The organism is Deltaproteobacteria bacterium (genome assembly GCA_016874735.1).
In the GTDB taxonomy this organism is placed as follows: domain Bacteria; phylum Bdellovibrionota_B; class Oligoflexia; order Oligoflexales; family CAIYRB01; genus CAIYRB01.
The window spans coordinates 1-50,178 of sequence record VGTI01000028.1 but is presented as its reverse complement, the minus strand read 5'-3'; the positions used below and the strand labels follow the sequence as shown (position 1 = coordinate 50,178).

Below are 50,178 nucleotides of genomic sequence, written 5' to 3'. Positions count from 1 at the left end.
GGGAGCATCAGTAAAGTGGTTAGCTTCGAGTATCCCGGCCTGGCTATCGTGGCGACCGTTTTTGTACCGCGGCAACTCGTAATGTTCGGCACCGTTATAAGCTCTGGGCCAGCGCCCATCGCCGTCCTCCCCCGGGAGGAGCATACTCACTGGGCGCGTACCGTCTGGGGTTGGCTCAAGTAAAGTAAAATCTAAATCATCTGGTATGGCATTCAGGGGCCAAAGTCCGTTCAGCTTACCGGAAAAGCCCGTGTTATCAATCCATGCCAGGTAGTGTTTACCGACAAACATAAAATCGCCCTCACGCGGGCCTTCATGCGACGGGAATCCTAGCCCAGCACTTGCTCTGCCAACTAATTCCTCGACCCTCCCGGCTACGGTGCTGCCGCTGCAATCGTAGATCGTGGGACCACTGGTTGAGATGATGACGCTACAATTTGATGCTGCCGTGGCGCTAGCGGCGAGATCTGTTGTGGATTTGGTGTTTGTTGCTGGTCCGCAGGCACAGAGGCAAATCAAACATAAGAGCGTGATCAATCCGGCAGCATAACGCCGCATGACTTGGGGTGTTTTTGGAATCCCTGTGAGTAAAGGCACGGCCATGCTCTCCCGACGGTACAACGACCTTGTTTAGTCCGGCGTCTCTTACACCAAATGCATGGCCTATGTCATCTTTCGAGGGAGCGCATAAAGGCGCAGGAACCCATTGATTCCTAGCGCCGGATGCGGGATCAAGCTGGACTTTGGTATCGCCAAGTCCCTCTTGGAATTTCTAATTAACTGGCAGGCGCCACGTCTTGAACACTGCCGTCTGATCACTTCCCGCGGCCTGGTTGACAAGGTCACGAACATAAGTCCATACGGCCTGGTCGCTACCACCGACACGCTGGGCTACGGAGTTCTCGTATTCAGCATTCAATTTGGAGTTAAATTTTTGCCAGAACTCCCAACCATAAGTCTTCTGAAACTCCATTAAGAAACAAAGCTGTAAAAACGGATCCGACTTAAGCTGACTATACTCACCTGAGGCCAGATAGGCGTTCTTACCGTCACAATAAGTGCGCGCATTAGGCTGACCTTCTACCCGATTAAGCATCTCGAGTGAGTGTAGCGTGAAGACATTGGGCCAGCTTTCATAGCTTAGGCGCATATAGGAATGGACGCCGTTCGCCGCAGTGAAATTATGGCCGATTTCGTGGGCAAAACCCCAAATATCTGTATTTATAACTGATGCCCTCAGTATTCGCTGAGATTCATTACCACCAAACAAATCTGGCAGGGTACGGATGGGATTACCCGCAATCATGTAACCGAATTTAACAACCTCGGGATCGGGAAAGAATCTGATTTTCACGCCATCAAAAGGTGCCATACCTCGCAGCTTCAAATGAGCCTCGTAGATTCGGTCTAGCGTCTCCACCGACGCAACTAGCGTACTCCGGTCTCTCAACACTGCGGCAGTCGTTACAGGTAGTAGAATGTGGCGCCCGATGATTTCTAAATTGCCGCTAGCGATCTTGGTTAAATCCACCGCAGCTGCATCCTGAGGACTGAGCGAGGGGACCGTCCCACCATCACTCGTCACGGTGACATCGAGTACACCTTTGAGGCCTAGACGATTGCCGTACATTTCTCCGCCGTCCCCGTGATTCATCCCGACATACAAGGTCTCATCTTTGGCGGCGGTAAAGATACCGGAGACCCCAATACACTGAATCTCTTTATTGTAATTCAGTCCGCTCCTCGCAACTAGCGATCCGAGTCGACATCCACGCTCGGACCCAAGACCTACTCCAGAGGCGTCGACATTTTGATTATCGTACTGCCACCGCCCCTTAGCGCTGATCTTTGCGGTCTGACCCTTTTTCAAAAATAGCCCTGAGTTCACCCAGTAGCCACCTGCGTATACTTTGAATGTTTGCGAACCGTAGGGACCGGACAGAGGGACGCCGACTACTGTGTCGGCGGCTTTCACATCACTCACTGGAGGACGCCCGAAAATGCAGGAATTTAAAATTGCATCCAGTAGCGCTATGAGGTTCCTGATGGCCTCGGCTATGAGTTGAATAGGATTAAATCCAGCGGGTTTGGTGTTTGGATTCTGGAGCACAGGAGGAGCAAGAAGACACTTTAGGAAGTTCCCCAACCATGAAAGTACAGTGGAAGCAATTCTGAATACATTACTTGCTACCGACTGAGCCCTAGGTGCCCCACCCCCCTCTGCAGCACCGTTAAGGGCTAATCCCAATGACAGCCTAGTACCTTGGCTTGTCGACTTCAGCGCATATTCTGTAGCGATAGCCTGGAGGCTGGTAAAATCACTCTCAATTTGAGTAGCGATTTTATCGAGTACTTCAACATGCTCTGCGATCGCAGACACATCGGAGTCTAAAGGCGGCAGTCGGCGCTCGAGATCCTGTAGTTCTCCCATGGTCTTAGTCATCTTGTCGTAAATGACCTGGGTGCGCTGATCTTGAGCAAATTCCGCAGCATCCACTGGCTTAGCGTCAGCCTGAGATTGAGGTTTATCTTGAGGTTTGCTTTGTGGAATGAAAACAGCTTCGGCGCCTACCGACGATTTGCGCACAGCACCATCGGGATTCTGGCCATTGCAGCCAACGATTGCCATGATCAGAATCACCGAAGTCAATTTGGTCACGGTAGCCCCCCTAAGACGTAAAGTTCTCTACCGCAGGGCTTAATAGCCTATCGGCGCATTTCGTTACAAAGTTTAAGAATTTTTATTAATAGCTTATTTACGCGGTGTTACGAACCCCAATTTCGCTACGGAACTTTCGCGCTGCAGCGAAATTGGTCACCTAGCTTCGGAACGCTACACTGGAGATAAGTTTACTCTACCGTGTACGCGACTTGATTGAACACCTGTCCGCAGCACTGTCCGGGCATAGCAAAATTGTAAACGCGCCCATTCTGGACGGGTGCATCGTACGCGTCAAATAGCCTGACGCGGTAGGGTTCCGATCCAACATTTGTGAGGGTAAATACCTGGCCCAGGGTCAAAAACATGGGCTGCACCACCCAACGTCCACCCACCCACTGCTCTACGCGGTGAATACCCCGCTGCAGATGCTTAATAATCACGGTTGGCCAGTAGGCAGATGCGTTCTGCGCGAAACCGATAGCCACGTCGCCAATGTAACCTGGAGCGTCTACGTAGCGCCACGTCACCTGCGGATTGCGCCACGTGTATACGTTCATGGTCGAATCAAACTGCCCGAGACCAGACTGGGCAAGATCGAGATGAAACCGGTCGAGGCGACACCAAACATTGCCGTCGTTGCAGCTGTCGGCAACGATAAACATCGCTTTAGCTCCGGTGAGCGCTCCATCTTCCCACTGCCCCCCGGTGCAGAAGTCTGTGTTCCAGCGTTCGGAATGATCAGCGTTTTTACAAAATTTGCTGAGTGTCACTTCAATCCAACGACCGCAGTTACGCCCACCGTCGTACTCTCCACTCATCGGCGGTTGCGCGTGCTGCACATTCAGCGCCACGAAGTTACTAGACTCCACCACTGACTGAGGTAGACCGCAGCCACCTGCCGGTGCACCAAGCCCGCCAAAGTATGTCGCCATCCCCGCATGAACATCATCTGCCTCAGTGATATCAGCACTAAAGGCTTATCCACTAAAGAGCAACAAATTCGTAACGAGAAGCGACTTAGAAATTCTGGAAATACGCATGCGATAAACCTTCCATGGTAAATGAGCATCATGCTGATTTCGCTATGCGGCCCATTGTACCACAGAAGTCAGACGCCTCACGGAAGCCAGACTCTTAGTTGTTGCATCCAGTCTGTAAAGTAGGCACGATCGCATTCACTGGAAACCCCTGGGCATCAAGCCTTTTGTAGATCCCGTCCAATGTGTCAGTTGGCAACTCTGGTGTCCTCGCAAGTATCCAAATAGGACGACGCAGTGGCGATGAAACGACTGCGTACGAGTAATCATCAGCTACTTCGATAATCCAGTAGTTTGATCCAGGTAGTTTAATGCCACCGAAGACTACATTTAATTTACCTGGATTTGACGTCGCGTAGGCGATGCCTTTAACGTCACTAAGGGCACCATCCACCGTATCACGGCGGCAACTATTGACGACATCCACGTTGCCGTCATCGCGCAGTGTGTAAGTGGCCGTGGCACAGACGCAATTCGCTTGAAAAAATGGGTTCGTCGAGGCCACCTGGTACCACTTGCCCATGTACTTATTGACATCGATCTCGGACACTACGGTCGGGAGAATCCCAGCCTGAGCGATAGTCCCAAATCCTGCTACAAACAGAAATGCACTACAAACTAGTTTCCTGATCATCTCTTTTTCTCCCCGAAGTTTATGGATGAAACTCGCGCTTTGAAACGCGATTGCCAGAAATCAAGTGACCAACCGACGGCAATGACCTCACTGCCTGCGGCACTCCGTTGGCGGCAAAGTTCGGTGAATATAGGTCGCCACAGCAGACGTTCAAACCCACGGAGGCGCGCCATCATGCGCTCGTTGGTCACTTTGGCGTACCCGCGTTTAAAACCCATGGCCGATAGGTGATCGAAGATCCCAAGTGTGAGAGCTGCTAGCACATGTTTATCGGCGTACTGCGGATCTGTAGCAGCCAAGTCACAGTAGAATAATTCACGTTCTGACTGCGGTATCCATGCATTTGGCAAGGATACGCGTCCGAGTACGTCCCCGACCATTCGCAGTCGCGGCGTCAGCAGATCCTCTGGCGGCACGAATGGTCGGAAATCGTCCTCTGCAGTGATGACACCGAGTAGTGTACCGCCATGACTATGCGCAACTACCCCTAGTTTGCCTTGAGCGCAGTAATCAATGTGGGCACTGATCAGTGGCAATAATTCCTGCGAGCTCAGTCCTAGCTGTCTCGTCAGAGGTTCTCGGTACGCAAATTGTTCCGCGAGTAATCGCGCGACCGCCTCGGTGTCGCCGGGTGCAATGGGACGCACCGTCATACGTAGGCGAAAAAATGCCCGGAGTATTGCGAGAAATATCCTAGTCATAGATTGGCCTCGGGAGAGCGGATGCATAAAGCTGGATCATGCGACGCGCAGTTAGGGCATCCGGAATCATCGCGGCTACCATGTTGCGTAGCCCACTCGCTGCGGATGATTTGGGTTGAAATGCGGTATTCATAAAATTTGCTAGTTTCATCATCTCAAGAACCCGAGACTTCCTCACACGGTCAAACTGTGCCCATGCTTCTGCCACGTCATCGTAGGACGAGCATAGTGCGGCCGCCCAAATAGCGTCCTCGAGGGCGAGTGATGCACCCTGCCCCATGTTGGGCGGCATCCCATGACTGGCGTCACCAATGAGTAACAAGCGCCCGCGGTAACTTGCTTTTAATTCCTCGACCACACTGAAATTACTCAGTCTGAAACTCTCAACCTGTGCAGACGCAAGGGCCGCAACTACATCAGAATGATAATCAGCAAATAGTTCACGCAGTCGCTTGATAACAGAGTCTGGATCATGATCGCGCGATGACTCGTAGCTAGGGTGACGCTCAAGGGCACTCCAGTAAAGGCGCTTGCCATCGAGGGAGGTCAAAACAAACCTGGTCCCTACTCCCCAAAGTTCCAGAGTCTTACCGACATAGTTTGCGGCACATGGGAGGTCGCTATACCCCAACCAAGTCCGGAGTCCCTGATAGCGAACCCGTGCAGATCCGGCGACAAAACCGCGCACGCGTGATCCCATGCCGTCAGCGCCGATGATGAAGTCAGCCGTACTGCGTAGACCATTGGCAAATGTCACAGTGACAGATCTCGGGTCGTCGCTCACATGAGTCAGTTTGTGGCCAAATGCGATTTTGCCCCCAAGGCTATAAAGGCGTTTGAAAAGGATCTGCATGAGATCGCGACGCCGCACCGCGACGATTGGATGGTTCAAGCTAGCGGCCAGATCGCCTCCTAGGAGGGACATTAACGGCCGCTGCTGTGACGTAGTAAACCCCATGATCTCCTGCGGTGTCGCTACCTGCATCACGGCATCTAAAATACCGAGTTGCTCCATCGCACCGAGCCCGTTAGGAGCAATCCACAGGAGGTGATCGGCTTCAACGACCTCATTTCTCGACTCAAAAATGGCGACCTCGAGACCCTTCAGAGCGAGCGCGATGCCACTAGCGATACCGCCTATACCTGCACCGATGACGATGCCTCTTTTGCCTGTCATGCGCATAACCCCCGACCCTTTAAGTCACCCATGCGACTCATCGCCTGATTGATGATGCGGTAAAAATCATTGACGGATCGCGCTGCGAGATAGGAGGTCTGCTCATTGGCGATGGCATAAGGCTTCAGCACGGAATCAATAGTGATGGGAGCTGTCTCTATCTCTATCACTCTTCGGTGCGTAAAATTTCGTAACTCACTCAGTGAGCTGATTAGCCCGGCACCCATGACGGCAAATCCGTCGTCTTGCTTTAAAAGACCGAATTCAAAGATCCAGAAATAAAGCTTATCGACCAAATGAAACGGCGTAGGGCTGGCCGCAAAGGCAACGTCAAAGGCAGCTAGCGCCGCATCGAGATGCTCAAGTGGCTCCGCTTCGGTACCCTCGTGCATCCTGACCTTACTTTTGTTTACATGAAAGAGCGCCCGATCGAGCGGCGTGATAGCCGCCATACTCGCTACGCGACTCCAGACAGTTAAAAGGCGGCGGTATTCTGGATTGAGCAGACTCGGCAAGTGGCCAAAAAGATCGTGGATGAGGTCAGGCTCCCGGGCAAAGTAGAGCTCATCGGCAGGCCTTACGGCACTCGAGATGGGCATCACGCGTGCGGCGATGAGTTGGGCCACCCGCCAGGGCTCGATGTAACCGTCCACATAGCAGGCCGTCCAGCCTTGGGGGGCAAGCAACTCCTGAATCAGTCCGAGGGACGGCACACACCCGCCTAGGTCTCTGAGCACGCTCAGGCCGGACTTATAAAACGGGTGCAAGGACGCCTCAAAATCGGGAAGGCTTGCGAAAAAACCCTCATGAAAGCGCCGCCATGTCTCATGATCGGCACTGCTGAATTGCCGCGTTGGTGTAGTCGCACCCATACTGTATCCGCCCTCAACTCGCTCTAAAATGAACGAACGCTCATTTATTATTGCAGAGGATGCGGCAGGTCAACAAGATTTTTTAATATTATCGTTCTTGAAATACATGCTGAACTTTAATATAAGAAGATATTCATGATTGTTTGTTCACTCATTTTCGCCAGGTAGGTCATGGCCAGACTTAAAGATCCCGATCGCCGCGCGCTCATATTAGGGGCTGCCCTGGAGCAATTCGCGGCACGTGGATTTCATGCCGCCTCCATCAAAGACCTAGCCGGTAGCTGCGAGATCTCACTTGGGTCGCTATACACTTACTTCCGCAGCAAGGAGGAGCTAGTCAATGAGCTCTTCCGCCACTGGAAGCTGCAGTTTGCCAATTTTGTTGCCGAAGGCACAGCGGACGTCACCGGCCGGGCCGCGCACCGGATGGTCTGGACTAATATCGCACGCTACATCACGAAGCATCCTAAGGCCTTCGGTTTCCTGGAGGCCCAGCTGCACGCCACCTACCTCGACGAGGCCTCGATCAAGCTCGAACGTGATCTAAACGACTCCCTGATTAGCTACTACCAAGATCGGATTCAGCTAGGCCACACGAGAGATCAGGCGCAACTGGTCATATCCGCGACGTTTGGTAGCTACGTGCAGGTCTTTAAAGCCTCCGAGGCTGGATTGATCAAATTCGATAAAGCCACCCACGATCAGCTGGAGATTCTCGCGTGGCGCATGGCATCGGGTTCTTGAGAGCATGGGTTTCTAGCTGTATTGTCATCAGCTAACGTAACTCAGAAAAAACTCACCAGGTAAGCTACTTACGGTTTCATGATGGATAGCGACCATTAAGAGTGCTGAGCTTTTGCCGATGATACGCAGGGGCAATGTATGCTCCGGGACTTGGCATGATTTATCTCGTGATCAAATGGATTAGTCTGGTTGCCTGGCTTACAACTGGTGCACAGGCAGCTCCTATTGTGGTTCCGATGACAGAGGAATCCGCCGTATTCTTGCTCACAGATTTGGTGGAAGCCACTCCAGACTCCAGCGACCCTGCTGCACTAACCCGCACATTAGATCACGCGCGCGTTACACCAACCCAGGTGAGCGGCAGACGCTTTTTTCAGGAAGGGCGCCTGTGGTTTCGCTTGGAAATATCTAATCCCAGCACCGAAAGTCGGCGCCTAGTTTTAATGAATTCGTTTCCTGTCTTTTCCCAATGGCTACTCGACCCCAGCGCACCTGCAGGTCCAGTCATGCAGCGTACGGGTCTTGCCGAGACTGCCAACACACGAGGCACGCCAGATGATGTCATCAGGCTTGATGTCTCACCGGGCACTAAGACCTACTACATCGGGGTCTTGTCGCGAGGTATTCCTTACTTTCCTGTGATGACCTTGCAGCATCAAGATGATCACGATCATGAGCAAGCATCTCGCAGTGCAGTTTTGCTATTTGGTTTAGGCGCATTTGTGACCGGTATCAGCACTGTGCTGATACTAGGAATTTGGCTGCGAGCCAAGATGTTTACCAATATCGCACTCAGTGGAATCTGCTATCTACCACTGATCCTCATACTGAGCGGTCAAGCGTTCCTTCTGCCAACGGATTGGCGCATAGCCATCATAAAGATTTGGCCGATTTTTACAGTTCTCTCCATGACATTTATTGTAAAATTTGGCCTTGAATTCGTTAACATTCGACCGCATCAGCATCCTTTGGTTCATACCTACGGCCGCGCATTCATCCTGCTTCCTGTGATGTGTCTGCCACTCTTTTTCGTTAACGATTATGTGACAACCATGATTTATATCGGAGCAGCGGGTTTGGCTCTAGTCAGCGTGCAATTGATTGCTCTGAAGAGATGCATAGTTGACCGGGATCTTTATGCCACTCTTTACTCCATCTGTTTCCTGCCTATCACCATCTCCGACTGCCTTGTTTTAGCAGAGTTTAGCGGCATTATTGCCCATCACAGGGCTTATACAGATCTTCAGTTTTTGGCCATAACCCTGCAAGCGATGATGCTCTTGGTGCCAATTGGAATCAAAGTGGTCGGTATCCGTGAAAACGCTGCACTTTTGCGTCGTCACCTCAAAGGCATTATCGCCGATCATCGGATTAGTGACGTTGCACTGGCGGGAGCTGAATTGCTTAAAAATCCAGTTGAGCAGTACGTCACTGTCCTTTTTGTCGATATCGTCGGCTACTCACTAATATTTGAGCGCATGAAATCGATCGAGGCTTTCTCCGCGCTGAAGACTGTCATCAACTCTATGGTCGCGATTGTCCACAAACATGGCGGGGTCGTAGATAAGAGTCTTGGTGACGGCTTACTGGCTTTTTTTGGCTACGATCTCGCCGACGGTAGCGTTCCAAATCACGAAGCCACGGCACTCGCCTGCGCCCGAGATATTCAAATGGAAGCGGTGCTTAGGTGCTTAGATCCATTAGCGACAGCTTTGCCTTTACGGATCGGCATCAATAGCGACACCGTTAATATCGGAAATATTGGTAACGAAGAGCGATTTGATGTGACTGTATCAGGCGGCGGCGTGGTCTTGGCCAGCCGCTTTGAATCCGCCTGCGAGCCCTTCAAGATCGTGCTTGGTGAGTCCACGTTTAGCGCTCTACCTGAACACTTGAAGTCCGCAAATAGTTTCAATCCCATCAAGGTTCCTATCAAGCATCAGAATGCTCCTAAGTTAGCCTACGAATACGATCCATTCTGCGATGACCCAACTGTCACGGCTAGGGCTCTTAATTCCTACCGAATCCAGAATAACTTGAGAGTTCAGCACAGCCGCAGCATCCTTACTGAGCCGATCGCAATCAAGACCTCTTTTGGACCTATGCAACTTGTTAACTACTCCATAGGAGGCATGTGCCTCATAGCGGATGTCCTCTTAGGACGCGGGATTCATGTCGATCTTTACTTTGATGTCGCAGTCGATCACCCCGCTTACTTGTGGTTGAACCCCCTCGGCGCAGAGGTAGTTTGGTCCGCAGCAACCAGTGACGGCTGGTTCACGCACGGGCTAAAGTTTAAGGGCCATAGCAAAGAACAATGCGAGGTCGTCCTGCGTGTCATTGATGAGCTGATCCGCAAGTCGCAGGAGTCTCAAGAGCAGCAACAGCCATTGCGCGCGTAACACCGCTCAATCCGCTGCATTAAATGGACATTCCTTGCTCACTACTGTCGAAGATATGAACATCTCGCTTCGCAGCCCACATAAAAAGACGATATTTCCCGACACTTATTGAGCATCAAAGGCCGTAAATGCGCGGCATATATCTTGCTTAATCAGGAGATACGAGCCCTACGTAGCAGTCCAAGGTTGGCCTGCCATGCACGCAACAGAGTTGTTTATGAAGTACCAAATTGCTGTAACGACCTACGTTCTAGCGTCAATTCTAGCCTGCAAAGAGCCGCCAGCCCCTATTCCCCCGGAACTTACTGGTCGCGGCCGGGTACAAGAAAACGATGATGAAGAAACTCAAGGCGCCGCGTCATCCACACCTAAACCGGCATTTCCCAACGATACGGGCACTGCTGGTACCGCAGCGCTGCCACCCCCAACGACGCCACCTCCGTCGTCGTCAACATCCACAACACCGTCGCCCTCATCGAGTGGGGGCTCTGGCGGCGGCGGCTTTGGTAGCTTTCTCGGTAACATTATCAATACCATCAGAAACTTGGGCAACAATCAGAATGGTGGCGGCAATCAGACCAGCCCGGCGACTCCAGCACCAAGCCCCCAACCGTCGCCGAGTCCGCAGCCAAGTCCCCAGCCTGCACCGAGTCCCCAGCCCGCTAATCCACCCGTTGGAGCCAGCGGTGTCCAGTTTAACGCACCGGGCAATGCTAAATTCGCGATCACTAACTACGGTAGTGCGCTCCAAGGAAACAAGACTCGACTCCTGTCACTGATTAGCGCCGCCGGAGCATCACAGCAGGAAAAGATGTTGATCTTGGCCATTGCCATGCAAGAGACCACTTATATGCGCTCAGACGAACGGGATAGCGGCAAGGATGGCACACCGTCAGCTAACCTCAGCTACCTAAACATCAATTTAGATATGGCACAAATGCTAGGCTACCAGAGGAATGACGGTGGCGCCTATCTCAACGACCCCAATAATTTGGGCGAGGCTGTGAATCTACTCATCAAAGCATTTAGAACCTGGGGTGTCGATCGCACGCTAAACTTCATGCGTGGCGGACGCACAGCGTTCAACGACGGCACTAGCTACGGTGCTGCCGATTATCGTAATTCCATCGCCACGATTTATAACAGTATCAACCAGGATCAGAGTTTGCTGAACGATGGCCGACGCGTAGAGGTTAATCTCTACCGGGTTTAGTTTCTGTACCACCTCTTTTGACTGTCTTCTGCTCGGTTCTGATCAAAAGACTCAGTAACGATGAGATCACCATCGATGTGGCGACTATGCTTCCTAGCAGGGGAAATCGCGCAAGCCCGCTGGAGCTATCACCGAGAATCAGACCACCAATGAACGAAGCGCACGCGGCCGCAAGCTGCTGAACAGACGCAATCAGCGTCATGAAGCGACCGCGCAACGCTGAGGATACGCTGCCATTGATAAGAGCAAGAGACGGCGTCATCCTAGCTGCACCGACGGCAGCCACCAGGGTATTCATGGCTACCGCGACGGCTAAACTGGTTTTTTGCAAGTTACTGAAGATAAGCATCGCTGGCACCGCCACAACCGACGAACTAATAAAGACCCTTCTTGCACCGAAGCGATCAGCGATTCTACCTATCAGTGGCGATACGACGAACGAGGCTGCGCCACCAAACATATAAACGGTTGGGAGGTCAGCTTCAGCGATACCAACAATCTGCACCAGAAATGGGCTAACAAAGGGCGTAAACGTGAAGATCGACATCATGGTGGTAATCAGCACTAAAGCTACCCATGAATTCGGTAGCTTTAATATGGCCACCATATCGTGAATCATACCGGAAGATGGAACACGTTTCGTGATGTGTGATGTGACTGGTGGCAGCCGCCGCCATGCGAGCGCGAGGTTCATGGCGCTAAATACGGCGAGGGTAATAAATGCCGTTTGCCAGCCAAAACTATTGGCCAGACTGAGGCCGATAGGCACACCGACCACCGATGATACCGCGAATGCGGCCATAACTATGCCTGTGGCCTGACCACGACGGGACTCGGGGATAAGATCACCGATGATCGCCAGAATAATGGGCTGCAAGAGCCCACCAAACATACCCGTGATGGACCTTGCTGCGACCAGTGAAGGGAAGTTAGGCGCTAAACCGCAGACAAAAGTACCCACCACCAGCCCAGCGTAGACGAGAAGGAGCGTCTTTTTGCGATCAAACCTATCCATAAAAAAAGATGCCCCAAAGCAGCTCAGACTTGCACTCAGCGTATAAACTGAGACCACAAGAGCGAACTCCCTCGGAGCGATGCCAAACATCCGCATGAGCTGCGGACCGAGAGGCATCATAATCACGAAATCAATAATGTGCGAAAACTGCACCCCGGCAAGGATGAACACCAGCAGTAATTCGCGACGCATTGATGTTAGACAGCTTGCTTGTCGGTACGATTGGATGCCGACGTCGTCACCAACTTGCCACCGTGGTAACGCTCGACAAATCCTTCAAGCAGACGACGCTGTTCTTCAGAGAATCCAGAGAACTGCACGCCCATGCCTGGCATGAGATCCTTGCGTCCAGCCACTGGCTGTTGCGCCCAGATCACCGTACCCTTGGTATTGAGAGTTTCTTTGCTATCAGGGATGGTAAACGTCAGATCTATGGCTGAGCCAGTCGGCAGTGGCTTGCTCGTCTGAATAAAGACACCACCTGTGCCTAGGTCACGACAGAAATCGAAGAGGTAGCTCCCATCCGCCTTGTAGTCGACGAGAAGCTGAATGGGTACACGCTGATCTAAGCGTCCCTCAACCGCTTCGGTGGACTCATCGATCGCCCCGTTCCGCTTGGCCCTGGGTGCGCCCTTAGCCTGGTTATTTGATTTCTTTTGCGCCATGAGTCACATCCTCCAGTTCACACAGTTGCATATGCCGGGTGGTACATCTGAATGATCAGTGCTTGCCCGTATCGTGGGCTTTCCCTCGTTTCGACGCATCCACGAGTTTCTTTACATTTTCATTATGCTCGGCCAAGGTTTTGGAGAAATGGTGTCGCATAAACCCTGGAGTCAACACGTAGTAATAATAGCCGAAGTTGGTGGGATTTAGGACTGCCTCCAAGGACTTTCGGCTCGGAGCGCCAATAGCGGTTGGTGGTAGCCCGCGATGGATCCTGGTGTTGTATGGGTTGCGACGGTCCGAGAGATTTGCCCAGGTGAGATCCCCCGTGTAGTCGGGGATGCCGTAGATCACGGCCGCATCGATGCCGAGGGGTGCTTTGTCTTTGAGGCGCCGCCAGATCACCTCTGCTACGAGGGGACGCTCCTCATCAAGACGCGTCTCCAGTTCGATGAGGGAGGCGAAGGTGACTGCATCGTTAAGATTTAGTCCACGACTTTTGGCCTGGGCCTCATAGTCGGGTGGCAAATTTTGCCAAAAAGTGCGCACCATCAAGGTGAGCGCTTCGCGCGCCGTCGGTAGCTTATGAAACGAGTACGTGGCGGGGTAGATGTACCCCTCTAAAGACGCGCCCCGCACCTTGAGTTCGTCGAGAAATACCCGGTCCCGACTCAGGTTAGTGATTTCAACGATGTGACCGATGCCGTGAGCCGCCAATCGTTCGATGACTTCACGGAGCTTGAAACCCTCTGGGATGGTGATTTGCGCGACGACCGGCGCATAGATCAAACCCTGGACCATCGCCTTTTCGACGTCCAGTGGGGTCACCTGCCCGCTGAAACGGTAGGTGCCTGCCTGGTAGTGCTTGTATTCGCCGCCCAGTCGCACCATGAGCGTAAAGAGAGTCGAGTTATCGATGACGGCAGACTCAGAAAGCCTCTTGGCCAAAGCCGTGAGCCCCGTGCCACCCTTGAACTCAACAACCACCTCTTGAGGCAGAGTCTGCGGACGGGTCTGCCAGCTGTGAACGTAGGTCACTAGAGCCAAACCACTCACAAACACGATGGCGACGAGCGCTATCACAACCTTCGTCACAAACCGAGCCATCGGTACTACCCTCGCCTAAACATGAATCCTCAGGAAGTATTAGGATCTTCATCATAACGCATCAGCGCCCGAGACGGCGAGAGCGTCAGCGCAGTGGCGCTACTCCCGGTCTCTCAGGGCAATCGCTGCCTACGCCCCAAGAACCACAGCAACGACACGGTGACGGCTCCGGCGATCAGAAGGATGATGTAAATGTCTTTGTCTTGAAAGAGTAAACTTAGAGTTCTTGGCTTTGGCCTAAGGACTTTGGCACTAGTCAGCTCAAAGCCGTCAGCGATGGCCTGAAACAACGCTGCGTCGGCTAGATCCCGGTAGTAATACCCAACCACAACGGCACCGCCCTCGACAAGCTGCACCAGCATACTGGCACCAAGTCCGGTCGCCGGAAAAGTCGCCGTTGCGGTACCGCGTAAACGGTATTGATTAAATTGCCAGTCGTTTAAACCACGCAACTCACCAACTTGCGCTGCCATAGCCGCTAGGTCACCCAGGGTCGCAGCCAATTTGGTTTCGATCTTCCAAACTAGGACAAACGGCACATCGCGTTCGCCATACAGCGCCGAGGTCACTGTGGCGTTAGCCGGCAGTTTCACTCCCGCCTCAGCCAGGATCAGGTTGTGGGCCTGCTGCGTGGTCTTCTCGCGGCCAATCTTAAATGGGAGCGGGAATTTCACCCCCGCCGTCTGATCCTCATGCCAACTTTGATCTGATGCCATAGCGGTGACTGTGGCAGCAGTGGCACCGGAGGACGTTGACGAGTCGTCAGCTAAAACGGCCTGGCACCAAACATTGCCCCCACCAAACATGACGAGAGCGCATGTAAGTACCAGACCGTTTGTGAAACGCTTGTGTTTAGTCATCTTACGATGACTATATCGTCTCGAGCGGTAACTGCGAAGCCACTTTTTGCATCGCAATCTGATCGATCTCGATGGTCTCGAATAGTGCACGGAAGTTGCCACCACCAAAACCCTCGTCACCCTCGCGCTGAATCACTTCAAAGAAGAGGGGGCCAGCCTTGGCATCGCCAAATTGCCGCGATAGCTCATGAGAGAAGATTTGGAGCAAGTAACCCTTGGCGCTACCGTCGATGAGAATATCTCTGCTGGCCAGGGCTTTCATATCCTCGCGGATCGAGCCGTTGAAGCCACTAGCTTTGAGCCGCGCTGGCACCTTCTCGTAGTAGCTATCGCCGGCAGCCAAGAATTTACAGCCCTCGGCATGGAGCTTATCCATAGTCTTGAGAATGTTTGGAACCAGCAATGCCACATGCTGCACACCACTCCCGCGGTTATCACGGCAGTAGATGTCAATCTGGCTGTTACGAAAAAAGGGTGCAATCGGCTCGTTATTGGCGAACTTGATGCCCGATGCCGGATGCCAGTAAACCTCGGAGTAAAGCCCACTGCCGACAGGCAGGTTAGGATTGACGTCGTTGGTGTGGAACTCGATATCCCAGAACTTTTCAAAGCCAAGCACATCGCGGTAAAACGACGTGAGCGGCTGCAAGGTCCTGACGTTGGCTGTGAAGTGATCGATCTCGGTGAATCCGAGTGGTGACTCGTAGCTGCCCGCACGCTCGTGCATCTCAAAGGACGGCCCAAACCCGTTATAACGCGAATCATCGATCAAGCGGTAGTTGACGTCGTCCAATGCTGAGGCCATGGCAATCTGCGCGAGCTCACCCTGGTCGTCACGCACCACCTGCGTATCGTACAGAAACGTCGCCCGACGCGGCTTCAGAAACTCGATCGCCTTGGTAAGACTGCTGACCCGGAAGTTGAGAAAACCGATCCCCTCGGGATGCGCCCTGAGGTAGTTAGCGGCAACGGACCAGTCTTTGAGAGGTTGCGACAAGATCACGTGAATCTTGCGCCCACCAGCGAGGACCAACCGGCGCATGCCGTCATGAGCCTCGGCCTTGGCCGTGCTGACGCCGATTCTCTTGAAGCCAAGGGACTTCGTATAAAAAGCCTCGGCGCGTGCCAAATCCTGAACATAATGCTCGTAGCTGTGGCAACCAGTTAAAGGTAGGCCCATGATCGTCGCTCCTCTTCGTGAATGCTAGGCGATGGGGAAATTACCTCGTCGCCGTCCACTGCGCAACTATCCCTTGAGGCGGCTTTGCCACCGAAATGACCTAGGCGCTCCCACCCACCCTGTGGTAACATCCAAGGCGTCAAAACTGCGAATACATGCGGATACTGGAGGTTGTGCATGCACGTCGTATGGAAACGGCCTGATGGTTTCCATGGCGCCGACCCTGCTGACTATGTGGTGGTCAATGTCGGGACTAGGGCCAAGATCTGGCTACACCGGAGTGACCGCTCGAATTTTCCGTTCCGCATCGCTGGCGACTGGCAAGAGGCCGAGTCCGGCACCCGGCTCAATCAGCTTGTAAATCTACTCGGCCGCGATGAGCAGGCCTGGCTAGATACCCTAGTCCGTATGTACGACGACACCATGGGTGACGATCCAGGACGCTTTATCGACGACCTCGCACGCTGGGTCAGAGATCTCTGCCACCATCTAAAGGGTGACACCTGGGAAATCGACATTATGACGCACACCATGACCGAGGTCGCTGACCGACTCGGCACGCTGCGCGATGCTTTCGTCGCGGCAGCGCCGAGCCACAACAACTGAGACATCACAAACGGCGACGCAGCGCGCCACCTAACTCTTCAAATCCAGGCTTACCCAGGAGGGCAAAGAGGTTCTTCTTGTAAGCCTCTACACCTGGCTGATCGAAGGGATTTACACCGAGTAGCAGCGCACTAACCGCACAGGCCGTCTCAAAGAAGGCAAAAAGCTCACCAAGGCTCGATGCGGAGAGCTCGCGCAAGTGCAATTCCAAGCTCGGTACACCGCCATCGCTGTGGGCCACCTTGGTGCCGATCATTGCTGCCTGATTGATGTCACTGATGGGCCTACCCTCAAGGTAGCCTAGATCGTCATCATTGTGAGCCGCATGGGGCACACGCAACCGCCGCTCAGAAGCATCACCACTACGAAGTGAGGCCGGCAGTGTCTCGCTGAAACTCAGAAAGGTTTGTATCAGGTTACGGCATCCGTCCTGCACATACTGACCGAGCGAATGGAGATCCGTCGTGTAGCTAAGTCCCGCTGGGAACATGCCCTGACCCGCCTTACCCTCAGACTCACCAAAGAGCTGCTTCCACCACTCGACTACCGTCGCCAGACGCGGTTCGCCGTAGGCCAAGATCTCGACGCGTTTACCCGCCGCAAAGGCGGCACGGCGCAGCGTTGCATACTCGATAACGGGGTGGGTGGCCAATCCCTCACCCTCAAGACTACGGAACAGTTGGTCGGCACCATTGAGGAGACTGTCGATATCAAAGCCGGCAAGGGCTAAGGGCACAAGGCCGACAGCGGTCAGCACCGAAAACCGCCCGCCAACATCATCCGGGACGACAAAGGTCTTGTAGCCCGCGTCACCAGCAAGACGACGCAGCGCCCCCTTATGGGCGTCAGTGGTAGCGATGATGCGTCGCGCCGCCTCAGCCTTACCGTAGCGCTGCTCCATGTGGTCACGAATTACCCTAAAGGCGACCGCTGGCTCCGTGGTAGTGCCACTCTTGCTAATCACGTTGACGATGGGTTCACGTGTCGCGAGAAAATCCAGTAATTCGATGAGGCCAGCCTCCGAAAGGTTGTGACCAGCATAAACTACTTGTGGTGTTTTTGAGGCATTGGGACCGCGGTTTAACGACGCGGCATGGCTGTGCGTCAAGGCATCGACCACGGCGCGACAGCCGAGATAAGATCCCCCGATACCCACAACCACCACCGTGTCGTAAAAACGTCCGATGCCGGCCACGTGCTGCTTCACCTCTTCTGCCAAGGCAAAACCATGACGCCGCGGCCAGTCGTACCATCCCGTGAACTCACCCCCGGCACAGTCACCACGCTTAACCGCAGCTAAAGCTGCCGTAGCGTCTGCTTGCCAGGAGGTGGCGCTAGTTTTTAACTCAAGGGAGAAGAAGCTAGTATCGAGACGAATCATAAGCTGAATCCTTGAAACTTAATCCTTGAAACGTAATCCTTGGAATGGTCCCTCAGCGACCGAGACCACGTGTGAATGCAATTTAGCTAAAACGGCAGGACTCGCACGCACTTCGAACCGAGCCAGGTCCTGAATACTAAAGTCCGTCTCAAGTATCAAACATGACTTATAGATCAGCGACAACAGGGACTGATCATCGGCCGGCACTTCAATGGTGGCGCGGACCAGGTTCTCCTCAAAATACTTGATGATGTAGCGCCGCAGCCGCACCATGTCGTCGTCCCGCAGCGCCGAAACGAATTCACTGTTTTTATAGGCCGCCTTGAGAATCTTCGGCAGCACGGGATCAGCCACTTTATCAAGTTTGTTGAACACCATCAGCGTCGGGATATCGCCGGCGCCAATCTCCCGAAGCACGTCGGCAGTCGTCTGCATCTGGGCGCGAAAGTTAGGATGCGAGGCATCGACCACGTGCAGCAGCAGATCAGCCTCGAGCACCTCGTCCAGTGTCGACTTAAATGATTCAACCAGGGCGTGTGGCAAATTACGGATAAAGCCGACGGTGTCACTCAGAAGAATTTTCGGTCGCGTCGACGGATCAAGTGTGCGCACACTTGCATCCAGAGTCGCAAAGAGCACATCCTCAGCCTGCACGTTGGCGCGCGTCACGGCACTCATGATCGAGGTCTTGCCGCTGTTCGTATAGCCAACGAGCGCCACTTTGAGCTCAGAGAGGCGCGCCTTACGCTGATTCTGCCGATCTTTTTGAATGCCCTCGAGCTGGCGTCTCAGGCGGCTCATCCGCTCCCGTGCAAGGCGCCTATCCACCTCGATCTGCTTCTCTCCCATACCGCGCTGAACACCACCGCCACGTTGCCGCTCAAGGTGCGACCAGGCTCCTGTCATCCGCGGCATCATGTATTCAAGCCTAGCGATCTCGACCTGCGTCTTGGCCTGGGTCGTCCGTGCATGGCGCGCGAAGATCTCTAGAATCACCCCGGTCCGATCTTGGACCTCACAGCCAGTCGCCTCCTCCAAGTTGCGCACTTGGGGGCCGGAAAGCGTCCGGTCAAAAATCACCAGCTTGGAGCCTAGTTGCTCGGCCAGCAGCTTGATGTCGTCTACTTTGCCCTCGCCCACAAAAAAACGTGGCGTCACCTTCTGCCGCTTTTGCACCACGCGCCCACCAACCTGAATCTTGAGGGTGGCAAGGAGCTGCGTCAGCTCGGCAAGGTCGTCCGCCAAGGTGTCGTCCTCGCCTGCGAGTAACACGCCGACGATGATGGCCACCCGCCCCTCCGTGGGGCGGGGATGAGTCGTTGATTCCCGCGTCAAATGGGACCTCCCAGCGCTAGACTCGTAAGGCTAGCCGAAGCGAGGGGCCCTGTCACCTCGGATATCGCTCTAGTGCACGGCAGGACGGAGCGGTGCTCCCCGCATGACCGCCCCCTCGAAGCGGCAGAGTTCGGGCCACCGACTGGCCACCGCGGCGGCACCAAAAATTCGCTCAGCCAACCTATGAAACACGCGGAAATGACCGGCCTCAGACCGGTAAAGCGCGCGGTAAAACTGACTGAGATCTGCGTCAGGCAGCTCCGCCTGACTCAGAATGAGGAACCGCTCGCAGCTACGTGCCTCGATCAGCGCCGACACGAGCAACCGGTCAAGGAGACGTTCAGCCGGCTGCTGCCTGACGACCGTCAAAAGTTGATTGACGTAGGGGTCCTTCTCGTCGGGCAGCAGCGTGAGCCCGCGTTTGAGAATGATCCGGTGTACCTGACCGAAATGATCGAGCTCCTCGCGGGCCAATGTCACCATGGTCTCAACCAGCATGGGCTGATCCGCATGACGCGCTAGGAGCGATAGCGCCGAGGCGGCCGCCTTGCGCTCGCACGAGGCATGATCCAGAAGAAATGCATCAAAATTCTCTTTGACCACTTCAATCCACGCAGGGGGCGTTGCCTCGGTGAGAGGCAGCAGATCAATCTCACTCATGCCGCGTTAGCGTCCTCACGATGGTAATGCCAGCGATTAGCACGTTGTAAGATCTTTAGATCGTTGTGCCTAACACCCACCGCCAAGAGCACTGGCTTAACCTTAGCGCTGACCATCTGCCGCAAATAGAATGGTTGTGCAGCAACGTAATGATGAATCACGTGGGTCGCTCCGAAGTTAAAACAAAAGAGCTGCAGAGGCAAATAGAGCCAGTGGTCCACGATCTGATTCTCGTACCGGACGTCTCCAGCAGGGATATCGCCGGCGTAGTGCACTGAGGTCGTCATCAGGGTGATGGCCGTGTGGCGGACGATTCCCGGCAGGAGCCAGACCACGTTGAGCCATGCAGCGGCACTCCAAAACGCCTCAGGCGCGCGGACGTGCACCGAGGCTGGTAGCACCAGGTGCAGGATGCCTAGGAGCGCCAAAATCACGAAAGTAGCTCCCGCCGGCAGGTTGGATTTAAAAGTTTCGGTTCTACTGAACTCAGGATCAGTCGAGGCAACTGGCCCGAAATACAAGTGCGATCCGAATGGGATAAGGATAGCCACAAGGCGTCGCCAGATCACGTGGTCGCCAAGACCAAGCAGCCGCTCCTCCCAGTCGCCAATTTGCCCGCTCTTTGCATGGTGACGCAAATGGACCTTGCGGCGCCAAATCGGATTAGCATGAAGTTTAACTACCCATATCAGGCGAAAGACGAAATTCTGCAGCTTCTTATGCCCGGCAAAGTAAAGATTATGGATCAGGTCATGCTCGATCTCATGCAGGAGTGACAGACCGAAAGCAATACCGAGCACGGCTACCGCGGTCGGTACGATCGCCAGTGCGTAGCCAACGGCAAGGCCTAGGTTGAGTACCAAGCTAGTGATGATGATGGCGGCACCGATGGCGTTCTGGTGTTGGAGGAGCTTGTATCGCTCGCGCAATCGTCGCTCTTCACCCATAATCGCTAGTCGTACGTCGGCCTTGCTCACGCGCGTTCTCGGAGATCCCTCTTTTGATTTTGGATTGCGGGTCTTCTTGACACCCATATGTTAGCCTCCAGCCGTTTGTGACCTTGACGCTGACTCCGTCGCAGGACTTATTTAGGTATCGGCGTAACCATGGCGATTCGTGAGAGAGTTTTGGGTATTTTGTAATAACCCCAACCCCAATACTCAACCCGTTGAAATCACAAAGTGTTTCAGGCAAAATTAAACGGTGACGCGAGTCGCACACAGGCGTGGATGATGCGCAACATCGAGCCGATGGTTCCGAAAGGGGACTCTGCATGTACGTTGTAATGACCGTATTTTTGTCGCTACTTTTATGGACTGCCGGCTGTACAGGCAGCGGCACCTCGAGTGACGAGGTCGTCAAGAACGACGATGATCAGAAGCCGAATCCCGAGCTTTTTCGCTGCGAGGCCGCCCCGGGCTCCTACCACCAACTCATCATCATTGAACAAGAAGAGACCGACGACGATACCGGTGACGAGGATAAGCTGGTCCGCATACTTTTCGGTGCTAGCGACTCAGGCCAATTTGGGCGGTGCCGCCAACAACCTAATCCCAGTGGCAAGGGCACACAGTTTTTCTGCCGCTCTAGCTCGCAGTCGTTACGCATGACGTGGCCCACTGCGGTCGCTAAAACTGCAGCGATCGTCGATGTTGAGGAAGATTGGCTGTTCGGCGTGCGCCGCTACAAAACCAATTGCAAGCCGGCACACTAATCGTGCCAGCCGCGGACGAGATTGATAGGCGCGGCCGCCGCAAAGCTAATGCGGTCGCCATAGACGAGATCAATCACTCCATGTTGACCGTCGGTGGCCAAGATGGCCGCCGGGCAGCGGTTCTCGATCTCTAGCACGGTCTGCGAGGGATCAAAGAGTCCGCCCTCAATCTCGGGCGAGCCAAGGTCGAATTTGTAGAGCTCCCTGACGCGGTATTGGTACAGAGCATCATCGGGCGGACGGCGTTCGCCACCCGCAGCAAGGATCGCTGCCGTGCTACCCGTAGCGGTCGCCACCCAAATACCACTTGAACGATGGACTTCCTCTTTATCACCGTAGCGCAATCGGTAGCGCGTCGTCGCTGCCGGGTTGGCGTTGGCGTATAGAAAATCATTAAGCACAGGCGTGGTCTCGATCTCGTCACCGACATCGATCCGCTTCACTCTAGCCTTAAGACGATGGACTACAGAGCTCTTGAGACGACTCGTCGCAATGGCCTGAACCAGTGGTTCCACCGCGTCGGTACCAGCCGTACAGAGGTATCCCACACTCAAGGTCGACGAGCGCACACCAGCGATGAGCCCACCGTGAGCGAGTTGGTGCGACGCCGCTAATAGTGTGCCATCACCACCTACGGTAATCACCAAATCGTAAGACTTGCTCCAAGGCCGCGGAAAATCGCGGCTCACCTCGTCCCACGCGAGACCTGCAGCAGCAAGCGCCGTGCGCAGTCTGCTCAAGGTCTCGTAGTGCTCACCATGAGCTTGTTTAAGGCGCGTCAGCGAGTCGCGGGCCACCAGGCCATGGTTGACTTTCGACTCGATCAGAGCGCCGTGTAATTCGTAATTGGTCGTCTTAGTGACGATTAGGACGACCACGAGTTTAGCCCCCGCTCCTGTCCCCAGATTTGGTATCGTCGAGCGCCAGGAAATCAGGATTCAACCAAACGGTCGCGTTTTTCTCGAGATCAGCTTCGACCTTTTTGGCAAGTTGAGCAAAGAGCTGACTGCCCTCTTGCAGCGACGCTGTCTCGGCTAGCTGCTTGCGCTTCGCATCGGTCAGCTTGGACAGATCCGGCTCTTTGCGCTGCTTGAGTTTCAGCACGTAGAAATTGCCACGAACATCGAGGACCCGTGGGAACAATTCCCCGGCTTGACGCAGTCCAACAAGAGCGTCCCCAACATCACTACTGGCACCAATCCCAGGGAGATAACGCGCGTCAGCGTGCACTTCGCCTGTGGATGCCCATTGCAAATGATACTGCGCCAGGAGTTGATCGGCGGGCTGGCCGTCTTTCAGAGCGGCAAAGATTTTGTCGGCGGCCTCTTTGGCAATCTGCGGACGCTTCTCCTTAAGGAGGAGATTTTCGGCAATTTGGCGCTCGGCCGCCTCTAGCGTTTGCTTCAGCTCGGACTTCTTGTCTTCGACCCGGATGATGTGAAAACCAAATGGTGATTCGACGATGCCGCTGAGCTGCCCCTTCTCAAGCACAAAGGCCGCGTCGCTAAAGGACTTGTCCATGGCGTCACGCCCAAACCAGCCTAGGTCGCCCCCGCTGGTCTTGCCGCTAGGTTCATCTGTGGCGCGTGTCGCGATCACCACAAAATCGGCACCTGGGGTCTGCACCTCTTTGAGCAAGTCGTCGGCCAGCTTGCGCGCCGCATCTTTCTCGCGTTTCTCGGCATCGGCAGTCGCATTTCGGGCACCCTTGAAGCTGACCAGAATGTGCCGCGCCTTGATCTGCTCCGGTCTGTTGAACTCGGCCGGGTTCTTCTCGAAGTATTCCTTGGCGCGCGCCTTACCGCTCGTCTCTGCAAGGAACTTATCAACTTCTGCCTGTGTCACCGCGACGTCCATCTTTTGCGGATCGAACTTCAGGAAGCTGAGATCTAGCGTCGTCTCGGTGATGCGGTAATCAAGCTCAGCCGCCTTTTGCGACACGAAGGACGAGTCCGCGACAAAGCGCCTCAGCTTCTGCACCGTCACGCTACGCCGGATGTCCTCAAGAAAGGCCGATTCCGTGTAACCGTTGCTGTCGAGGTAGCGCTTGAAGACCTCGTCTGAAAACTTGCCATCCTCGCCCCTGAAGGCGTCTTCTTGGGTGAGCAGCTGGACAATTTCATCATCGGAAGACCGCAGGCCCAGGGCTACCGCCTTGAGGTACAGGGCCCTCTCATCGACAAGCTCCCGCAAGACCGTGTGCGCCAGGCGTAGCTGACCGGGATCGAAGGCATCTTGGTAGATCCGCTGATACTGGCTGTAGGCCCGCTGATAGGCACGCTGAAACTCGACGCGGCTGATCTGCTCCCCACCCACCTTGGCAGCAACACTACCGCCGCCGCCGCGGCCAAACTTAGCCCCCGTAGGATCGCAGACGCCAAAGAAGGTCATCGCCCCCAAGGCAGAGAGTAACACCGCGTAAGTCCAGAAGTTTTTGTTAAGCTTAGCGCCATCTAAGCCGTTAAGAGCTTTATCTTTTATGCGTGACATGGGCGTAGCCTCTCCCCCGACAATTCAGTGAAACCTCAAGACAACCCACCGTAACCTTTTGCTAACGCTGCTTAAGCTGTAGCACAATTACCCGGTGATGATAAAGTGAAAGACCTAGGACCTTGCCACCCAAAAGACGCGTAAGCGAGGCGCATCTTGGCCGAACACTCGAAAAAGATTTTTGCCGTCGTGCTTTTGGTCAGCGCATTGCTGGCTCCCTTTGTGTTCTTTTCGACATCGATGCGCCCGTGGGAGAACCCAAACGCGGCGCTACTTATCGTGCAGAACGCCATGTACCCCATGGAGCGACTCTGGCAAATCACGGCGCGCGGGATGACCCACGCGTGGGAGCGCTACGTGCACCTTAGTGTCGCCGCTGACCAGAACATGCGGCTGCGGTCGCAACTCGCGGCCATGCAGGCGCGCATCATGGACTACGACGAGCAAGTCCAAGAGGTCGGACGCCTCCGCAAATTACTGGGATTCTCCGGCCGCTCGGAAAAACGCTTGATCGCCGCTGAGGTAATCGGTCACGACGAACTCGGACAGTTTGAGTCGATCAGGATCACGCGCGGCAGTCGCGACGGTGTGCGCGTCGGCATGCCCGTGGTGGCAGCGGACGGTATCGTCGGCAAAATTATTCGCACGGGTCTCAACTACTCGGACGTACAACTCCTCGTCGATCACGACTTTCACCTCGACGTCCTCCTGCAGCGCACACGCGTCCGCGGTGTTTTGTCTGGCGCCGCACACGCGTCCTGTACGCTGCAGCTTCATAAAAGGGTCGAAATTCGCATCGGTGACACGCTGATCACTTCAGGCATTGTCGGTGGTTTTCCTAAAGGTCTTCCCGTCGGCCGCGTGATGCGGATTACTTACGAGACCGATAACGTCGCTCAGTCCGTGACCGTCGAGCCGTGGGTAGACCATAATCGCCTCGAGGAAGTGATGATCATCTTCAATCCTGACCCAGAGTTGGAAAAGATCGTCACCGCTGCCGGTCCGCAGTGGCTCGAGCAAGCCCTCAATATGCAGGCACGCTGATGGAGAAGACAGCGGAACGCATCCACGAATTTTGGGCTGAGGTAAAGCCGCTTTTGCACTTTCGGCCGGTTAGCGGCCAACTCTGGTTTGATACGTTGTTACTCCTTGTCGTGGGGACGCTGCATCATACAGTCCTGCCATCGCTGACGAGTGGTGTCTTCGCCATCGACCTCATGACCCCGTGGCTAGTCACGTCGCTGGTACTTGAAACTTTACCGCGGGGCCTTTTCCTTGCCGGCGTTGGAGCCCTAATCTTAGAGACGCATTCGGCCGCTCCCGCTGGTTTTTACTTGTGTAGTTATTGGGTCATTACTGCGGTCATTCATTTGACGCGTGACACCCTGTCGTGGCGACACATCATGCCGTGGGCATTTACCTACGGCATCAGCCAGCTCTGGCTCGTTTGTTTCAGTACCTTCGTACTAGTGGTCAACTCGGGTACCGGTATTTTCAGTTGGGCATATCTGCGCGTCCAAAGTGAAATGCTTCTAACCGGAGTCGCCATTGGCCTCGTCCTGTGCCACCGGCATTTAGCCACCGGCATTAGTAGCGAGGAGGCTTGAGATGCGGCGCATTTTTCAAGCCGAACGGCGCATCGTCGAAAGTCGCTTTCTCTGGGTCAATTTGGCTTTCATCGCCGTCACTGCACTACTTTTGATCCGTCTATGGTATGTGCAGATATACAAGGGCGATGTTTATAAACGCATCGCCGAGACCAACCGCATCCAATATATCGAGTTAGCTGCTCCTCGTGGTCTGATATTCGATCGTCACGGGCAGGTGGTACTCGGCAATCGGCCTTATTTTGACTTGGTTCTCGTCCCGCAGTTTGTGCGCGACACGCAGACCACCTTTAAGATCCTGGGCCGCCTACTGCACATCCCCGTGAGTGCGTTTGAGCGACGGCTGTGGATGAGTCGCGGCCAACCTAAGTACCTTCCGATCAACCTAAAGCGCAATCTATCGCTGCACGAAGTTGCCACCATTGAGTCAAACAAAATATTTTTACCCGGCGTCGACATTTCGGTCGCTCCTCGCCGCGACTACAAGGTTGACACTCCATCCCATATGGTGGGTCATCTCGGTGAGATTGGTAAACGAGAGCTAATCGCCAACAACAAAGATGGCGGCAATTACCGGGCCGGCGACTTAGTGGGCAAGCAGGGTCTCGAGGCCAGATGGGAAAAATACCTGCGTGGCAAGAGGGGCCACCGCTTGATCCAGGTCGATGCCTTTGGGCGGCAAGTAGAAGGCTTAAGTCGCAGCGGCATCAACCTGCCGCTGGTACCAGCGCAGGCAGGTTCGGATCTCGTACTAACGCTAGACATGGAGTTGCAGCGCGTCACACGCGAGGCCTTCCGCGGTAAGAACGGCGCGGTCGTCGCGATCAACCCCCAAAACGGCGAAATATTGTCCATGGTGAGCGAGCCGGGCTACGACCCCAACCTGTATCAAGGCGGCCTTACCGAAGACATGTACAGATCACTTGTAGCCAATCCCTTTAAGCCCTTTCTCGATAAAACCACCGGCGGTGTTTATATGCCGGGCAGTACCTACAAAGCCGTCGTTGCGCTGGCAGGACTTGAGGAAGGCATCATCAACGCCAACACCACCTTCCACTGCCCAGGCCATTACACACTTGGCGGACAGACTTATCACTGTTGGGAGCACGGTGGTCACGGCAACGTCAATTTACGGCGTGCGCTCATGAAATCCTGCGACGTCTACTTCTACAACGTCGGGGTGGAGCTCGGCGTCGATAGGATTGCCAAATACGCCCAGATTCTGGGCCTCGGCCAAAAGACGGGACTGTTACTTAACTTTGAGCAACCTGGTCTGATCCCTACGACCGCGTGGAAAAAGCTCACCTTCCGCCTCCCGTGGAGCACAGGAGAGACGCCCAGTGTGGCGATTGGTCAGGGCGCTGACGGCGTGACGCCCCTACAGCTCGCCAGCCTTTTTGCCACGATTGGCAACGAGGGTTCTCTGTGGCGCCCCTACTTGGTCAAGCGGGTGATCAACACCATCGGCGAGACGGTGATGCTGCAAGAGCCGGAACTTGTGCGACGCATCGATAAGATCAAGGCCGAGAGTTTCAAACAGGTTAAAGAAGGCCTGATCGCTGTGGTCATGGATAAAGAGGGCACGGGTAAGAACGCGGCAGTCCCCGGTGTTACCGTAGCCGGCAAGACGGGCTCGGCGCAGGTCGTAGGGCTCAGTAAGAACCTGGGCAAAACGCAACGCGACGTCAGCATGAATTGGCGCGAACACGCTCTGTTTGCGGCATTTTCCCCAGCCGATAACCCTGAGATTGCCATTGCCGTCGTGAGTGAGCACGACAAGGTCTCCGGCGGTGGACGCTCGGCCGCCCCTATCGCTGGCAAGATCATCGCGGCTTTCTGGGAGTTAAAAAAACAGCGACAAACCGTCGTCAGTAAGTCCGATGGTCCGCCCCCCGCGGCGCAGCCCCAGTAACGGATCGTTCGTTGACTTAGGATCGGTTTTGGCCCTAGATTCGCGCTAGACGCGGCCGCAGTGCGGCTGATTCATGCACTAGGGAGCCGACTACTGATGGCTAAAGGTGCCCCCCCAAATAGCGCCCGCTCACCCACCCTTTCCCCCGATACACTCGGTGGCCTGGCAGGACGCAAAATCCTGGTGGTCGATGATGCGCGGGATCTATGTCGCCTCTATCAGGCCATTTTAGAGGCGAGTGGGGCTGCTGTAACCTTCACTACAGAGGGCTGCTATGCGTTAGAACTTGTCTCACGCGAAGAATTTGATTTGGTTCTCATGGATCTTGAGATGCCGACCTTGTCTGGCACCGCGGCAGCCCGCGAGATGCGTGAGCGCGGCTACCAGGGCTTACTGATCGCCCTCAGTGGCCACAGTGACGACGGCCACATCCGCGAAGCTAAAGCAGCTGGATACTCAGACTATCTGTGCAAAGATGGCGAACCACTGCAACTAGCGCAGCGGTTGGCAACCTACCTACTAAATCAGTGACTCGATAGCGATGGCGCCCGGTCCGGAGGTCTCAAGCTTGTGACCAATTAAGGTCTCAGCAACCTTCAGGTAAACATGCGCCAAGCCCACAAGTTCACTGGTGGGTACATGAGGCACCGGACCGTGACCACTAAAGCCTTGCGCTAAAAGATAGCGTCGCACGACTTCCTTATCGAGCATATCGGGCGCTTGGCCTTGGACCATGTGCGCGTCGTAAGTTTCCTTGAGCCACAAACGACTGGAATCAGGTGTGTGAATCTCATCAATAACCTTGATCTCACCCGATGGCGTCCTACCAAATTCGTATTTGGTGTCGACAAGTAACCATCCGAGGCGCCCAAAAACAGCCTGACCGTGAGCAAACAATTTAAGAGCCATGGAGCTGATTTCATCCCACTCATCTTGGGTGCACACACCCTTGGCGATCAGCTCAGCTGGCGATGAGTTCTCATCATGCTCGAATGCCGCAGCTTTAGTCGTGGGCGTGATGATTGGTGCTGGCAGTCGCCCATAGGGCACAAGTCCCTCGGGCAGTGTGACACCGCAGAATACACGCTCCCCCAGAGCATAGGCGCGCTGCATGCTACCGGCCAAATAGCCGCGCACAACCACCTCAACTTTAAACGGAGTTGCCCGTTCGACGCGCAAGACGCGCTCATGAGGTTGCCCAATAAAATGGGTAGGGACAACATTCTGCGCCTCTTGCAGCCAATAAGCAGAGATTGCTGTCAGGATCGTACCCTTGTAGGGGACGGTGGCGATCAAGCGATCGAAGGCTGTCAAGCGGTCCGAGTGGACGATGAGAAGCTCATCGCCAACAGTCACGACGTCCCGCACTTTGCCGGTGTAGGTGGGATGATCCATGGCTGCAAGCGCCTTCACCTGCTCAGGTGTCAGCCCGCCATAACTGTGAGCAGCGACTGCGGTCCCACTAGAATCAGCTGAGATTACCGTAAGTAACTCTTGTACGGTCGGCATCCTGCCCTCCTTTTGGTCTAGGAGGAAATAATGTAGGCAAGGTCTGGAGTCAACCAGGCGTTACTGCGGAGGTCCTTGCCAACGGTATAAATTGACAGGAAATTATAATTTCGTGTTGCAAGAACTTATAAGATCGGGGATAGAGCACGGCGTCCATCACCACCCCCGCCGCAAGCCGTTGCGGCTGAAACGTTTGAGCAAGTTGAGACAGACATGATTGGGAACAGTCAGGCCATCCGTGACCTTAGGTGCCTAGTCGCCAAACTAGGAACAGTCGATTCCACCGTGCTCATTCTCGGCGAATCCGGCACTGGCAAAGAATTAGTGGCGCGCGCGATTCACGCGGCCCCGTCGCGTGGTGACCGCCCCTTTATGGCCATCAACTGCGGTGCCATACCGGAGCAGCTCTTAGAGTCTGAACTATTCGGCCACCGACGCGGCAGCTTCACCGATGCCAAGAGCGATCGGAAAGGTATCTTCGAGGCGTGCAGCGACGGCACTCTGCTTCTTGATGAGATAGGCGATATGCCGCTCACCTTGCAAACCAAATTGCTGCGCGTCTTACAAGAGCGGCAAATCACGCCAATCGGAGCCACTGCACCCATGCCTATTGCCACACGTGTGATAGCTGCAACGCATCGTGACATCGCCTCTGAAGCAAAAATGCGACGCTTCCGAGAGGATCTTTACTACAGGCTGTCGGTGGTTGTGGTGAGATTACCGCCGTTACGCGAGCGTCGCGATGATATCCCTTTACTGACCGAGCACTTTCTTCAGCAATTTAATCGGCGCTTTGACCGGCGGATGAGATCACCGGATCACGCGACGATGACACAATTAATCCATTATGACTGGCCTGGAAATGTGCGCGAGCTGCAGAACATGATCGAGCGAGCTGTGGTCCTGGCGAGTGATGACGAGCTGAGAATTGACACCATGTTTTCTCGTAGCGACGCGATCCATGTGATGAAATCCGCAGAGCGCGCGGAACCCACAGATCTCTCGCAGTTGCCGCCAGCACTCTTGGCGCTGCCGCTGTCAGAGGCCAAGCAACAATTTGAGCGCAGCTACATCAGACAATTACTGCAACGCAGTCGCGGTAACATCTCAGAAGCTGCACGTATCTCTGGACGCTACCGCGCTGACATCTACCGTCTCATGAACCGGTATAATCTGGCATGTGATTTGCTTAAGACATCACGTTCCGCGGAAAAATGACGGTTTCCGCGTTAAAGTGGGCGGCGTATTCAACCTACGCCGCCCACGGCGCGTTTTAGCGCCGATTGACGCAACTAAGTACAAATTGACGTGGTATGAAAGTTGCACATTGCTTCCTGACCCCGCTCCATAAGCTGACAACTAGGAACACCAAAAGCAGGAGGCTCGCGATGTACTGGTTAGAAGACCACGCCACGACGATTATGGAAATAACTCCGCCACCGAAGGCTGTCTTTCATCATAAAGGGATCCTTCTCATCGATGACGACCCCTGGTTTCGTGCCGTCTTTCGCGTGGTATGTGAGGCGCGCGGCCTGCCGATCACTACCTTTGCCTCACTTGCCGACATGCCGTCGGTAGCTGCTCTAAAAGATTATGATTTGGTGATCGTCGATTATTATCTCGAATCCTTCACAGGCACCGAGATCGCTGAATACGTCGATGCCTTCTTCAGCCAAGTACCGGTCGTCATCGTCAGTGGCAGCCAAATTCCCTCAGCCGTGGATTGCGGGTGGCCTGCGAGTATCCGTGGGTTCATTACCAAAACCAACGGCGCCCACACGATTCTCGACTATGCGCTACAAGTGATCTCACCAGACGGGAACGCGACGAACCGTATCGCTAATGTGAATTAAGAAAGATGCCACGAGGGCTTCCGCTGACTGGACAAACGTGATGCAAAGGAGGATTGCCATGACTAAGGTACGTGAGGAACCCGGGCCAACTACTGATAAACTCATAGTTTTTGATGACGATCCGTACTTTGGCGCCCTGATTTCGGCTACAGCGCGGCAGTTTAATTTTTCAGCCCACTATTTCCAGTCTCTATATGCCATGGGATCATTTGCGCGGATTCGTAATTACGACATCGCCATTATTGACGTTTTTATGGACTCCATCCGCGGCGACGAACTGGCGACTTACATTGACATGTTTTGCGCCGATATACCCGTGATCCTAGTGAGTGGGGAAAGGTTCGATCATCAAGATCGACGCACCGTTTGGCCACCATCAGTGCGCGCCTTCATACCCAAAGCAGCGGGAGCACACCAGATCCTGGGAGCCGCAAAAGCAACATTAAATCGCGATCGGATGCTCCGGCGCCTTGCTGCTGGTGAGCCCTATGTGAATCACCTGGGCATTACTGATCTAGGCCAATTAGCGCCCGCTGGCATAGTGTAGCAATTTGCTCCACTAGTAGCATTTGGTGTGTGGTTTTTGCTTCAGTCTGAAGCGCAGATTCAAGTTGCTGCGCTACCTCACTGATCTCAGGAAAGCCGTAGCCTCCAGCCGTGCCCTTCAGGTCATGACACACGCGCGCTGCTTGTGCATGATCTCCGCGCTCTACGGCAGACCTTATTTTATCGACATATCCCGTCAAATTACGCACAAATTCAGGCAAAATCTCAGCGATCACCTCGTCCGTTGCAAAGATAGATTTCATGGGCTGCAACTTGTCATGGGTAATATTCATGATGAAAACCTCACATAGGACATCGGGTCTGCATGACGTCTGGCATGGCTATGCACTATTGGCATTTTGTTTGCAATGCGCTCCATGCTGACTCGGTCACACTTATCACTTGAGGTTGATTATGCAACAAGTTTGGAAGACGCAGGCGCGCAGCGGTATCTTACCCGTCCTCTCAGTCGTCCCAGTCCTCTTCGCCATGAGTTGTCAGACTGTACCGATCGAAGAACTACCACCACACGCAGACCCCTCGGCCGAGATCAGTAAAGTCGAGGATGGCCTCTCGCGCGCTGCCGAACATCAGGGTGACGTTCTTGCTCCAAGCTACTTCAAATCAACCAAAGAATATCTGCACACGGCGAAAGTCGAACGCGACAAGAATGCGGCGAACAAAAAAATATTACATGAAGTTGCTAAAGCTAAGGCCTACCTAACGCGCACCGAAGCGACGATAAAAATGGCCGAAGATGTGATACCTGGAGTGATCGAGGCGCGACAAGCGGCTCTCGATGCTCATGCTCTTGACTACGACCGCAAAGGGCTGGAGAAAGCTGATGATCGCCTGAAGAAAATCACAGAAGACTTAGAGGAAAACGATAAATCGCCTGCTATAAAGAAACGGGCCGCCTTGCAGCAAGACTATGCCGCTGTCGAGTTAAAAGCGATGCAGCTTGGCACGACTGGTCCGGCCGAACACCTGCGTGATCAGGCTCTACGTGAGGGCGCGAAGACACACGCACCACGTACACTGACCCAGCTGGAACAAAAAATCAAAGAGGCATCAAGTCATGTCGCTATCAATCTACGAAGTAAACTGACGCTACGAAAGTTGAGCGAATCGTTAGCCGCTGACGGCAAAAGACTGCTGAAAATCACCCGTGACTCCAAAGCCCTCAATGCCGCAGACGGCGAAGCCATCGTCCTAGAACGCGAATCGAGCGCAGAAAAACTTGCGGCCGAGAGTGCTCAAGTCAAAGCCAAAGACAAAGAACTAGCTAAAACAACAGAAGAGCTTGAGGCTACCGAGCAACGCGAGGCGGAGCTAGCTGCGACTAAGAGCTTCCAAGACAAAATCAAGGAAGCGCAGCGTGAGTTCTCATCGGCAGAGGTCCAGTTAGTGCAGCAGGGTCGCACGGTAACCATGCGTCTTATCGATCTCAGGTTTCTGCCCGGACAGTCATCTCTAAATTCAAATCGCTTTGGTCTCCTGAACCGTGTCCGCACGGTGATCGACACCTTTGCTCCGGCCGAGGTTGTGATCCAAGGTCATACTGATGCCACGGGCGATAGCGCTAGCAATCAAGCCGTGTCTCTGGCCCGTGCTGAAGCCGTGCGTGACTTTCTCGAGTCCGCTAAGGCTAAGGACCCTGCAAAGCACCTCACCATGCGTGCCGAGGGTCTAGGTGATCAGTATCCAGTCGCCTCAAACAAAACTGTATCCGGACGCGCCCAGAACCGACGCGTCGATATCGTGATAGTCCCCCAGGTTCCTCCCCCATTGGCCCACTAAGCCTCCCCGGCACAGTCAGCCACTTGACGCGCGAGAGTCAGCGTCAAGTGGCTGATTCGTTTTTTAACGTCCTGTGCATAGCAGTGAGCAGAGGATATGCGCGCTCATCATGGGCAAGTCCGGCCAAAAAATCGGTCTCCGTCGGGCGCCCCAAGCGCCGATCACGCGCCATGGAGTTTTCATTGGCCGCCGTCGCTTCTATGAGCTTGAGCAGTGCGTGATATACATCCTCGCGGGCCAAGGGCCACGCACCCCATAATTGGCCACCCAGCAGCCAAGTTTCGTGAAAAACAGCAACCAGTGACGGCAAGTCAGCCAGCAAATCTCCATTGTGCGCCAATTGCCGGGTCGCCGTCATTGAATTGATCACGGTGTTGAAGAGCCACTTACGCCTGTGGAGCCAGGCGATTTGGCTATGCCACTTAAATTGGCGCGGAGCACGCGCAAAAATCATCGCCTCCACAGGAGTTAGTGCGCTCTTGCTCGGTGCGGATTGGTGCGATGGACCGACAGCAAACTCCCCCGTACGCGAGCGCCAGGCGTAATGACGCGGTGCTGTTACACTAATACCAAACGTGCAGTAACCAAGGCGCCAAACTAGGTCAGGTCTCCGCTCGATCTCCAAACTCAGTGCCTCGTAAATGGCACCGTTGCCGAGCGGCCACACGGCAGCACCAGCCGGTAGCGCACGGCATTCCCGTAATGCTTGCGCCACATCAAAAGCCTTCACGGTGACCACAGCCAGTGACGCCGTCGCCACATCGGCAGCGGTGGCCGCAGGTACGTGCCCCTGCCATGTAGCATCATCCGTACCGTATCCCTGCACGACTGCGTCCACGGCCACCGGACCAGATCGCCCGATAAAGCGCGGTGCTAAACCTAAACCGGCAAGTAAACTAGCCACGCCCGTGCCGACAGCGCCGTCACCGATGATGATAATTCTGGGGTCCGTAGGTGGTGGCATTGAGCTTGGCTGAGCCATGGGTGCGTCCTCATTTAAGCTGAGTCATCTAAGCAACTTAACAATTTCTAGTGCTTTTGCCATTAAAGTTGAATGGATGTGGTGCCGATGGTGGGCCGAGGGAGGAGCCTATGACTAGCCCAAGAGAAACCGCGCGGCCTTTTAGTGAGACTGTAGTCATAACTGACGACCAAACTTGGATATGGCAGCTCATTTCCGGGCTCCTGAGCCGCACGGGAGCAGCTCACGTGAGGCTGCCATCGACGGTCCCAATGCGGCAGAGTTGGGAGCGGCTTAAGATTGCACCGCATTTCATTCTACACTGGGAATGCCAGGGCCGCTCCGCTAGCGCTCTGGTTGAGGAAATTCTCAACATCAACCCATCATTTGACGTCGCAGGCCGCATCGTAGTCGTGACGACGAACCCAACTCACGAAGATGTGGTAACCATCGCCGAACTGGGTATCACACGCATCGTCCGCTTGACGACACGAGAGCAGGATATGGCGCGCGCTGTGAGCGAGCTACAAAATCATATCAGTGCCAAGCACAGCTTGAGTCCTACCGAACTACGCTGGCGTAAACTGATCAGAACAGCGACGATGCTGTCGGAGGCATCGCCGGCGGAATGCCGGGATCATGTGGCACGTGAGCTACGCGATCTCGGTGGTGCCGACAAAAGTGCTCGCTACCACGATGTCGAGGCTTTCCTCCACATGGCATGCGGCAGGGACCGCGAGGCCATTGCCTCTTGGCACCTCGCGCTCGATAAGAACCCTAAGTACCATCATGCCTACTTTAGTCTCGCCACTTTCTTCCGCCGTCGCGGACGACTTGATGAGGCCATAGCGATCCTACAAAAACTTCAGGCCATCTCGCGTCAGAGCACGGCGCGACTTGTCGCCATGGCCGAGATTCATGTGGCCAGGAAAGAGCTCGCCTTAGCCGAGTCACTGTACCGTGGCGCCCTCGATCGGGATCCCATGTGCAGTCCGGCGCTCAGTGGACTAGCGGAGCTAAGATTTCATGCTGGCGATCTCGAGCTGGCACGGTTTCTCTTGTCCAAGTCACAATCAGTGCAGAAAACCGCCGCCAATCTAAACGAACTCGGGATTACCATGGTCCGGGAGGGCCATTATCAGGAGGCACTTGAGCACTACACTAGGGCGCAGTATGTGTTACCACAGCAAGACAAGAGTGCACTTCTCTACTACAATATTGGGCTATGCTATGCGCGCTGGGGACGACCACAAATAGCCTGTGAGTTCCTGAAGATTGCACTGATTAAAGAGCCACTGTTTAAAAAAGCGCAGCGACTCCTGGCACGCCTTGAGACTGCGCTCAAAGTCACACCAAGAGTTGCGTAGGGCTTAGCACCGGAGACTGGTTTTAGATTACGGTCTTGACGATGGATTTTTCGTCAGTCTGGTAGGTGTTTGGCAACTTCTTCGATTCGCGGACCAAATAAGTCTGCTGATTGCGCAGATACTGGACGATGTTGTGGCTGTGCGGGTCGGTTTTTAGGCGATCAATCTCGACTTGAATGTCGTTAATACGCTCGGTGTTATCTTCTTTTTGGTAGATCTGATCGAGGATTTCGTTGAACTTCAGTTTGTCCGGCTCAGAGAGACCCGACGTGTTTGTGTAGCGATGGTACTTATTGACGGCCATCGGCTCGGTACTAACGACGACGTTGCCGTCATCTTTTTTCTCTACCACCACGCCTGGCTCCGTGTAGATACCAGACTTCGGAACTAAATCACCAATGTGTGCCATATGCGTGCCCTCCTTGGTTAACGTACGTTGATCTCGTCGAGCTTAAACTCACGAGGTTTGATGTTGTATGTGTTCATTAGATGCATCATCTCGGACCGTAGGTAGCGCGATAGATCGCGATTGCGCGGATCTTGGTCGAGCTCCGTAAGCTTGGTCTGCATGGCCGCGATCCGCTCCGCTGGCTCCTTGGTTTCGCCCTTGATGCGGTCGAGGATCTCGTTGAGGGTAGCGCGCGTATCAGCACTCATGCCGTTGATGTAACCGTGGCGAAAAGCCTGTTGTACAGCCTTCTGGTCCTTCTCAAGGATGAGTTCTCCCGAGCTCGGCAGACGGTCTTTGACGACCGCCGGTTGCCCGGAGCGCAGGAATACAGCATCGCCAATGCGGATGCTCATACAAACCTCGATGGGTGGGGATAGGCTGAACGTGCGGACGGAAGGCTACTTGGTTATTCTATCAACCTCGCGCATTGCGCACAACCGCCTGAAATTAGGCATTTTTTTACATCCGAGTAGGCAAAATCAGCAGTCTGGCCACTTTTTTGCGCAGGTTCCGGACTCAAGTTTTTTCGAAATTAGGCCGAAATAGGGTATGTAGCGGGGAGGTTGCATGTAAATTCCGCAGCCCACAAGGGATGTTACGAGGATTTTATGGGTACGGTCATAAACTTCACAATCTACCGAAAGAAAGCCCGAAAGCAGTACATGGCCAAATACGGCAGACGGATCGAACGGCTCGTCCAGAATTTCATCCGCCACAATGTCGAGTGCGACTTTCAGCAGCTAGCTGAAGAGTACCAGGCCGGCCAGCAGGATGGGGACATGGTGTCCTGGGATTACGTTCAGTTCCGTGACATCGTGGCCGAAGCACTAGACCAGGTTTACGGAGCCGCTCTCTACGAGCAGCTGAAAACACAACCGTGGTTTGATGGCACTATGATCCACAAGGACGAACTCATCGACATGTGTCTGACGACATTCATCCTCGGGAGCTGCCATAGCGCTGCCAAGACTTGAATTAGGCCCAAGCGGGTGCCGCAGCGACTCCGGTCAGGACCCAGTCATACTCCAACGCCTCAGGTCGGCTTCAGATCAGCCTCAATTCAGCCTTCGGGCTTAAGTTTAGCCCGGGTCACTTCGCCCAACTCAGCAGGAATATGAGCCGTGATGAGACCCTCAGCGATTTCACGCAGAGCGGTGACGGCTAGTTTATTTTTGGATTTAATGAGAGGCTCCTCACCGCTCATCAGCTGCCGCGTGCGCGTTGCCGCAACGGTAACGAGAGCAAAGCGGTTTTCCAGCACGTCCAAACAATCTTCGATGGATACCCTAGCCATAAGTGTGTGCCTCAATCCTGCAGTGATAGCTAACGGTTGGCTCAAAAGCTGGAAGCGTGTAGGATGCCGCCATGCTATGATCAGCCCTCGGAGCCAAGACATTAATTGGATTTGATCGAAGTTTCAAGTCCATATCTGGAGCACTGTCCCATGCTGCTGCCGTGGAGCAAGAAGCCACTGATACTAGGTCTAGGCCTAGCCCTGACGCTGGGCTGCGGCCGTTCCCGCCGTGAGATCGACACGACCATGCCACCCACCGTGGCAACACCAGTGCTATCGCTAGCACCCCCACTCAGTTTTGAAATCGCTGATCCCGAATGCCAAAACGGGTCTGGACTAGCGACCCTGACCGCGACCGAAGTCCGCAGTTGGCAGGGGCAGGTTCCCGTAGCCACAACGGTCAGTCTGACTAAAACCATCAGCACCGACACTTTGGGCGATGAGGCGATCGGCCTTACGACTTACGGTGACGGTTATCAGCGTAGCTGCGATTTTCGTCGTGGTCGCGGCCTACGCTGCCAGGACGCAAGTGGACGTGAGCTCATGTGGCGCGAAACCTCCAGTGGCAAGAGTCTGAAAATTTGCCGCGACGCATACGCTTATCCCCGCCTCTCCCATGAGGCGGTGGCGCTGACTAGCCTGTACCATCTCCAGACGGCACGAAGTCTCTACGCCGCTGTTTCTGGCCCCGACAGCCCCCTGCCAGCACCGCTGCGCCTCTCTGTGTTACCCACTTTTGCCACCGACCTGGCGCACTACCCTATCAAGTCTGACGACGGGACGCGCGAGGGCCTGGTGCGTACGTTCGTTACCGATAATCTCGCCTACTTCCCCGATGCGCAGATGCTGGCCGTGTTTCCGATCCGAGAGAGCGAGGCAAATCTCTTGCGAGGCTATTACTGGGAATCGGCCTTTGTCCTCGCTCACGAGTATGCCCACCATATCGATCTGACGCGGCACGCGAGTGCCATGGCGGCGCTCGGTCTGCGCTGGAACCCCATGCTGCACAGCTATGTTACGGACCGCACCTCGGCTCGTCTGACGACGACGGCGACGACGACCAGGCAGCCGGCGCGTTTGGCCGGCGCCATGGCGGAGGCCTTTGCAGATCTCATCGGTTTTTACACGGCTGGTGCGAGAGAGGATGCCGTGAGCGGGCTGCCTTACATAGGTCGCGACCGCGTTGTCACCCAGGATCAGTTTCGCGGTGGTAGCCCCAAGACACTGACACCGGAGCGTCTCGATACGCTGCTTGGTGGCGGCAAGCTGGGCGACGACTTGATCGACTTCGGCGACATTCACGCTGGGGGAGCCGTGCTCGCTCATGCTTTAGACCAGATTTTTTTGCAGCTCACCGGCACAAGCTCCGCCTCAAGATCACCGGAGGAGATCAAGCAGCACTACCAATTAGCCTTGCGGTTTATGGATACCTATACCGCACTGGCTACCGCATCGCGCAGCGCTGATCGTGAGCTTAGCCCTGGTGAATTATTGGCGCCGCTCGGTCTGGCTATCACACAAATTGGTAACGATTATCTAAGCTCCGAGACTGGCCAGGCCACCGCTGATCCTGCTAAGGTGAAGAAAGTTATCTGTGAAATAATGAAAGACCGCGTTCCGGCGCTGACGACACCGCCTTTTGCCGAGGATAATCGTTGCTGATGAAGCCTAGACGTCTGCTCCCGTTTGCAACCGCTGCCCAGATCCTAACTGCCTCGTTGCTGGTGAACACGATCGGCCCAACGCCATGGGTGCAGGCAGCGCCGCAGCAAGCCTCGGGACCGAGGAAAAAAGGCGGCACACCGCCATTCAACTTGCGTGCCGTGCTAGAGACCGCCAATCGCTACTACGAAATGGGGCGTCTCAACGACGCCCTGGTCGGCTACAGCGCCATCCTTCAGCGCTATCCCGCTCATACAGCAGCAATCGTGCAATCGGCCAAGATCTACTACCGCATGGATCGCTACAGCGAAGCTGCCCAACTCTTTAGTCGCATCACCGTCAACGAACTTGACCCCGAAACCAGTTACGAATACGGCTGGTCACACTTTAACCTACGTAATTACGATGCGGCTTTGCGCGGATTTCAACGCGTCCCACTAGGTCACTCGTTATCAGATTTAGCGAATTATTACGGCGGCATATCAGCTATTAAGTTGCGTCGCTTTGACGTTGCTGAGGACATGCTGGAAAAGGCCCTCGTCCTGCCGGATAAATTGGCGAAAAGCCGCGGCCTTTACCTCAAACACGTGCAGGCTCTCCGTCTCATGCACCAACAGCATGAATTAGCGCGTGAACGCGAACTCGAGCGCGAAACCTTGGCCATGGCAGTGCCCAAGCGTAAACCCAAAACTGAGAACGAACTAGTGCCCATCGCTGATGCTGCAGCGCAGGCGCCAGCCCAGGCGTCAGCGCAACTGGCCGGAGCAACGACCACGCAAGGGTTCAAATCAGTAGAGCACACTGCCACCATGAGCTACCTAGCTGAGCAACAGGTTACTAACTATCATGGTCGCGACCGGAGTAAGTTCGACGCTAAGGTGGCGACGTTTGACGTGATCACAGGACCACAGGCCGTCTTACCTTTCTGGCGGCAAAGCAAAGATCGAGCAGCGAGTGTGGGCCTGCAAATTGACCTCGGACTGGAGAGCCGCGTTCAGGACGGCAAGGAGCAGACGCTCTGGGCTGGGGTGAGTGACCACATGCTGGCACGGCAGCTCAACCAACGCCTGGGGAATAACGCTGATCTTTACGCCCACGCAGCCGGGGACGCCTGGCTCGAAGTCCCCGTGGGTGCCATGAGTTGGTTTGACATAGGTGTCGATGCCGATAGCTTATTCGGTGATTTTCAACGCCTTAAGAGTTTAGGCTACCGACGGGGCTACGGTGACTGGCGTTGTCGCTGCGGCTTTGGCGATTGGGGGATTTCAGCGGTCTACCGCGACATTGTCGATAGCCTCAACCAGCCTATAGTACAGGGCGGTGGCGGTAGTTTGTTTCTCAAGTCCGAGGTAGCCTCCAAATTGGAGCTCGGCGTCGATCTGAGTTATCAGAGCCTGGCCTATGTCGATCAGGGCGAAGCGCTCGACGGTCCGGACAGTCTAGCGACCGTAAAGTTTAGCGCCGTGCAGGGCCTACCGCTCAATCTTAAAATCACGGCTACGGCTGCCTACCAGCAGCAGTCCAACTACCAGTTGCACAACATCGGCAACTTCGCGCAGCTCAGTGCCGACGGTAGTAACATCTTCGGTCGCGCTAGTATTGAGGGGTCGCCTCTGCGGTTCTTGAATCTGGGCGCCGCGGCGCTGGTCAATGCTACGACCTGGCAACTGAAGGACGAGACTACCAAAGAGGCTTTCGAGCCTTTAGTGCCGAGCTACACGCAGGAACTAAATCTGTGGGCGGGCATTAACCTGCTCTTTTGACGGTAGGCTGAGATGTCTGGTCTTTTAAACGCGCACCACCGGTGGGAGTAGACGCTATGCCTGATCGCGAATGGTTACAGCATTTGGCCACGGCGCGTCTAGTTGACGGTAGCCTCCAGCCTAGCGATGAAGAGGCACTCAGGGCAACGGTATATAATCGCATCGGTCATGCCACCGAGGATCTCAAAGCGCTCGCAGAGGACTATGCCGCCGCCCTCACCGAGATCAGTCAGGCACGTATCAACGTGCGGGTGCTCGACGTCGCGGCTGGCGAGCGCGGTGAGCCAGGACCTGGATTTATGATGCTGCTGGGGCGGCATCAGCTATGCGTCAGGCGTCGCAACTACACGCTCACGGGCGAGATCAGCACGGTGCAGGACTTTCAGCGGCAAATTCTTGGGACTGCGGTTTTTGAGCCCAAGACCGATAGTTTTGGCTCGCTTCTTTGGCAGTCGGATAACGCCTTGCTAATGAGCAGCGACCTGATTATTAAAAGATTATTCGAGCAGCTAATGAGAGCGGCAAGGATCACTAATAGCAGTGAGGGCTAGACCAATGCGCGTAAAGTTCAACGAATCTGATCGTAACATAGTACTAGAGCACATCAAGGCAGCTCTTGGTCAACGCAAGCTCGCTGACCTGCTTGATTTTAGTGTCTCACCTGGCAGTCTCATCGTAAAAATTTCAAAACTCGGCACCTCAGAGCTCTCGTTCACGGAAAAACCTGTGGCGAGTGGGCTTGAGTACACCCTGACTGGCGAGAAGATCGCCCTGGCTCATCGTGCTTTCAAGGGCGAAGTCACGGAAAAGATCATCAAAATTGTCGAAAAAGCTGGTGGCACAGTAGTCGCATGAACCAAGCTGCACTAGACATCGTCGGGGATTTTTTATGGGACAGTGAGTTTGCACGCACTGTCGATGATCTGACGACGAGTCAGTGCGGCATACCAGCGCGTGTGCTTATGGAGCTAGCCGGCCGCGCCGTTGCCGACGCCGTACGCGACTTGAGTGAGGACGACGATGAGGATGACGGCGCCAGTGCAACGCCGATCATCGTGCTTGCTGGTCCCGGTAATAATGGTGCGGACGCTATCGTCGCCGCACGATGGCTGCACGCTGCGGGCAGACAGGTTCATACCTATTTGGTCGTAGATTCAGAGGCTACGAAGCGCGCCCCACTGCTTGACGACCAACTGCGCACGGCGCGCGCCTCGGGACTGGTGATTGATCATTACAAGCGTGGCGCTCTTGGTCGCTTTAAAAAAGCTGAGCCGGTCATTATCGACGGTGTCTTCGGTATCGGCCTGACCCGGCCCGTGGGTCACGACTCGTTGGCTGCGTCTGCACTTAAAGAGGCGGCTAATATTGCTGATACCACCGTGGTGGCGATTGATATTCCGAGCGGCCTCGATGCCAACAGCGGTCATAGTGAGACCGCGCTGCTTCCTGCAGATCTGACGATCACCTTTGGCGGCAAGAAATTGGCGCACGTCCTAGCACCAGCTCGCGATCTGGCGGGCGAGGTGGTGGTGGTTGACATCGGATTCCCGGCGCGCGTGGTTAATCAAGTGCAGGCCAGTAAGCCTAGTCGGTTTGTGGTCCCTGACGGCAGGGAGCTCCTCCTTGACGATCCGTGGTCCAAGCTCAAACGTAGCGCGCACAAATATGACCGCGGCCATGTCCTGGTGATCGGTGGTAGCGCTGGCAAGACGGGTGCACCCTTACTTGCGGCGATGAGTGCGCTGAGATCCGGTGCTGGGTGGGTCAGCGTCAGTATGCCGGATTCCGCTATGGCAACGTTACGTGGGGACGTCCCACGCGAGCTCGTATTCGAGCAACTGTTTCGCGGCGACGAACTAAACTCACTTGCTTTAGCAAAGTTTATTGCTGAGCGTAAAGTGCGCGCTGTCGTCATCGGACCCGGCATGATGCAGAACCCTTTGACGCCGGCCGTTATGACCGAGCTTGCAGCCTTTAGCGCGGAAACAGGCTGCATGATGGTGCTCGATGCAGGGGCGACACACGGCACCCTGCCTATGCTTCGCGACGGCGGCTTGGTGGCCAAACATTGGCTACTCACGCCGCATCCAGGCGAATGGCAGCGCCTAGCTGCGCCACCGCCACCGCCACCATTATCCCGACGTGATCTAGAGGCCGCGCAACAGGTGGCCTGCGAACTCGGTGTGACCCTACTCTACAAACACGCGACACCAGTGGTTGTGACGGGTGACCAGGAGCTACCGGCCTTTGTCTTGACGGATGGCACTCAGGCTCTGGCGCGGGCTGGGTCTGGGGATCTACTCGCCGGAGCCGCTGCGGCCCACGGCGCCCTGGGCCTCAGCGCTACACTGTCAGTGCTCCGGGCGCAAACCGTCATCGCCTGGGCTGCACGCCTAGCAGAAAAAAGGCGCGGCCCCCACGGCGTGCTCGCGCAGGATATCCTGGCCTGCATGGGCCAGGTGACCGACGTTGCCGCCGAGGCCGAGTAGTCAACTCAGGATCCTGTGGCGTCCTTAATAATGCGGCATCGCTGGATCGATACTGGTGGCCCATTGATCGACGCCACCGGCCAGGCTGACGGCCGAGGCCACGCCTTGTTCCCGCAGGTACATAGCCGCGCTAAATGACCGCACCCCGTGGTGACAAATGGTCACGACGCGCAGCGCCGCCTTAAGCGTGGGGAGTAGCGTCGCAAAATTCTCCTCGACGAGCAAGATACTGCCCGGAATATGGCAGATGTCGTACTCCCAGCGCTGCCGCACATCGACCAAAATGGGACGAGCCGGATCGTCACCCACATGGGTATCTAGAGCCGTCTTAAGCTGCGCCGCGGTCCACTCGATATCTTGCATCATAGCCACGATGCCCTCCAAGCGCTTGATGACATAATTGACGTCCAGGCCCACCTCGCGGGCTAGTGCGCGCACGGTCTCGGGGTGCGCCTTGGGTCCGCCCACCCAAGCTGGGGGCAGATTAAAGATCTCGTCGAGCACCATGGCGAGGTGCGGCATGTTGAGGTCGGCGATGACGGTATCTTGATCAATCATACAAAAGTCCGTAAAGATCCAAGTCACACCTAACATGATTGGGTGCGTGGGACCAACTACCAAGTCCAACTATAAAGTGGAGACACCGATGAAGATGCCCGGAGCCAGCATTCTACCCTACGGTGGCAAACAACCTAAATTGGCCGCCGACGTCTTTGTCGCCAGCGGTGCCCACTTGATCGGCGACCTTGAGATTGGCGCCGGTAGTAGCATTTGGTTCAACACTGTGGTGCGAGGCGACGTCCATTACATCAGGATCGGCGAGCGCACCAATATTCAAGACAACTCAACCGTTCATGTCACGGGTAACAAATTACCCTGCATTATCGGCAGTGACATCACCGTGGGTCACAACGTTCTGCTGCATGCCTGCACGGTTGAGGATTTGTGCCTGATCGGCATGGGCGCCATTGTTCTCGACGGCGCAGTCATCAGTCGCGAATCGTTAGTCGGCGCTGGTGCCGTAGTGACACCGGGCAAGACTTTTCCGCCGCGGTCGCTGATCATCGGCTCGCCAGCGCGCGTTGTCCGCAGCCTGACAGAGGCCGAAGTCCAGGGACTCCGGGACTCGGCCCACGCCTATGTGCAGACGGCTCTGTCCTACGCGCGTTGACGAGCGTCGTTGTCTTAGCTTGCGCTCTCCTTCAGAGAGTTGGTGATAAGGGTCTGGTTACGCTCGATGCGGCTTTCTAGTTCTTTGATCGTCACTTCGATCGCCGCCAACTCGCCGGTTAGCTGCTTCACTGTTGCTTCGACCTGCTTACTCGTATTGGCGTTGGAGATACCCGATCCAATCGCCGCACCACCAGCACCAACTGCGGCTACAGCCGGGATAATAGCTGCACCGATACCACCCGTGAGGATACCAGCCGTAATCGCCAGCGCTGTCAGTAGACCTGCAGCGACACCTTGCCCTACGGCGGCACCGCTGTCGTTAGTGATACCCTTGCCTTGTGCATCGGCAATCTTGACCTGCAGCTTTGCTCTGTTCTCGAGCGCTGTGGCTTTGAGCGCGGTGTCGGCGATCACAGCTTGTTGAATCTGTTCAATCTGCCGCGCCTTAGTGAGGGCTGCGCCGTTGGGGGTGGTCCCCTTCTTCTTCTGACCTGTGATTTCATCGATGTCGTCTTCATCATCGCCGGTGGCGCCTTCTTGGGAAAACCCAGCGCGCGACTTAGGTGATTTTATTTGCTCCGAGCTACCGCAAGCAGTCAACCCGAGAGATCCCGCTAAAACTGATGCGATTAGTTTTTCGGTGGTCAAATTTTCTCTATGATTGAAACGCATGATACTTTCCTCTTAGGGCAATCCTCTTAGGGCAATCCTCTTAGGGCAATCCGTTGTCCTAGGTGTGTCACTGGCTTACTCAGTGCCTAGGTTCCTCAGGTCGTTGATCTGCCGCCGCATCGAGGCAGCCTGAGCCTTGAGGTTTTTCACCTTGGCCTGACAGGTCGCCATGTCAGCAGCCTCAAGGCCGTTGAGTTGATTGACACCGGCCTTGATAGCGGCCTTATTGATCTCAGCATCGACACCTTGACCGACCGTTTCGCCTAGCGTGCCACCAATGCTGCCGAGAGCTGAGCCCCAATTGCCGCTCATGCTCCCCTGGAAGATACCGACGCCTAGCTGGCCAATGCCGGCCACCGCTTGCCCAGCGCCCGTGGCCGAGCTATTTGGTAGAATTAGTTTTTGAGTCTCTCTGTCGAGCATTTTCGTCGACATACCAAAACACTGCCGATCGTATGTATCGGCGAGACTGTTGAGCTTCGATGCCTGCTCCAGCAGGTAGTACACCTGTCCTTGCCGGATCTCACCTGGGGTCTTGTCCTCGCCGTTATCGATAAATGCTGCAAACGGATCGTTAGGATCTAGTTCGCCACTTGTTTTACTGGCATTTTTATCGACCTCGGCTTTACCCCCACCTTTTGCGGCTTTGCCACTAGGGGGAGGCGTTGACGACGCACCGTCGCAGGCGGTTGTCACGAGCGCGATCAGACTGATACCAAGGATGGCTGTGCGCATCTTCATATTAAACCCCCATATTTATGAGTGAAACGTACTCTTCATTCTTGGCGGCGATTTGCGCCTCAAGATTGGCGATCTCAACTTCCCACTGCTGCATCATCTCCTCGACGGTACCGGTGATGCGTTTGATCGTTTTTTCGTTTTCCGACTTCGTGATACCGACAGAAACAGCGTCACCGATAGATTGAAAACCCTTGGTAAAGCCCTCCATTCCAGAAGAATCGATCCCACCCAAGGTTGATCCATCGGCCTTACCAGTGCCACCGACCCCAGCGCTACGCGCTGCTGCGGTGCCAGTACCCTGGTCTATCGCAGTGCCTCCAGAGCCGCCACCGATGCCACCTAAGGCTAACCCTAGGCCACCGAAGAGAAACGAGGTACCAGCAGAGGCCAAAGCGCCTTGCACTGTCTTATCAGACATGGTGGGAAGCCCCAGCCCGAGGGTTGAGTATTTCTTCCCACGCAGGGTGTTTAATCTGTTTATGGCCGTGTCGCGCTCGTCCTCGAGTAACTGGATCTCTTCGCCGAGGGTTTCCTTACGGTTTGACCTGATTTGAGCAGCCGTAGGATTTTTGTCCTTAGGTTTTGCTCCAGCCTCATCAACTTTCAGCCCGCTGCCACCCGAGTCTTTTTCCTTCTTGATCACTGGGGGCTGTGCAGTCTCAGAACTGCCACAAGCGCTAACTGTCATCACCAATGCCAGAAAACCGGCATGAAAAACGCCCGACATAATGATGCCTCCAAACTACGGCGGACTAAAAGTCACTAAAAGTTAGCTTGCTTATCGGCTCGAGGACGTCAAAACTTGAGCTTTTTTGTAAGATTTCTGAATTTAGCAAAACATTTAACGATTTAGGATCGGCCTGAAATTGGTGATTTTCAAGCCTGGCACGAGTCGGTTGCGTCGAAATCGAAATAATTCCATTCCGGCTAAAGTTTTCACCCCAAAATGCCGATAAGCGCGCAAATTTTTAGCGGCCTGTCAGAGTGTGACGTTACTTAGTGGAGATCACCTTGATTCGCGTTTTACTGACTACAGTGAGCATTACAGCAAGCCTAGCGTTTGCCTGCTCTAATCCAAGTTTTACCAGCTCGGCTATCGACTACTCGCATTTAGACAAGTACTCGACCGATGTGTACGACGAGGTCGTCAAACAAATAAACGACAAAGAATACTTGGCCAAGATCAGTGCGGGGATGCAAGTGTCTCCCGGTAAATATCATGAAGTAATCTTGGGTAACTTAATCGACGGCGAATATAGTCTGGGTGGTTTCGTCTTCACTAAGGTGCTGACACAGGCAAAGCACGCACGTGATCTCACGGCAAACTTAAAGCAGTTTGCTAAGACCTATCCAAAGATGAAGGACCTATTTAAGAAATATCAGCTACAAGATACCCCTAACCTAAAGGCTGAAGACGTGCGGCTCTACTTCCGCTTTGGAGCTGATTTTTTTGCCAACGGTGGCTTTGCCGGAGACTCCAAAGGCTTGATGCGCAAATACTCAGAATCTGAGGTCATTCGTGTGATCCGCACGGGGATCTTTATCACCCAGCTCCCAAGCATTGGTGACCGCGCCGGTGGACGCAGTTTCGCACTGTACGGTAGGGGGCCCCGTCAGAACGGCTCGGGAGCTCCGGCCGCTGCCGCCACTAATATTGCCGGCAAGCACTTTTCTGCCACCAGATATAATGCCGCGAATCGCAACGAAAACGGCTGCAATATGTACAAGGATCCACGCGTTCCCTTACCGGAGGATTGCGTCTCGCCCGCCGAAGATTCCACACTTTGGGGCGAGGGCTGCCAAGACAATCCTAACGGCGATCCCATATGTGGAGAGCGTAATTGTGGACGCAAGATCAAAATCAGCGTTAATCGCAATGGCAAGCAAATTACCAAAAGTGGCACCATCTGTGGCTACTGCCCTAAACGCCATCGCGAGAATCAGCAGTACCAATCTTGCGCCAACGGTGACAACCTCGATATGTCGGAAAAACTATATTCAGACCTAGGCTACGACGGTAGCAACCAACGGCAATCTGGCTCCAATTTGGGCGACACGATGACCGTGCAGTGGAACGATGATAAATGACACCAGGTGTCAGATTTTTAGACAGACGCCTAGGATCGTAACGGTGTCAGCCACTGCCACATAAAAGATAAGTATATAAAATATTTGGCCACTAGCCGCCTCGGTGCGGCTGGCCTCAAAGTTGCTCCAGGCTAGCGTAAGCGCCCCTGTCGGGTGCCCGTCTGATCCTGCTCGCTGCTGCTGTTACCGCTGCCCCCCGCTGCCCCCGCTGTTCTGGAGTTGTGCTGTGTCTAGTCTGAATACCCGCGTTAGTGCCTGTTGGCGTCATCTCTTCAGTAACTATAAGCTGATTCTAGCTGCGATCGGTATCGTTGCCATCGTCACTCATGCTCATAGGCAGTTGGAAGCGGAGCAGGTTTTTGCCAAAGATGTGGCCGAAAGTGTCGTTGTTGCACCCGAGGGAGCCCCGCCGATAACTCAAGAGAGTATCGATCTGGCGATGCAAATCTACGGCATTAATTTGCCAAGCGGCACGGAGCCGCCCATGCTAGACCTAAACATGCAAGACCGCGGCTTAACAACGCGCTCACCGATACTAGACAAAGCGCGTGTGACCATTGGTCCCGCAGCCTTTAGTAGCTGGGCACTGCTGGGCTCAACCTTAGCGCATGAAATTGAAGTGCATTGTCAGCAAAACTTTTTCGCCATTTATGTGATGGACCTGATCGGTCTGGACGGCACCGGTGCTGCAGAGCGGCAGGCCTACATCCACGAGCTTTCGCATGCGCAGCGATTTGGCACCTTGGACGACGACGCCAAGATGATTGCCGATACCGTCGCCTTTTACTATCCCGAGGCCGAAGCAAAGATCAACGTCTCGCTCGCAGCACCTGTTAAGTCGTGGGTGGGGCGCGCTTTTCTTGCTGCTGCCCTAGTGTCAAACACAAACTGATCTACTTGCATGTTGACGTTTCAAGATCAGATGTCCGACCATGTCGTTTCCAATTAGGCTAAGAAAATGCCAGTCTCCGCGAGTTAACACTTGGAGGGGACATCGTGCATTGCCCAAACTGCAATTCTTCAGCGATCGTTAAATTCGGCTTTTACAAGTCACGCGGCGCAGACGAGAAGAAAATCCAGAGATATCGGTGCAAAGGCTGCAAAAGAACTCTGTCCGATCAGACCGATGCGCTCACCTTTGGCGAGCACAAACCCCTCGCAACGCAAAGCGTTATGCAGCTTCTGATGTGTGGCGTGTCACAGCGACGCTGCGCTAAAGTTTTAAAACTCCATCCGATCACGGTAGCTAGAAAGCTTTGCCGCCTGGGCATGCGCGCCATACAGCACAACCTGGCAGCTAGACCGCTTGCGCAAACGACTACCGTTTTGTTCGATGAAATGGAAACCTTCGAACACAGTAAGTGCAAGCCTGTGTCGATCCCCATCGCCGTGGAAGATGGGACAAGGAAGATCTTGGCCATCGATGCAGTGTCGATGCCTGCTAAGGGCAAACTCGCAAAAATCGCCAAAAGAAGATACGGACGCCGCGCTAATCATCGACGGCGGGGACTTTTAGATTTATTGGCACGAGTTCGCGAGGTTGCACCAGCGCTGACGCGCCTGAAGTCGGATAAATGTCCCCAATATCCCAGACTAGTTACCAAGGTATTTAACAGCGCCGTGGCTCACGAGACCCATAAAGGCCGCCGTGGCTGCGTGGTCGGACAGGGGGAGCTCAAGCGCGGTGGCTTTGATCCCTTGTTCTCGTTGAACCATACTTGCGCCATGATTCGGGACAACATTAAGCGCATGAGTCGCCGTACTTGGACCACTACTAAGCGTATCGACAGGCTCAAATACCTGCTATCCATCTATGCTTGGATCCACAATCAGC

General features: G+C 54.7%; 52 protein-coding genes. 24 read left to right on the top strand and 28 right to left on the bottom strand.

Annotated features, from left to right (window positions below; translation table 11 throughout):
• The 7 genes from FJ146_12035 to FJ146_12005 form a co-directional block, all read right to left on the bottom strand.
• Positions 1-597, bottom strand: a 597-nt coding sequence (locus tag FJ146_12035; GenBank protein MBM4252694.1) for a hypothetical protein, incomplete at its 3' end; no start/stop codon positions are given.
• A 175-nt stretch (positions 598-772) separates the two neighbouring features.
• Complete coding sequence (locus FJ146_12030) at positions 773-2,659, bottom strand: hypothetical protein (GenBank protein MBM4252693.1); 1,887 nt, start codon at positions 2,657-2,659, stop codon at positions 773-775.
• A 191-nt stretch (positions 2,660-2,850) separates the two neighbouring features.
• On the bottom strand, positions 2,851-3,594 hold the full coding sequence (locus FJ146_12025) for a hypothetical protein (GenBank protein ID MBM4252692.1): 744 nt from the start codon (positions 3,592-3,594) through the stop codon (positions 2,851-2,853).
• 202 nt (positions 3,595-3,796) lie between these two features.
• Positions 3,797-4,333, bottom strand: a complete 537-nt coding sequence (locus FJ146_12020; protein ID MBM4252691.1) for a lipocalin family protein — start codon at positions 4,331-4,333, stop codon at positions 3,797-3,799.
• A complete protein-coding gene (locus FJ146_12015; protein MBM4252690.1) occupies positions 4,330-5,034 on the bottom strand; it encodes a hypothetical protein in 705 nt (234 codons plus the stop codon). The genes FJ146_12020 and FJ146_12015 overlap by 4 nt, the downstream gene beginning before the upstream one ends.
• Positions 5,027-6,217, bottom strand: coding sequence for a hypothetical protein (locus FJ146_12010; protein MBM4252689.1), 1,191 nt, complete (start codon positions 6,215-6,217; stop codon positions 5,027-5,029). The genes FJ146_12015 and FJ146_12010 overlap by 8 nt, the downstream gene beginning before the upstream one ends.
• A complete protein-coding gene (locus FJ146_12005) occupies positions 6,208-7,083 on the bottom strand; it encodes a hypothetical protein (protein ID MBM4252688.1) in 876 nt (291 codons plus the stop codon). The genes FJ146_12010 and FJ146_12005 overlap by 10 nt, the downstream gene beginning before the upstream one ends.
• A gap of 171 nt (positions 7,084-7,254) precedes the next feature.
• On the opposite strand from FJ146_12005, the gene FJ146_12000 reads away from it, so the two are divergent.
• The 3 genes from FJ146_12000 to FJ146_11990 all read left to right on the top strand — a co-directional run bounded on the left by FJ146_12000 (position 7,255) and on the right by FJ146_11990 (position 11,442).
• Entirely contained in the window at positions 7,255-7,827 is a 573-nt protein-coding gene (locus FJ146_12000; GenBank protein MBM4252687.1) for a TetR/AcrR family transcriptional regulator, read from the top strand.
• Positions 7,828-7,961: 134 nt separating this feature from the next.
• A complete protein-coding gene (locus FJ146_11995; protein ID MBM4252686.1) occupies positions 7,962-10,229 on the top strand; it encodes a hypothetical protein in 2,268 nt (755 codons plus the stop codon).
• 217 nt (positions 10,230-10,446) lie between these two features.
• Positions 10,447-11,442, top strand: a complete 996-nt coding sequence (locus FJ146_11990; protein MBM4252685.1) for a hypothetical protein — start codon at positions 10,447-10,449, stop codon at positions 11,440-11,442.
• Here FJ146_11990 and FJ146_11985 read toward each other — a convergent pair.
• From FJ146_11985 to FJ146_11965, 5 genes are all read right to left on the bottom strand, one after another.
• A complete protein-coding gene (locus FJ146_11985) occupies positions 11,423-12,649 on the bottom strand; it encodes an MFS transporter (GenBank protein ID MBM4252684.1) in 1,227 nt (408 codons plus the stop codon). The genes FJ146_11990 and FJ146_11985 overlap by 20 nt on opposite strands.
• Positions 12,650-12,654: 5 nt before the next feature.
• Positions 12,655-13,122: a TIGR02266 family protein gene (locus FJ146_11980; protein ID MBM4252683.1), complete on the bottom strand. Its 468-nt coding sequence runs from the start codon at positions 13,120-13,122 to the stop codon at positions 12,655-12,657.
• A gap of 55 nt (positions 13,123-13,177) precedes the next feature.
• Positions 13,178-14,230 carry an endolytic transglycosylase MltG gene (mltG, locus tag FJ146_11975; protein ID MBM4252682.1) on the bottom strand — a complete coding sequence of 351 codons (1,053 nt, stop codon included), beginning with the start codon at positions 14,228-14,230 and terminating at the stop codon, positions 13,178-13,180.
• Between the two features lie 113 nt (positions 14,231-14,343).
• The gene (locus tag FJ146_11970) at positions 14,344-15,090 is read right to left on the bottom strand and encodes a hypothetical protein (GenBank protein ID MBM4252681.1); all 747 of its coding nucleotides are present in this window, start codon (positions 15,088-15,090) and stop codon (positions 14,344-14,346) included.
• Positions 15,091-15,100: 10 nt separating this feature from the next.
• Positions 15,101-16,270: a 4-hydroxyphenylpyruvate dioxygenase gene (locus FJ146_11965; protein MBM4252680.1), complete on the bottom strand. Its 1,170-nt coding sequence runs from the start codon at positions 16,268-16,270 to the stop codon at positions 15,101-15,103.
• A gap of 177 nt (positions 16,271-16,447) precedes the next feature.
• Between FJ146_11965 and FJ146_11960 the strand changes: the two genes are divergently transcribed.
• On the top strand, positions 16,448-16,876 hold the full coding sequence (locus tag FJ146_11960; GenBank protein ID MBM4252679.1) for a hypothetical protein: 429 nt from the start codon (positions 16,448-16,450) through the stop codon (positions 16,874-16,876).
• 4 nt (positions 16,877-16,880) lie between these two features.
• Here the strand turns inward: FJ146_11960 and FJ146_11955 are convergent, their stop codons facing one another.
• The 4 genes from FJ146_11955 to FJ146_11940 form a co-directional block, all read right to left on the bottom strand.
• Entirely contained in the window at positions 16,881-18,257 is a 1,377-nt protein-coding gene (locus tag FJ146_11955; protein ID MBM4252678.1) for a glucose-6-phosphate isomerase, read from the bottom strand.
• A gap of 18 nt (positions 18,258-18,275) precedes the next feature.
• Entirely contained in the window at positions 18,276-19,592 is a 1,317-nt protein-coding gene (hflX, locus tag FJ146_11950; protein MBM4252677.1) for a GTPase HflX, read from the bottom strand.
• A 69-nt stretch (positions 19,593-19,661) separates the two neighbouring features.
• Entirely contained in the window at positions 19,662-20,252 is a 591-nt protein-coding gene (locus FJ146_11945) for a tRNA-(ms[2]io[6]A)-hydroxylase (protein ID MBM4252676.1), read from the bottom strand.
• Positions 20,249-21,286, bottom strand: coding sequence for a hypothetical protein (locus FJ146_11940; GenBank protein ID MBM4252675.1), 1,038 nt, complete (start codon positions 21,284-21,286; stop codon positions 20,249-20,251). The genes FJ146_11945 and FJ146_11940 overlap by 4 nt, the downstream gene beginning before the upstream one ends.
• A 239-nt stretch (positions 21,287-21,525) precedes the next feature.
• Here FJ146_11940 and FJ146_11935 point away from each other — a divergent pair, with 239 nt between their 5' ends.
• Positions 21,526-21,966: a hypothetical protein gene (locus FJ146_11935; GenBank protein ID MBM4252674.1), complete on the top strand. Its 441-nt coding sequence runs from the start codon at positions 21,526-21,528 to the stop codon at positions 21,964-21,966.
• On the opposite strand, the gene FJ146_11930 is transcribed toward FJ146_11935, so the two are convergent.
• Positions 21,963-22,904: a hypothetical protein gene (locus tag FJ146_11930; protein ID MBM4252673.1), complete on the bottom strand. Its 942-nt coding sequence runs from the start codon at positions 22,902-22,904 to the stop codon at positions 21,963-21,965. The two genes, FJ146_11935 and FJ146_11930, sit on opposite strands and share 4 nt — an antisense overlap.
• Positions 22,849-24,456 (bottom strand): hypothetical protein, encoded by a 1,608-nt coding sequence (locus FJ146_11925; protein MBM4252672.1) that lies wholly within the window; start codon positions 24,454-24,456, stop codon positions 22,849-22,851. The genes FJ146_11930 and FJ146_11925 overlap by 56 nt, the downstream gene beginning before the upstream one ends.
• 156 nt (positions 24,457-24,612) lie before the next feature.
• Here FJ146_11925 and mreC point away from each other — a divergent pair, with 156 nt between their 5' ends.
• From mreC to FJ146_11905, 4 genes are all read left to right on the top strand, one after another.
• Positions 24,613-25,500, top strand: coding sequence for a rod shape-determining protein MreC (mreC, locus tag FJ146_11920; protein MBM4252671.1), 888 nt, complete (start codon positions 24,613-24,615; stop codon positions 25,498-25,500).
• Entirely contained in the window at positions 25,500-26,063 is a 564-nt protein-coding gene (locus FJ146_11915; protein ID MBM4252670.1) for a hypothetical protein, read from the top strand. Before mreC ends, FJ146_11915 begins: the two co-directional genes overlap by 1 nt.
• A 1-nt stretch (position 26,064) precedes the next feature.
• Complete coding sequence (gene mrdA / locus FJ146_11910) at positions 26,065-27,975, top strand: penicillin-binding protein 2 (protein ID MBM4252669.1); 1,911 nt, start codon at positions 26,065-26,067, stop codon at positions 27,973-27,975.
• A gap of 96 nt (positions 27,976-28,071) precedes the next feature.
• Positions 28,072-28,506 (top strand): response regulator, encoded by a 435-nt coding sequence (locus FJ146_11905; GenBank protein MBM4252668.1) that lies wholly within the window; start codon positions 28,072-28,074, stop codon positions 28,504-28,506.
• Here the strand turns inward: FJ146_11905 and FJ146_11900 are convergent.
• A complete protein-coding gene (locus FJ146_11900; protein ID MBM4252667.1) occupies positions 28,495-29,484 on the bottom strand; it encodes a phosphoribosylaminoimidazolesuccinocarboxamide synthase in 990 nt (329 codons plus the stop codon). The two genes, FJ146_11905 and FJ146_11900, sit on opposite strands and share 12 nt — an antisense overlap.
• A gap of 213 nt (positions 29,485-29,697) precedes the next feature.
• Here FJ146_11900 and FJ146_11895 point away from each other — a divergent pair, with 213 nt between their 5' ends.
• The 3 genes from FJ146_11895 (at position 29,698) to FJ146_11885 (ending at position 31,884) form a co-directional block, all read left to right on the top strand.
• Positions 29,698-30,702: a sigma-54-dependent Fis family transcriptional regulator gene (locus FJ146_11895; protein ID MBM4252666.1), complete on the top strand. Its 1,005-nt coding sequence runs from the start codon at positions 29,698-29,700 to the stop codon at positions 30,700-30,702.
• A 95-nt stretch (positions 30,703-30,797) separates the two neighbouring features.
• Positions 30,798-31,337, top strand: coding sequence for a response regulator (locus FJ146_11890; GenBank protein MBM4252665.1), 540 nt, complete (start codon positions 30,798-30,800; stop codon positions 31,335-31,337).
• 40 nt (positions 31,338-31,377) lie between these two features.
• Positions 31,378-31,884 (top strand): response regulator, encoded by a 507-nt coding sequence (locus tag FJ146_11885; GenBank protein ID MBM4252664.1) that lies wholly within the window; start codon positions 31,378-31,380, stop codon positions 31,882-31,884.
• On the opposite strand, the gene FJ146_11880 is transcribed toward FJ146_11885, so the two are convergent.
• Complete coding sequence (locus tag FJ146_11880; GenBank protein ID MBM4252663.1) at positions 31,844-32,176, bottom strand: Hpt domain-containing protein; 333 nt, start codon at positions 32,174-32,176, stop codon at positions 31,844-31,846. The genes FJ146_11885 and FJ146_11880 overlap by 41 nt on opposite strands.
• Positions 32,177-32,297: 121 nt before the next feature.
• Between FJ146_11880 and FJ146_11875 the strand changes: the two genes are divergently transcribed.
• Positions 32,298-33,683: a hypothetical protein gene (locus tag FJ146_11875; protein ID MBM4252662.1), complete on the top strand. Its 1,386-nt coding sequence runs from the start codon at positions 32,298-32,300 to the stop codon at positions 33,681-33,683.
• Between the two features lie 43 nt (positions 33,684-33,726).
• Here FJ146_11875 and FJ146_11870 read toward each other — a convergent pair whose 3' ends face one another.
• Complete coding sequence (locus FJ146_11870; GenBank protein ID MBM4252661.1) at positions 33,727-34,665, bottom strand: hypothetical protein; 939 nt, start codon at positions 34,663-34,665, stop codon at positions 33,727-33,729.
• Positions 34,666-34,775: 110 nt separating this feature from the next.
• Here FJ146_11870 and FJ146_11865 point away from each other — a divergent pair, with 110 nt between their 5' ends.
• Positions 34,776-36,011, top strand: coding sequence for a tetratricopeptide repeat protein (locus FJ146_11865; protein MBM4252660.1), 1,236 nt, complete (start codon positions 34,776-34,778; stop codon positions 36,009-36,011).
• 22 nt (positions 36,012-36,033) lie between these two features.
• Here FJ146_11865 and FJ146_11860 read toward each other — a convergent pair whose 3' ends face one another.
• Complete coding sequence (locus tag FJ146_11860; GenBank protein ID MBM4252659.1) at positions 36,034-36,420, bottom strand: hypothetical protein; 387 nt, start codon at positions 36,418-36,420, stop codon at positions 36,034-36,036.
• A 17-nt stretch (positions 36,421-36,437) separates the two neighbouring features.
• Complete coding sequence (locus tag FJ146_11855; protein MBM4252658.1) at positions 36,438-36,815, bottom strand: hypothetical protein; 378 nt, start codon at positions 36,813-36,815, stop codon at positions 36,438-36,440.
• 255 nt (positions 36,816-37,070) lie between these two features.
• On the opposite strand from FJ146_11855, the gene FJ146_11850 reads away from it, so the two are divergent.
• Positions 37,071-37,436, top strand: coding sequence for a hypothetical protein (locus FJ146_11850; GenBank protein MBM4252657.1), 366 nt, complete (start codon positions 37,071-37,073; stop codon positions 37,434-37,436).
• Positions 37,437-37,522: 86 nt separating this feature from the next.
• Here the strand turns inward: FJ146_11850 and FJ146_11845 are convergent, their stop codons facing one another.
• The gene (locus FJ146_11845) at positions 37,523-37,756 is read right to left on the bottom strand and encodes a DNA-directed RNA polymerase subunit omega (protein MBM4252656.1); all 234 of its coding nucleotides are present in this window, start codon (positions 37,754-37,756) and stop codon (positions 37,523-37,525) included.
• 150 nt (positions 37,757-37,906) lie between these two features.
• On the opposite strand from FJ146_11845, the gene FJ146_11840 reads away from it, so the two are divergent.
• Genes FJ146_11840 through FJ146_11820 form a run of 5 tightly spaced genes read left to right on the top strand, consistent with a single transcriptional unit; the run spans position 37,907 to position 43,670 of the window.
• On the top strand, positions 37,907-39,418 hold the full coding sequence (locus FJ146_11840) for a hypothetical protein (protein ID MBM4252655.1): 1,512 nt from the start codon (positions 37,907-37,909) through the stop codon (positions 39,416-39,418).
• Positions 39,418-41,181 carry a tetratricopeptide repeat protein gene (locus tag FJ146_11835; protein MBM4252654.1) on the top strand — a complete coding sequence of 588 codons (1,764 nt, stop codon included), beginning with the start codon at positions 39,418-39,420 and terminating at the stop codon, positions 41,179-41,181. Before FJ146_11840 ends, FJ146_11835 begins: the two co-directional genes overlap by 1 nt.
• A 56-nt stretch (positions 41,182-41,237) precedes the next feature.
• The gene (locus FJ146_11830) at positions 41,238-41,732 is read left to right on the top strand and encodes a hypothetical protein (protein ID MBM4252653.1); all 495 of its coding nucleotides are present in this window, start codon (positions 41,238-41,240) and stop codon (positions 41,730-41,732) included.
• A gap of 4 nt (positions 41,733-41,736) precedes the next feature.
• Entirely contained in the window at positions 41,737-42,036 is a 300-nt protein-coding gene (locus FJ146_11825) for a hypothetical protein (protein ID MBM4252652.1), read from the top strand.
• The gene (locus FJ146_11820) at positions 42,033-43,670 is read left to right on the top strand and encodes an NAD(P)H-hydrate dehydratase (protein MBM4252651.1); all 1,638 of its coding nucleotides are present in this window, start codon (positions 42,033-42,035) and stop codon (positions 43,668-43,670) included. The genes FJ146_11825 and FJ146_11820 overlap by 4 nt, the downstream gene beginning before the upstream one ends.
• Before the next feature lie 24 nt (positions 43,671-43,694).
• Here the strand turns inward: FJ146_11820 and FJ146_11815 are convergent, their stop codons facing one another.
• Entirely contained in the window at positions 43,695-44,264 is a 570-nt protein-coding gene (locus FJ146_11815; protein ID MBM4252650.1) for a hypothetical protein, read from the bottom strand.
• Positions 44,265-44,322: 58 nt separating this feature from the next.
• On the opposite strand from FJ146_11815, the gene FJ146_11810 reads away from it, so the two are divergent.
• Positions 44,323-44,841: a gamma carbonic anhydrase family protein gene (locus FJ146_11810; protein MBM4252649.1), complete on the top strand. Its 519-nt coding sequence runs from the start codon at positions 44,323-44,325 to the stop codon at positions 44,839-44,841.
• Between the two features lie 14 nt (positions 44,842-44,855).
• Here the strand turns inward: FJ146_11810 and FJ146_11805 are convergent, their stop codons facing one another.
• From FJ146_11805 to FJ146_11795, 3 genes are all read right to left on the bottom strand, one after another.
• Positions 44,856-45,515, bottom strand: a complete 660-nt coding sequence (locus tag FJ146_11805) for a hypothetical protein (protein MBM4252648.1) — start codon at positions 45,513-45,515, stop codon at positions 44,856-44,858.
• 75 nt (positions 45,516-45,590) lie between these two features.
• The gene (locus FJ146_11800; protein MBM4252647.1) at positions 45,591-46,256 is read right to left on the bottom strand and encodes a hypothetical protein; all 666 of its coding nucleotides are present in this window, start codon (positions 46,254-46,256) and stop codon (positions 45,591-45,593) included.
• 1 nt (position 46,257) lies between these two features.
• Positions 46,258-46,983 carry a hypothetical protein gene (locus FJ146_11795; GenBank protein ID MBM4252646.1) on the bottom strand — a complete coding sequence of 242 codons (726 nt, stop codon included), beginning with the start codon at positions 46,981-46,983 and terminating at the stop codon, positions 46,258-46,260.
• 284 nt (positions 46,984-47,267) lie between these two features.
• Here FJ146_11795 and FJ146_11790 point away from each other — a divergent pair, with 284 nt between their 5' ends.
• The 3 genes from FJ146_11790 to FJ146_11780 form a co-directional block, all read left to right on the top strand.
• Positions 47,268-48,344 (top strand): hypothetical protein, encoded by a 1,077-nt coding sequence (locus FJ146_11790; protein ID MBM4252645.1) that lies wholly within the window; start codon positions 47,268-47,270, stop codon positions 48,342-48,344.
• 226 nt (positions 48,345-48,570) lie between these two features.
• Positions 48,571-49,236 (top strand): hypothetical protein, encoded by a 666-nt coding sequence (locus tag FJ146_11785; GenBank protein ID MBM4252644.1) that lies wholly within the window; start codon positions 48,571-48,573, stop codon positions 49,234-49,236.
• Between the two features lie 104 nt (positions 49,237-49,340).
• Positions 49,341-50,178, top strand: an 838-nt coding sequence (locus FJ146_11780) for an IS1 family transposase (protein ID MBM4252643.1), incomplete at its 3' end; no start/stop codon positions are given.

What these genes read in the sequence shown, in the direction of transcription:
- FJ146_12025 (MBM4252692.1), bottom strand. Translation starts at nt 3,594, where the DNA reads ATGGCGACATACTTTGGCGGGCTTGGTGCACCGGCAGGTGGCTGCGGT.
- FJ146_12020 (MBM4252691.1), bottom strand. Translation starts at nt 4,333, where the DNA reads ATGATCAGGAAACTAGTTTGTAGTGCATTTCTGTTTGTAGCAGGATTT.
- FJ146_12015 (MBM4252690.1), bottom strand. Translation starts at nt 5,034, where the DNA reads ATGACTAGGATATTTCTCGCAATACTCCGGGCATTTTTTCGCCTACGT.
- FJ146_12010 (MBM4252689.1), bottom strand. Translation starts at nt 6,217, where the DNA reads ATGCGCATGACAGGCAAAAGAGGCATCGTCATCGGTGCAGGTATAGGC.
- FJ146_12005 (MBM4252688.1), bottom strand. Translation starts at nt 7,083, where the DNA reads ATGGGTGCGACTACACCAACGCGGCAATTCAGCAGTGCCGATCATGAG.
- FJ146_12000 (MBM4252687.1), top strand. Translation starts at nt 7,255, where the DNA reads ATGGCCAGACTTAAAGATCCCGATCGCCGCGCGCTCATATTAGGGGCT.
- FJ146_11995 (MBM4252686.1), top strand. Translation starts at nt 7,962, where the DNA reads ATGTATGCTCCGGGACTTGGCATGATTTATCTCGTGATCAAATGGATT.
- FJ146_11990 (MBM4252685.1), top strand. Translation starts at nt 10,447, where the DNA reads ATGAAGTACCAAATTGCTGTAACGACCTACGTTCTAGCGTCAATTCTA.
- FJ146_11985 (MBM4252684.1), bottom strand. Translation starts at nt 12,649, where the DNA reads ATGCGTCGCGAATTACTGCTGGTGTTCATCCTTGCCGGGGTGCAGTTT.
- FJ146_11980 (MBM4252683.1), bottom strand. Translation starts at nt 13,122, where the DNA reads ATGGCGCAAAAGAAATCAAATAACCAGGCTAAGGGCGCACCCAGGGCC.
- mltG (MBM4252682.1), bottom strand. Translation starts at nt 14,230, where the DNA reads ATGGCTCGGTTTGTGACGAAGGTTGTGATAGCGCTCGTCGCCATCGTG.
- FJ146_11970 (MBM4252681.1), bottom strand. Translation starts at nt 15,090, where the DNA reads ATGACTAAACACAAGCGTTTCACAAACGGTCTGGTACTTACATGCGCT.
- FJ146_11965 (MBM4252680.1), bottom strand. Translation starts at nt 16,270, where the DNA reads ATGGGCCTACCTTTAACTGGTTGCCACAGCTACGAGCATTATGTTCAG.
- FJ146_11960 (MBM4252679.1), top strand. Translation starts at nt 16,448, where the DNA reads ATGCACGTCGTATGGAAACGGCCTGATGGTTTCCATGGCGCCGACCCT.
- FJ146_11955 (MBM4252678.1), bottom strand. Translation starts at nt 18,257, where the DNA reads ATGATTCGTCTCGATACTAGCTTCTTCTCCCTTGAGTTAAAAACTAGC.
- FJ146_11945 (MBM4252676.1), bottom strand. Translation starts at nt 20,252, where the DNA reads ATGAGTGAGATTGATCTGCTGCCTCTCACCGAGGCAACGCCCCCTGCG.
- FJ146_11940 (MBM4252675.1), bottom strand. Translation starts at nt 21,286, where the DNA reads ATGGGTGTCAAGAAGACCCGCAATCCAAAATCAAAAGAGGGATCTCCG.
- FJ146_11935 (MBM4252674.1), top strand. Translation starts at nt 21,526, where the DNA reads ATGTACGTTGTAATGACCGTATTTTTGTCGCTACTTTTATGGACTGCC.
- FJ146_11925 (MBM4252672.1), bottom strand. Translation starts at nt 24,456, where the DNA reads ATGTCACGCATAAAAGATAAAGCTCTTAACGGCTTAGATGGCGCTAAG.
- FJ146_11915 (MBM4252670.1), top strand. Translation starts at nt 25,500, where the DNA reads ATGGAGAAGACAGCGGAACGCATCCACGAATTTTGGGCTGAGGTAAAG.
- mrdA (MBM4252669.1), top strand. Translation starts at nt 26,065, where the DNA reads ATGCGGCGCATTTTTCAAGCCGAACGGCGCATCGTCGAAAGTCGCTTT.
- FJ146_11905 (MBM4252668.1), top strand. Translation starts at nt 28,072, where the DNA reads ATGGCTAAAGGTGCCCCCCCAAATAGCGCCCGCTCACCCACCCTTTCC.
- FJ146_11900 (MBM4252667.1), bottom strand. Translation starts at nt 29,484, where the DNA reads ATGCCGACCGTACAAGAGTTACTTACGGTAATCTCAGCTGATTCTAGT.
- FJ146_11895 (MBM4252666.1), top strand. Translation starts at nt 29,698, where the DNA reads ATGATTGGGAACAGTCAGGCCATCCGTGACCTTAGGTGCCTAGTCGCC.
- FJ146_11890 (MBM4252665.1), top strand. Translation starts at nt 30,798, where the DNA reads ATGAAAGTTGCACATTGCTTCCTGACCCCGCTCCATAAGCTGACAACT.
- FJ146_11885 (MBM4252664.1), top strand. Translation starts at nt 31,378, where the DNA reads ATGCAAAGGAGGATTGCCATGACTAAGGTACGTGAGGAACCCGGGCCA.
- FJ146_11880 (MBM4252663.1), bottom strand. Translation starts at nt 32,176, where the DNA reads ATGAATATTACCCATGACAAGTTGCAGCCCATGAAATCTATCTTTGCA.
- FJ146_11875 (MBM4252662.1), top strand. Translation starts at nt 32,298, where the DNA reads ATGCAACAAGTTTGGAAGACGCAGGCGCGCAGCGGTATCTTACCCGTC.
- FJ146_11870 (MBM4252661.1), bottom strand. Translation starts at nt 34,665, where the DNA reads ATGGCTCAGCCAAGCTCAATGCCACCACCTACGGACCCCAGAATTATC.
- FJ146_11865 (MBM4252660.1), top strand. Translation starts at nt 34,776, where the DNA reads ATGACTAGCCCAAGAGAAACCGCGCGGCCTTTTAGTGAGACTGTAGTC.
- FJ146_11860 (MBM4252659.1), bottom strand. Translation starts at nt 36,420, where the DNA reads ATGGCACACATTGGTGATTTAGTTCCGAAGTCTGGTATCTACACGGAG.
- FJ146_11855 (MBM4252658.1), bottom strand. Translation starts at nt 36,815, where the DNA reads ATGAGCATCCGCATTGGCGATGCTGTATTCCTGCGCTCCGGGCAACCG.
- FJ146_11850 (MBM4252657.1), top strand. Translation starts at nt 37,071, where the DNA reads ATGGGTACGGTCATAAACTTCACAATCTACCGAAAGAAAGCCCGAAAG.
- FJ146_11845 (MBM4252656.1), bottom strand. Translation starts at nt 37,756, where the DNA reads ATGGCTAGGGTATCCATCGAAGATTGTTTGGACGTGCTGGAAAACCGC.
- FJ146_11840 (MBM4252655.1), top strand. Translation starts at nt 37,907, where the DNA reads ATGCTGCTGCCGTGGAGCAAGAAGCCACTGATACTAGGTCTAGGCCTA.
- FJ146_11835 (MBM4252654.1), top strand. Translation starts at nt 39,418, where the DNA reads ATGAAGCCTAGACGTCTGCTCCCGTTTGCAACCGCTGCCCAGATCCTA.
- FJ146_11830 (MBM4252653.1), top strand. Translation starts at nt 41,238, where the DNA reads ATGCCTGATCGCGAATGGTTACAGCATTTGGCCACGGCGCGTCTAGTT.
- FJ146_11825 (MBM4252652.1), top strand. Translation starts at nt 41,737, where the DNA reads ATGCGCGTAAAGTTCAACGAATCTGATCGTAACATAGTACTAGAGCAC.
- FJ146_11820 (MBM4252651.1), top strand. Translation starts at nt 42,033, where the DNA reads ATGAACCAAGCTGCACTAGACATCGTCGGGGATTTTTTATGGGACAGT.
- FJ146_11815 (MBM4252650.1), bottom strand. Translation starts at nt 44,264, where the DNA reads ATGTTAGGTGTGACTTGGATCTTTACGGACTTTTGTATGATTGATCAA.
- FJ146_11810 (MBM4252649.1), top strand. Translation starts at nt 44,323, where the DNA reads ATGCCCGGAGCCAGCATTCTACCCTACGGTGGCAAACAACCTAAATTG.
- FJ146_11805 (MBM4252648.1), bottom strand. Translation starts at nt 45,515, where the DNA reads ATGCGTTTCAATCATAGAGAAAATTTGACCACCGAAAAACTAATCGCA.
- FJ146_11800 (MBM4252647.1), bottom strand. Translation starts at nt 46,256, where the DNA reads ATGAAGATGCGCACAGCCATCCTTGGTATCAGTCTGATCGCGCTCGTG.
- FJ146_11795 (MBM4252646.1), bottom strand. Translation starts at nt 46,983, where the DNA reads ATGTCGGGCGTTTTTCATGCCGGTTTTCTGGCATTGGTGATGACAGTT.